54 protein-coding genes, 1 tRNA gene, 1 rRNA gene and 1 pseudogene (1 of these 57 running past the window's edge) are annotated in these 57671 nt (G+C 68.7%); 27 read left to right on the top strand and 30 right to left on the bottom strand.

Annotation, left to right across the window (positions count from 1 at the left end; all coding sequences use genetic code 11):
• The 3 genes in view from gcvH to secA2 are tightly spaced (at most 20 nt apart) and all read right to left on the bottom strand, a layout consistent with a single transcriptional unit that may run on beyond the window.
• Window positions 1–214: the 5' portion of a glycine cleavage system protein GcvH gene (gene gcvH, locus AS181_RS19535; protein ID WP_055475392.1), read on the bottom strand. 191 nt of this gene lie to the left of the window's left edge; only the first 214 of its 405 coding nucleotides appear in the window; it begins with the start codon at window positions 212–214; its stop codon lies beyond the left edge, outside the window.
• Window positions 215–234: 20 nt separating this feature from the next.
• On the bottom strand, window positions 235–864 hold the full coding sequence (locus AS181_RS19530) for a CDP-alcohol phosphatidyltransferase family protein (protein ID WP_058253185.1): 630 nt from the start codon (window positions 862–864) through the stop codon (window positions 235–237).
• Window positions 861–3272 (bottom strand): accessory Sec system translocase SecA2, encoded by a 2412-nt coding sequence (secA2, locus tag AS181_RS19525; protein ID WP_058253184.1) that lies wholly within the window; start codon window positions 3270–3272, stop codon window positions 861–863. The genes AS181_RS19530 and secA2 overlap by 4 nt, the downstream gene beginning before the upstream one ends.
• A gap of 153 nt (window positions 3273–3425) precedes the next feature.
• Here secA2 and AS181_RS19520 point away from each other — a divergent pair, with 153 nt between their 5' ends.
• The gene (locus AS181_RS19520; RefSeq protein WP_058253183.1) at window positions 3426–4973 is read left to right on the top strand and encodes a hypothetical protein; all 1548 of its coding nucleotides are present in this window, start codon (window positions 3426–3428) and stop codon (window positions 4971–4973) included.
• Between the two features lie 36 nt (window positions 4974–5009).
• Here the strand turns inward: AS181_RS19520 and AS181_RS19515 are convergent, their stop codons facing one another.
• Complete coding sequence (locus AS181_RS19515) at window positions 5010–6224, bottom strand: hypothetical protein (RefSeq protein ID WP_058253228.1); 1215 nt, start codon at window positions 6222–6224, stop codon at window positions 5010–5012.
• Between the two features lie 54 nt (window positions 6225–6278).
• On the opposite strand from AS181_RS19515, the gene AS181_RS19510 reads away from it, so the two are divergent.
• The 4 genes from AS181_RS19510 to AS181_RS19495 are packed head-to-tail and all read left to right on the top strand — an operon-like array spanning window position 6279 to window position 8918.
• Window positions 6279–6803, top strand: a complete 525-nt coding sequence (locus AS181_RS19510) for an META domain-containing protein (RefSeq protein ID WP_396275669.1) — start codon at window positions 6279–6281, stop codon at window positions 6801–6803.
• Window positions 6800–7780 carry a malate dehydrogenase gene (locus AS181_RS19505; protein ID WP_058253181.1) on the top strand — a complete coding sequence of 327 codons (981 nt, stop codon included), beginning with the start codon at window positions 6800–6802 and terminating at the stop codon, window positions 7778–7780. The genes AS181_RS19510 and AS181_RS19505 overlap by 4 nt, the downstream gene beginning before the upstream one ends.
• 11 nt (window positions 7781–7791) lie before the next feature.
• Complete coding sequence (gene ppk2 / locus AS181_RS19500; RefSeq protein ID WP_058253227.1) at window positions 7792–8622, top strand: polyphosphate kinase 2; 831 nt, start codon at window positions 7792–7794, stop codon at window positions 8620–8622.
• A complete protein-coding gene (locus tag AS181_RS19495) occupies window positions 8622–8918 on the top strand; it encodes a DUF503 domain-containing protein (protein ID WP_058253180.1) in 297 nt (98 codons plus the stop codon). Before ppk2 ends, AS181_RS19495 begins: the two co-directional genes overlap by 1 nt.
• Here the strand turns inward: AS181_RS19495 and AS181_RS19490 are convergent.
• Both AS181_RS19490 and AS181_RS19485 read right to left on the bottom strand, forming a co-directional pair.
• On the bottom strand, window positions 8899–9486 hold the full coding sequence (locus AS181_RS19490; protein ID WP_058253179.1) for a mismatch-specific DNA-glycosylase: 588 nt from the start codon (window positions 9484–9486) through the stop codon (window positions 8899–8901). The two genes, AS181_RS19495 and AS181_RS19490, sit on opposite strands and share 20 nt — an antisense overlap.
• 40 nt (window positions 9487–9526) lie before the next feature.
• Window positions 9527–9895 (bottom strand): VOC family protein, encoded by a 369-nt coding sequence (locus AS181_RS19485; RefSeq protein WP_058253178.1) that lies wholly within the window; start codon window positions 9893–9895, stop codon window positions 9527–9529.
• A 112-nt stretch (window positions 9896–10007) separates the two neighbouring features.
• Between AS181_RS19485 and AS181_RS19480 the strand changes: the two genes are divergently transcribed.
• The 10 genes from AS181_RS19480 (at window position 10008) to AS181_RS19435 (ending at window position 22626) form a co-directional block, all read left to right on the top strand.
• Window positions 10008–13208 carry a BTAD domain-containing putative transcriptional regulator gene (locus tag AS181_RS19480; protein WP_058253177.1) on the top strand — a complete coding sequence of 1067 codons (3201 nt, stop codon included), beginning with the start codon at window positions 10008–10010 and terminating at the stop codon, window positions 13206–13208.
• A 121-nt stretch (window positions 13209–13329) separates the two neighbouring features.
• Window positions 13330–14757, top strand: coding sequence for an FAD-binding oxidoreductase (locus tag AS181_RS19475; RefSeq protein ID WP_058253176.1), 1428 nt, complete (start codon window positions 13330–13332; stop codon window positions 14755–14757).
• Window positions 14758–14814: 57 nt separating this feature from the next.
• Complete coding sequence (locus AS181_RS19470) at window positions 14815–15228, top strand: hypothetical protein (protein ID WP_058253226.1); 414 nt, start codon at window positions 14815–14817, stop codon at window positions 15226–15228.
• 116 nt (window positions 15229–15344) lie between these two features.
• Window positions 15345–16973 (top strand): FAD-dependent monooxygenase, encoded by a 1629-nt coding sequence (locus tag AS181_RS19465; RefSeq protein WP_058253175.1) that lies wholly within the window; start codon window positions 15345–15347, stop codon window positions 16971–16973.
• Between the two features lie 88 nt (window positions 16974–17061).
• Window positions 17062–18369, top strand: coding sequence for a polysaccharide pyruvyl transferase family protein (locus tag AS181_RS19460; protein ID WP_082652985.1), 1308 nt, complete (start codon window positions 17062–17064; stop codon window positions 18367–18369).
• Window positions 18370–18442: 73 nt separating this feature from the next.
• Window positions 18443–19642, top strand: coding sequence for a serine hydrolase domain-containing protein (locus AS181_RS19455; RefSeq protein ID WP_175404358.1), 1200 nt, complete (start codon window positions 18443–18445; stop codon window positions 19640–19642).
• Between the two features lie 28 nt (window positions 19643–19670).
• Window positions 19671–20156, top strand: a complete 486-nt coding sequence (locus tag AS181_RS19450; RefSeq protein WP_058253174.1) for a PPOX class F420-dependent oxidoreductase — start codon at window positions 19671–19673, stop codon at window positions 20154–20156.
• 31 nt (window positions 20157–20187) lie between these two features.
• Window positions 20188–21186: a daunorubicin/doxorubicin resistance ABC transporter ATP-binding protein DrrA gene (locus AS181_RS19445; RefSeq protein WP_058253173.1), complete on the top strand. Its 999-nt coding sequence runs from the start codon at window positions 20188–20190 to the stop codon at window positions 21184–21186.
• On the top strand, window positions 21183–21986 hold the full coding sequence (locus AS181_RS19440; protein WP_058253172.1) for an ABC transporter permease: 804 nt from the start codon (window positions 21183–21185) through the stop codon (window positions 21984–21986). Before AS181_RS19445 ends, AS181_RS19440 begins: the two co-directional genes overlap by 4 nt.
• A 10-nt stretch (window positions 21987–21996) precedes the next feature.
• Window positions 21997–22626 (top strand): GyrI-like domain-containing protein, encoded by a 630-nt coding sequence (locus AS181_RS19435; protein ID WP_058253223.1) that lies wholly within the window; start codon window positions 21997–21999, stop codon window positions 22624–22626.
• A gap of 29 nt (window positions 22627–22655) precedes the next feature.
• On the opposite strand, the pseudogene AS181_RS19430 reads toward AS181_RS19435, so the two are convergent.
• A pseudogene (locus tag AS181_RS19430) lies at window positions 22656–23686 on the bottom strand (LLM class flavin-dependent oxidoreductase).
• Window positions 23687–23818: 132 nt separating this feature from the next.
• On the opposite strand from AS181_RS19430, the gene poxB reads away from it, so the two are divergent.
• Window positions 23819–25555, top strand: coding sequence for a ubiquinone-dependent pyruvate dehydrogenase (gene poxB, locus AS181_RS19425; RefSeq protein WP_058253171.1), 1737 nt, complete (start codon window positions 23819–23821; stop codon window positions 25553–25555).
• Here the strand turns inward: poxB and AS181_RS19420 are convergent.
• Complete coding sequence (locus AS181_RS19420) at window positions 25552–26202, bottom strand: MBL fold metallo-hydrolase (protein WP_058253222.1); 651 nt, start codon at window positions 26200–26202, stop codon at window positions 25552–25554. The genes poxB and AS181_RS19420 overlap by 4 nt on opposite strands.
• Window positions 26203–26341: 139 nt before the next feature.
• Between AS181_RS19420 and AS181_RS19415 the strand changes: the two genes are divergently transcribed.
• Both AS181_RS19415 and AS181_RS19410 read left to right on the top strand, forming a co-directional pair.
• Complete coding sequence (locus AS181_RS19415; protein WP_058253170.1) at window positions 26342–27601, top strand: oxygenase MpaB family protein; 1260 nt, start codon at window positions 26342–26344, stop codon at window positions 27599–27601.
• Between the two features lie 63 nt (window positions 27602–27664).
• Window positions 27665–28717, top strand: a complete 1053-nt coding sequence (locus tag AS181_RS19410; protein ID WP_058253221.1) for a fused (3R)-hydroxyacyl-ACP dehydratase subunits HadA/HadB — start codon at window positions 27665–27667, stop codon at window positions 28715–28717.
• A gap of 9 nt (window positions 28718–28726) precedes the next feature.
• On the opposite strand, the gene AS181_RS19405 is transcribed toward AS181_RS19410, so the two are convergent.
• Window positions 28727–29203, bottom strand: a complete 477-nt coding sequence (locus tag AS181_RS19405) for a hypothetical protein (protein ID WP_058253169.1) — start codon at window positions 29201–29203, stop codon at window positions 28727–28729.
• Between the two features lie 80 nt (window positions 29204–29283).
• The gene (locus tag AS181_RS19400; RefSeq protein ID WP_058253168.1) at window positions 29284–29709 is read right to left on the bottom strand and encodes a nitroreductase family deazaflavin-dependent oxidoreductase; all 426 of its coding nucleotides are present in this window, start codon (window positions 29707–29709) and stop codon (window positions 29284–29286) included.
• A gap of 108 nt (window positions 29710–29817) precedes the next feature.
• Between AS181_RS19400 and AS181_RS19395 the strand changes: the two genes are divergently transcribed.
• The gene (locus AS181_RS19395; RefSeq protein WP_082652984.1) at window positions 29818–30441 is read left to right on the top strand and encodes a methylated-DNA--[protein]-cysteine S-methyltransferase; all 624 of its coding nucleotides are present in this window, start codon (window positions 29818–29820) and stop codon (window positions 30439–30441) included.
• A gap of 24 nt (window positions 30442–30465) precedes the next feature.
• On the opposite strand, the gene AS181_RS19390 is transcribed toward AS181_RS19395, so the two are convergent.
• On the bottom strand, window positions 30466–31380 hold the full coding sequence (locus AS181_RS19390) for an alpha/beta fold hydrolase (RefSeq protein WP_058253167.1): 915 nt from the start codon (window positions 31378–31380) through the stop codon (window positions 30466–30468).
• A gap of 270 nt (window positions 31381–31650) precedes the next feature.
• On the opposite strand from AS181_RS19390, the gene AS181_RS19385 reads away from it, so the two are divergent.
• The 8 genes from AS181_RS19385 to AS181_RS19350 all read left to right on the top strand — a co-directional run bounded on the left by AS181_RS19385 (window position 31651) and on the right by AS181_RS19350 (window position 38827).
• Window positions 31651–32223 carry a recombinase family protein gene (locus tag AS181_RS19385; RefSeq protein ID WP_058253166.1) on the top strand — a complete coding sequence of 191 codons (573 nt, stop codon included), beginning with the start codon at window positions 31651–31653 and terminating at the stop codon, window positions 32221–32223.
• Window positions 32220–32522, top strand: coding sequence for a hypothetical protein (locus AS181_RS19380; protein WP_058253165.1), 303 nt, complete (start codon window positions 32220–32222; stop codon window positions 32520–32522). The genes AS181_RS19385 and AS181_RS19380 overlap by 4 nt, the downstream gene beginning before the upstream one ends.
• 290 nt (window positions 32523–32812) lie before the next feature.
• The gene (locus tag AS181_RS19375; protein ID WP_058253164.1) at window positions 32813–33211 is read left to right on the top strand and encodes a chorismate mutase family protein; all 399 of its coding nucleotides are present in this window, start codon (window positions 32813–32815) and stop codon (window positions 33209–33211) included.
• 1 nt (window position 33212) lies between these two features.
• Complete coding sequence (gene pabB, locus AS181_RS19370; protein ID WP_091344442.1) at window positions 33213–35369, top strand: aminodeoxychorismate synthase component I; 2157 nt, start codon at window positions 33213–33215, stop codon at window positions 35367–35369.
• Window positions 35366–36247, top strand: a complete 882-nt coding sequence (locus AS181_RS19365; RefSeq protein ID WP_058253163.1) for a prephenate dehydrogenase dimerization domain-containing protein — start codon at window positions 35366–35368, stop codon at window positions 36245–36247. Before pabB ends, AS181_RS19365 begins: the two co-directional genes overlap by 4 nt.
• Window positions 36244–37185, top strand: coding sequence for a diiron oxygenase (locus tag AS181_RS19360; RefSeq protein ID WP_058253162.1), 942 nt, complete (start codon window positions 36244–36246; stop codon window positions 37183–37185). Before AS181_RS19365 ends, AS181_RS19360 begins: the two co-directional genes overlap by 4 nt.
• 42 nt (window positions 37186–37227) lie before the next feature.
• Window positions 37228–37701 carry a GNAT family N-acetyltransferase gene (locus AS181_RS19355; protein WP_058253219.1) on the top strand — a complete coding sequence of 158 codons (474 nt, stop codon included), beginning with the start codon at window positions 37228–37230 and terminating at the stop codon, window positions 37699–37701.
• Between the two features lie 37 nt (window positions 37702–37738).
• Entirely contained in the window at window positions 37739–38827 is a 1089-nt protein-coding gene (locus AS181_RS19350) for an ATP-binding protein (protein ID WP_058253161.1), read from the top strand.
• Between the two features lie 57 nt (window positions 38828–38884).
• Here AS181_RS19350 and AS181_RS19345 read toward each other — a convergent pair.
• From AS181_RS19345 to rrf, 19 genes are all read right to left on the bottom strand, one after another.
• Window positions 38885–38958, bottom strand: a tRNA-Pro gene (locus AS181_RS19345).
• A gap of 151 nt (window positions 38959–39109) precedes the next feature.
• On the bottom strand, window positions 39110–39373 hold the full coding sequence (locus tag AS181_RS19340; RefSeq protein WP_058253218.1) for a GlsB/YeaQ/YmgE family stress response membrane protein: 264 nt from the start codon (window positions 39371–39373) through the stop codon (window positions 39110–39112).
• A 126-nt stretch (window positions 39374–39499) separates the two neighbouring features.
• Complete coding sequence (gene der, locus AS181_RS19335; protein WP_058253160.1) at window positions 39500–40939, bottom strand: ribosome biogenesis GTPase Der; 1440 nt, start codon at window positions 40937–40939, stop codon at window positions 39500–39502.
• Complete coding sequence (gene cmk / locus AS181_RS19330) at window positions 40936–41649, bottom strand: (d)CMP kinase (RefSeq protein WP_058253159.1); 714 nt, start codon at window positions 41647–41649, stop codon at window positions 40936–40938. Before cmk ends, der begins: the two co-directional genes overlap by 4 nt.
• Entirely contained in the window at window positions 41646–42578 is a 933-nt protein-coding gene (locus AS181_RS19325; RefSeq protein WP_058253158.1) for a pseudouridine synthase, read from the bottom strand. The genes cmk and AS181_RS19325 overlap by 4 nt, the downstream gene beginning before the upstream one ends.
• Before the next feature lie 6 nt (window positions 42579–42584).
• Window positions 42585–43346, bottom strand: coding sequence for an SMC-Scp complex subunit ScpB (gene scpB, locus AS181_RS19320; RefSeq protein ID WP_058253157.1), 762 nt, complete (start codon window positions 43344–43346; stop codon window positions 42585–42587).
• Window positions 43343–44269 (bottom strand): segregation and condensation protein A, encoded by a 927-nt coding sequence (locus AS181_RS19315; RefSeq protein WP_058253156.1) that lies wholly within the window; start codon window positions 44267–44269, stop codon window positions 43343–43345. Before AS181_RS19315 ends, scpB begins: the two co-directional genes overlap by 4 nt.
• A complete protein-coding gene (locus AS181_RS19310; protein ID WP_374100831.1) occupies window positions 44266–45234 on the bottom strand; it encodes a ParA family protein in 969 nt (322 codons plus the stop codon). The genes AS181_RS19315 and AS181_RS19310 overlap by 4 nt, the downstream gene beginning before the upstream one ends.
• A gap of 138 nt (window positions 45235–45372) precedes the next feature.
• Window positions 45373–46293 (bottom strand): site-specific tyrosine recombinase XerD, encoded by a 921-nt coding sequence (gene xerD / locus AS181_RS19305; protein WP_058253155.1) that lies wholly within the window; start codon window positions 46291–46293, stop codon window positions 45373–45375.
• Complete coding sequence (locus tag AS181_RS19300) at window positions 46290–46925, bottom strand: NUDIX domain-containing protein (RefSeq protein ID WP_058253154.1); 636 nt, start codon at window positions 46923–46925, stop codon at window positions 46290–46292. The genes xerD and AS181_RS19300 overlap by 4 nt, the downstream gene beginning before the upstream one ends.
• A 5-nt stretch (window positions 46926–46930) precedes the next feature.
• Window positions 46931–48730, bottom strand: coding sequence for a CTP synthase (locus AS181_RS19295; protein ID WP_078113827.1), 1800 nt, complete (start codon window positions 48728–48730; stop codon window positions 46931–46933).
• Between the two features lie 142 nt (window positions 48731–48872).
• Window positions 48873–49808 (bottom strand): copper transporter, encoded by a 936-nt coding sequence (locus AS181_RS19290; protein ID WP_058253153.1) that lies wholly within the window; start codon window positions 49806–49808, stop codon window positions 48873–48875.
• Between the two features lie 3 nt (window positions 49809–49811).
• Complete coding sequence (gene steA, locus AS181_RS19285; protein ID WP_058253215.1) at window positions 49812–50999, bottom strand: putative cytokinetic ring protein SteA; 1188 nt, start codon at window positions 50997–50999, stop codon at window positions 49812–49814.
• A gap of 102 nt (window positions 51000–51101) precedes the next feature.
• On the bottom strand, window positions 51102–52856 hold the full coding sequence (recN, locus tag AS181_RS19280) for a DNA repair protein RecN (protein ID WP_058253152.1): 1755 nt from the start codon (window positions 52854–52856) through the stop codon (window positions 51102–51104).
• 2 nt (window positions 52857–52858) lie between these two features.
• Complete coding sequence (locus tag AS181_RS19275; protein WP_058253151.1) at window positions 52859–53878, bottom strand: NAD kinase; 1020 nt, start codon at window positions 53876–53878, stop codon at window positions 52859–52861.
• A 70-nt stretch (window positions 53879–53948) separates the two neighbouring features.
• Entirely contained in the window at window positions 53949–54836 is an 888-nt protein-coding gene (locus AS181_RS19270; RefSeq protein WP_058253214.1) for a TlyA family RNA methyltransferase, read from the bottom strand.
• Between the two features lie 52 nt (window positions 54837–54888).
• Window positions 54889–55179 carry a hypothetical protein gene (locus AS181_RS19265; protein WP_058253150.1) on the bottom strand — a complete coding sequence of 97 codons (291 nt, stop codon included), beginning with the start codon at window positions 55177–55179 and terminating at the stop codon, window positions 54889–54891.
• A gap of 11 nt (window positions 55180–55190) precedes the next feature.
• Window positions 55191–57407: an HAD-IIA family hydrolase gene (locus tag AS181_RS19260; RefSeq protein ID WP_058253149.1), complete on the bottom strand. Its 2217-nt coding sequence runs from the start codon at window positions 57405–57407 to the stop codon at window positions 55191–55193.
• Between the two features lie 132 nt (window positions 57408–57539).
• Window positions 57540–57656: ribosomal RNA gene (gene rrf / locus AS181_RS19255) — 5S ribosomal RNA — on the bottom strand.
• Window positions 57657–57671 lie beyond the last annotated feature (15 nt).

The raw sequence follows: 57671 nt of genomic DNA, 5'->3' as shown, positions 1-57671 counted from the left end.
TGTCCGAGACACTCTTCGTCGACTCGACCTCGGCGAACGACTCGCCGACGGTCACCTCCGCACCGCTCTCGGGTAGCTGGACGAACACCACGTCGCCGAGGGCGTCCTGGGCGTAGTCGGTGATCCCGACGCGCACCGTCGTCGGCCCGAGTCGCTCGATCCACTCGTGCTCCGCGGTGTAGCGCAAGGTCTCTGGCACTTTGCTGTCGGTCACGCGAACCCCTTTCGTCCTCGTCAGACTCTACTGTCTGCCGAGTCGCCTGCCGGGTGACGCGGCGGCATGAGCCGCATCACCAGGATCGTCTGATACCAGTACAGGACGAAGGACCACAGATACAGTCCGACGCCCCAGATCATGAAAGCCCAGCCGATCGGGTACGCGATGGTCCCCACGATCGAATCGAGCTGTCCGGCAAGAAGCCACGGGAATGCGCTCATCAGCGCGAAGGTCCCCGCCTTGCCGATGTAGAGCACCGGGAGCGCCAGCACGCCCCGCGATCGCAACAGTGGAGCGGACGCGAACAGCAGGACGTCGCGCGCGATGATCACACCGATCAGCCACCACGGCAGGAACTCCCGGATGCCGAACGCGATCGGGATGATCACGATGTAGAGCCGGTCGGCGGCCGGGTCGAGCAGCGCACCGATCTTCGACGACTGGTCGAGGAGTCGCGCGATCTTGCCGTCGGCCCAATCGGAGAAGCCCGAGAACATCAGGACGGCGAAGGCCCAGCCATCCGCCTTCTCGACGAGGAGCAGCCACACGAACACCGGGATGAGTGCGAGCCGAAGCACGCTCAGCGCGTTCGGGACCGTGACGATCCGGTCCGGAGCCGGCATGGTCGCCGCCTCCGGCTCGGTCACCGGAAGATCCCGATGATGCCCTGCAAGGTTTTCGCTCCGCCCGAGGAGAACAGGTTGTCGTGGACCATGTAGGTCCAGGTGGTCGTCGACCGGTGCAGATCCGCCGACCCGAGGTCGACGCCGTCGGGGGTGATGTCGGCCTCCCGGAACGTCTCGCGCGCCTTCGCGAGGGCCGTACCGGGCAGATCGGCGAACTCGGCGAGGATCAGCCGATGGAACTCGTCCAGCGGGCTCTCCTTGCCCAGCGACCGGAGGTGGATGCTGGCGCGGACGTCGGAGACGAAGGCGAGATGATCGGCCCAGGCGCGGTCGAGATGGTAGAGCACGATCTCGCGCGCGGCCTGTGACAACACCTCGCGAGGCACGGGCGCGACGGCGGGGGTGGCCTCGTGATCGGTCGCGGCATTCTCGGTCGCGGCATTCTCGGTGTCGGCCTTCTCGGCGTCGGCCTCATCGGTGGTGGTCTCCACCGTCGTCGTGCTCCCGGTCAACTGCGCGTAGCGGTCCGGTTCCAGATCCGCCAGCTCTTCGAGCGCGGCGTCGGTGGTCAGGATCTGCATACGACGTTCGACGATGATGTCCCGCTGCTGATTGACCAGCTTGTTGTAACGCCAGGTGTTCGCGTGGAGTTCGAGCATCACGCCCTCGGCGATCCGCTGGGCCTGCTCGATGAGGTCGACACCCTTGCTGCCCATCGAACCGTCCTCGTTGGGCGACACGGGATCTCGTTTGAACGCGAGGTTCTTGGTGACGACCGGGTCCTCGAGGCTGGAGAAGAACACCGACGTACCGGGATCGCCCTGACGCCCCGCGCGTCCGCGCAGCTGACTGTCGAGACGTTCGGTGTCGTGGCGGCCCGTGCCGACGACGCACAACCCGCCGAGTTCGATGACCTCGTCGTGGGCGTCCGCGTCGTCCTTCGAACCACCCAGGCGGATGTCGGTGCCCCGTCCGGCCATCTGGGTGGACACGGTGACGGCGTCCCGGGCGCCGGCCTCGGCGATGATCTTCGCCTCTTCGGCGTCGTTCTTCGCGTTGAGCACGACCGACGACACCCCGGCCTTGTCGAGGAAGTACGCGAGTTCCTCGGACTCGGCCACGTCGTGGGTACCGATGAGGACGGGTTGTCCGGTCTCGTGGATCTCCTTGACGTAGGCGACGATCGCCTCGACCTTGTTGGCCTTGGTGTCGTAGACCCGGTCGGGCAGGTCGGTCCGGACGTTGGGGGTGTTCGGCGGGATCTGCGAGACGCGCAGTTCGTAGAACTGGCGGAACTGCTCGCCGGCGGCGAGCGCGGTGCCGGTCATGCCGCAGACCTTCGGGTAGCGGCCGATCAGGGCCTGCACCGTGATGGTGTCGATGACCTCTCCCGAATCGGTCTGCGTCAGCCCTTCCTTGAGCTCGACCGCGGCCTGCACCCCGTCGGGCCAGCGCTGGAGCTGCGCGACGCGGCCGCGCGAGGCGTTGATGAGGTGCACGCCGCCGTCGCGGACGATGTAGTGGATGTCGCGTTCGAGGAGATAGTGGGCGTGCATGGCGATGCTGACGTGTACGAGCGTCGTGCCGACGTGTTCCTCGCTGTAGAGGTCGATGCCGCCGAGTTCTTCCTCGACGAACACCGCGCCCTCGTCGGTCAGGGTGACGTTGCGGCCCTCCGCGTCGACCTCGTAGTGCTTGTTCTTCATCCGCGACACGACGTCGTGGATCGCCGCGTCCGGTACCTCGGTCTCGGTCGAACCGGCGAGCACCAGCGGCACGAGCGCCTCGTCGACGAGCACCGAATCCGCCTCGTCGATGATCGCCACGTCGGGTGTCGGCGAGACGAGGTCCGTTTCGGACAGGGCGAGCTGATCACGGAGGACGTCGAAGCCGATCTCGTTGACCGACCCGTAGGTGACGTCACCGGTGTAGGCGCGTCGCCGTTCCTCGCGGCTCGAGTTCTCCGAGACCGCGTGGACGGTGATGCCGAAGACGTCGAACAGCGGCTTCATCCACTCCGCGTCGCGGGTCGCCAGATAGTCGTTGACCGAGATCACGTGGACCTGATGTCCCTGCAGCACATGGCCGATCGCGGCGATGGCGCCGGCGAGCGTCTTGCCCTCACCGGTGGCCATCTCGACGATGTCGCCCTCCAGGAGTCGGAGGGCGCCCTGCAACTGGACATCGAAGGGCCGCAGGCCGATGGTGCGGTCGGCGGCTTCCCGGACCAGGGCGAGGAACTTCGCGCGGTCCGCGGGCTTCTCGGCGATGTCGAGTTTCTCGGCCTCCGCGCCGAACGCGTCGTCGGCGAGTTCGGCGGCCCAGTCGGTGTGGGCTTCGGCGTCCTTGATCACACCCAACGACTTCGACTGGTTGCGAGTCGACTGGGCGCCCAGAAGGCGCCACATGCTGTTGCTCAGCTTTCCCACCGAAACATTTCTCCTGATCGTTCCCGGTTCCGTCGCGACCCACCCCCTCCGGGCGGGTCAGGTCAGCAACAACGGTACGCGGCCGCTGGTCGACCGAGAACGCCGACATTATGATCAGTCCACCCGATTCGGCTCGAGGACTAAGGACGGCCCATGACCAGGACTCGCCGGACCAGGGTTCGACTCCGTCTCCTGCGCGCGACGATCGCCGGGTCGCTCATCGCGGTCGGGGTAGGCCTCGGTGCATTCAACGACTGGTGGGTCGCGCTGTTCTTCGGGATCCCCCTGGTCTTCGCCGGCATCGCGGTCAGTCCCCGCGCTTCCCGGGTGTCGGAACTGCCGGAGTTCCGCCGCGCGACGTCGCCGGACGCCCCGCAGGTGGAGGTGGAGGCGCTCACCCGCAGCAGCCTCACCGCCGACGACTCGCAACCGACCATGGTCACCGCGACGATCAACCCACCGAACGACACCGCGTACCGGGCGCGCTGGATCACCTCGATGACCAAGGGGAATTTCCAGTCGCTGACCGACACCCCGTTCACGACACTGCCGCCGGATGCTCTCCCGCCCCGCGACCAGCCCGAGACCCCCGAATTCGACGACCAGCCCGGCCGCTGGGCGCTCGTCTATCCCGCGGTCACCCTGCTCGTGGCCGGCGCCTTGCTGTTCGGCGTCGCCGGCGGGTGGCACGTCGAGGGGCCGTCGCTCTCCGGGTTCGATTCCGCGATCGATTCCGGCGACGAGGCCGACGAAGACAACGCGGCGACTCTCGCCGATCACCATCGGCGGATGCTGGATGCAATCGCTGAATACGTAGGCCCGCAGGGCGTACACAACGTGCTGCAACTCGACTACGAGATCGGCTCTCCGTCGGCCTCTGCGCGCGTCTTCGATCCCACTACCGGCCGTGCCAGGACGATCAACATCGGTGACGGGTACTCGAATTCGTCAGTCGTGCCCAACACCGAAAGAGCGAACAAGACCTTCGACGCCGCGGCCATCGACCCGAACACGCTTGGCTCACTCGCCGACCCGATGGTGGCGGCGGTCCGGCCGTACTCCACCGAACCGGAACTGGACAAGGTGGTCATCGAACGGCGCGGACCGGACGGTCCGGTATTGATCACCGGGACCATCGAACCCGACGAGGGCGTCGTCGATGATTACGTTGTCCAGGCGACACCCGACGGCACCGTCGCCGAGTTCTTCGACCCCGCGGACTTCGCCAAGTCGTTTGAACTGGCACGACGTGAACTGGCGGCTGCGCGTGTCCCTCTGGACGCACCCGTCATCGAGGAGTTCATCATCCAGGGGACAGCGGACGGTGTGTCCCCGGTCACAGCGAGCATCATCCAGAACTCTGGCGGGGTCCTGGTCCGGTACCGGCTCGGCGACCGTGGCGGCGAAGTCGCCGTCGCGCCCGGCGAATTCCCGGTGGCCTCTGTCAGCGAAGGCCGTTACCGAAGCGAAGGCTTCCGCTTCGACAGCATCTCGGCAGACACCCTCGACCAGGTCAGGGCCGACTTGATGAGACGTGCGTCGGTCCCGGAGTACGACCGCGATGCGGTGGGCGTCGAGGTCGAACGCAACCGCATCGACGAGGCTTCGCAGTTCGTCATCCGCATGGACATCGCCAACACCGACGACGCCGAGGCGGTCTATTCGTTGGACGGACGCTTCATCAAGGAAGGCCGGTACTGACACCGGAGCCGGCCGGCGCGACCACACTGGCCGGCCTCACACCTTCGGCGTCCCCGCTTCCAGCGCCCTCCGGGTAACGGCCTGCAGTTCGGCCACCGCCGCTTCGGGCGGATGCAGCACCCCGCGATCGGTCATCGTGGTGACGATGTCGCGGACGCGGCCGTAGTACGTCGCCTGTTCGGCCGGCGTGCTGCTGGCGGCGGCGTGGTTGTAGAGCTTGAGCGCGCGATCGAGGTCGTCCTGATCGGTCTGCTCCAGGTAGCTTGCGCCCACCCGCCGGCCGTTCTTCTCGCAGGCGATCCAGGCCCGCCGCAGTCTGGCGACGGACTGCTGGTAGGCGTCGGCGCGCGAGCGGTTGCCCGGGTAGTCGTCGGTCCGCAGAGCCATCGCCTCGTCGAGCGCGAGATGGAAGGTCTGCGTCTGTTCGACCGTCACGTCGGTCACGGCCGGATACCTCAGCAGCATGGCGGGATCGAGTTCGTAGGTTCCGTAGGCGCCGAGGACCTCGTCGTGGCGACGCGCCGCTTCCTCCCACAACCGTTGCGCCGCTTCGTCAGAGCCCGCGTCGGCGATCCGGGGCCCGCCGGATGCGGGTCGGGTCAGGTCGACCGGTTCGTCCGGCGGGGCACTCGCCGCTGCCGCCCGCGACCCGGCCGGCGTCGGGGCGCCCTTCTTCTTCGTGGCGATGCGTTCGGGCGCGTGCCGCCGGAGTCGGGCCAGGATCTCCGCGACCGCCGGGTCTCCTTCGACGACGGCGACCCGCCAGAACTCCGTCTCGGGCGTATCGTCGGACTCGTGCCGCGAGCTGGGTGGCGTCCGGTCGGCGGGAACGGGCTCACCGTCCCGGCTCGCGAAGGTGAGTTTCAGATACTTCTGTCCGACGACCGTCAGGTGACGCGCACGCTCGCCGGCCATGTCCGAGGTGGAGTCCGCCGGACCTCCCACCGCGACCGTCACCAGCGACGAGAGCGGGTACCCGACGAGTGTGCGGTCCTCGTTGCCGAAGTAGACCGTGTCGTCGTCGACGGTGAGCAGGACGGCGCCTCGTTCGCCGAGCCGGCCGTAGGCCGCTCCGAGCAGCGATGCCACGATGGCCCCACCGACCACCGCCGACGTGATCAGACCGTCGACGCCGGCGATGTTGAGGGTCACGAGCGCGATCATCGCGACGACCATGAGAACCCAGGCTGCGGTGGCCGAGCGGTGGTGGCGACCGGTCAGGTATTCAGTCCGACACGTCACCGGGACCATGGTGCCCACATTCGTCATATCCATACCCCTGTCCGGTCGGCTACCGTTGTGCGCGTGAGCTCCGGCGAACGCCGTCAACCGGCGCAGCGACGTCAATCCGAGGCGGGACGTCTACCCGCGCGCGACCGATCCCCGGCCCGCGAACACCGCATCAGCTTACGCATGGCCTTACTGCTCAGCGCGGTGATCGCCGCGGTCGGCACGATGCTCGTCGGCCCCGGGTCCGCGGTCGCCGCTCCCCCCGCCCCCGGCTTCGTCGGCAAGACCTACACCTCGACCGCGGTGACCGGTGAACAGATCCCCGGCGGTGGACCCCTGGAGATCAGTTTCCCGGCCGCCAATCGGATCGCGCTGTCGGCCGGTTGCAACCGGCACATCGGGGATCTCCGCGTCGACGACTCACTGTTGCGTCTCGGCTCCCTCGCCTCGACGATGATGGCCTGCCCCGGTCCGCACGCCGGCGCCGACGCCTGGGTGACCACGTTCACCAAGGAACCGCTGACCTGGTATTCGGTGGGCCACGCGCTCGTCCTCGTCGGCCCCGCGGCGCAGGTCCTGCTCACCGAGAAGCCCTCGTGAACCGCCGACCGGTCACCGTGACCGTGACCGGCGCGGCCGGCAGCATCGGGTACGCCAGCGTCTTCCGGATCGCCGCCGGGGCGATGCTCGGCAAGGATCAGCCCATCGCCCTGCGCCTTCTCGAGTTGCCGCAGGCGGTCTCCGGCGCAGTGGGCACCGCGATGGAACTCGACGACGGCGCGTTCCCCCTCCTGAAGTCCGTCGACGTCCTCGACGATCCGCGCAAGGCGTTCGACGGCGCGAGCTTCGGCCTGCTCGTCGGGGCGCGACCCCGCACCAAGGGAATGGAGCGCGCCGATCTTCTCGCCGCCAACTCCGACATCTTCGCCGCCCAGGGGTCGGTCATCAACGACGTTGCCGCGGATGACATCCGGGTGATCGTCGTAGGGAATCCCGCCAACACCAATGCGGCGGTCGCCGCCGCGAACGCACCCGAGGTCCCGCCTGAACGGTTCACCGCGCTGACCCGGTTGGACCACAACCGCGCGATTGCCCAGCTCGCTCGCCGGACCGGCGCGAGCGTCGCCGAGATCAGCCGGGTCACGGTGTGGGGCAACCACTCCGCCACGCAGTACCCCGACATCTTCCACGCCCGGGTCGGCAACCGAAGCGGCGCGGACATCGCCGCCGACCGTGACTGGCTCGTCGACGACTTCATCCCGACCGTCGCCCGCCGTGGCACCGCGATCATCGAGGCTCGCGGATCGTCGTCGGCGGCCTCGGCGGCGAACGCCACCATCGACCATGTCCACGACTGGGTGCTCGGGACACCGCCCGACGACTGGACGTCGGTGGCGCTGCCGTCCCCGGGAGCCTATGGAGTCCCCGAGGGACTCGTGTGCTCGTTTCCGGTGCGCTCGATCGACGGCCGGTGGCAGATCGTCGAGGGTCTCGACATCAACGAGTTCTCGCGGGCGCGGATCGACGCGTCGGTCGCCGAACTCCAATCCGAGCGCGAGGCCGTGTCCACCCCGTAGTGTTTCTGCTCATGTCGAAGAAGGACAAGGCGAAAAAGGCCAAGATCGGGAACAAGGTCTACGAGGCGGAGTTGTTCCGGTTGCAGACCGAACTCGTGAAGCTCCAGGAATGGGTCCGTGACAGCGGCACCCGCGTCGTGGTCATCTTCGAGGGGCGTGACGCTGCCGGCAAGGGCGGAACGATCAAGCGCATCACCGAGTATCTGAGCCCACGGATCGCACGGGTCGCCGCGCTCCCGGCGCCGACGGATCGTGAACGCGGACAGTGGTATTACCAGCGTTACGTCGCGCATCTGCCCGCGCCCGGCGAGATCGTCTTGTTCGACCGGTCCTGGTACAACCGCGCCGGCGTGGAGAAGGTCATGGGTTTCTGCACCCCCGAGGAGCACTCGCGGTTCCTGCGGCAGACCCCGATCTTCGAGCAGATGCTCATCGACGACGGCATCCTGCTGCGCAAGTACTGGTTCTCGGTGTCCGACGACGAACAGCTCAAGCGGTTCCGGTCACGCATGAACGACCCTGTGCGGCAATGGAAGCTGAGCCCGATGGATCTCGAGTCGGTGTACCGGTGGGAGGACTACTCGCGCGCCAAGGACGAGATGATGGTCCACACCGACACCGCGCTGAGTCCCTGGTACGTCGTCGAATCCGACGTGAAGAAGCATGCTCGCCTGAACATGATCTCGCATCTGCTGTCGACCATCGAGTACGCCGAGGTCCCCCGCCCCCGCGTGTCCCTGCCCAAGCATCCGATCGAGTCGGGCAACTATCACCGCCCGCCGCGCTCGCTGTCCAAGTACGTACCCGACCACGTGGCGACGCTGATCCGCACCGACCACTGATGTGGATCGGGTTCTGCGAGTTCGACTATCTGCTCGGTGACGTGCACTCGCTGAAACAGAAGCGGTCCGTGGTGCGACCGATCGTCGCCGACCTGCGCAAGCGGTACACGGTCTCGGCTGCCGAGGTCGGACACCTCGACGTCCATCGGCGAACCGTCATCGGGGTCAGTGCGGTGGCCGCCGACCGCGGACATGTCGTCGACGTGCTCGACGCCGTCGAACGTTCTGCGGCAGCCCATCCCGAAGTCGAGTTGCTGTCGGTGCGACGCCGGGTCGTCAGCTCGGAGGACTTCTGAGGTCGTCGACGACCCCGGCGGCAGCCGCGGCCCGGCGGTAGGCGGCCGCGAGGGACTCGACCGTCTCGTGCGCGTTCAGTCCGCTCGGGTTGGGGACCACCCAGAGTTCGGCCCCGTCCCACGTCTCGTCCTGCCGCCCCGGCACGGCATCGCGGCGCCCGAACGCGCTGCGATACGCGGTGATCCCGGCGACCGCGACAACCCGTGGGCGGATCTCACGAACCCGTTCGCGCAGGCGGCGTCCCCCCTCGCGGAACTCCTCGACGGTCAGTTCGGCGGCGGTCGCGGTGGCGCGTGGCACGACGTTGGTGATCCCCACGCCGCGGTCGAGCAGCATCGTCCGGTCGGCGTCGGACATGCCCGTCGATGCGTCGATCACGTGGTCGACGATGCCGGCCCGGGCGAGCGCCGGGTAGAACCGATTGCCGGGCCGGGCGAAATGCGCACCGGTGGCCGCGGTCCACAGGCCGGGGTTGATGCCGACGAACAGCAGCTTGCAGCCCTCGCCCACGAGGTCGTCGACGGTGCGGTCTCGGTAGGCGAGCAGGTCGGCCCGGGTGAATCCCATCAGGCACACCGGGTATCCGGCCGGGCGATGCGGGAACGCGTCAGGATGCCGTCTCCGCACCGTGTCGGGCCGACACGCAGAACTGGTTGCCGTCGGGGTCGGCGAGCGTCACCCACACGAAGCCGGGCATCTCACGATCGGCGATCCGGCTCGCGCCCGCCGCCACGAGTCGATCCACCTCCGTCTCGAGATCGTCGGTGGTCAGGTCGAGGTGGACGCGGTTCTTGCCGGGCGTGGGGTCCTCGACCTGCTGGAACGCGAACAGCGGCCCGCCCTCCCCGACCGCGACGACGATGAAGTAACCGTCGTTGTCCTCGACGATGCGGCCGCCGAGCTGCTCGGCCCACCACGTCGCCAGGGGCGCGGGCGCGAGTGCGTCGACGGTGATCATGCCCAGTGCGAGACTCATGCCTGCCAAGCTACTCCCGGCCACCGACATCCCCGGGCGGTCGCGGGCAGATCGTCGGCACGTTCGCCGCTAGCCGCCCGGAAGGACCCGATCACCACTTACACTCACGCTGATGCTCGAAATCTCCTATACGGTCTTGGGCGGCCTCGGGGCTCAGATCGGTTCCGACCCCGTCGAACTCGGCACGCGCAAGCAGCGGGCGACACTCGCCCAGCTGATCCTTGCCGAGGGTGTTCCGGTGCGCGCCGACAGTCTGATCGAGGGCATCTGGGGCGATTCGCCTCCGGAGCGCGCAGAGGTGTCGCTCCAGTCCTACATCTCGGGCCTGCGCAAAGTCCTCGAGCCGCATCGAAAGCCTCGGACTCCCTCCACGGTCCTGCTCACCCACGGGACGGGGTACAGCCTCCCGACGGCCGCCGACAACGTCGACGTGCGCCGGCTGACCGCCCGGGTCGGCGATGCTCGTGCATTGATGCAACAGGGCGACGCGGCGGGTGCCGCACCGCTGCTGCACCAGGTGCTCGCCGACTATCGTCCCCTGCTCCCCGAGTTCGAGGGCCTCGCCTTCCGGGACGAGGCCGCCGATCACCTCGACCGCATGCTGCAGGCGGCGCGGGAGATGTCCTTCGAGGCCCGCATGGCCGACGGCGACCACCGCCTGCTCGTCACCGAACTGGAGACCGAGGTCGAACGCGCGCCGCTCGACGAGGGCTTGTGGGTGCTGTTCGCCACCGCCCTCTACCGACTCGGCCGTCAGTCCGACGCACTCGGGGCGATCGCCACCGCCCGCCGGACCCTCGCCGAGGAGATCGGCGTCGACCCGGGACCCCGTCTCCGCACCCTCGAACGCGACATCCTCGACCACGCTCCGCATCTCGACGCCCCGGCCGCCACCGCCGCGGGCAAGGTGACGCTTGCGCCGGACGTCCCGGCACCGGGCCCGCGGACGTCGGCGCAGTCGATGACGGACGAACCGGTCGACGACGCCGAACTCGACGACGCCCCGTCCGTGGTCGGCCGGACCGACGAACTCGCCGCATTGCATCGGGCGGTGCTCGCCTCGATGACAGGACACGGCGGCGTGGTCGTGGTCGAGGGCGAACCGGGCGCGGGCAAGACGGCGCTCATCGACGAAGCCGGCCGTCGGGCCGCGGGCGCCGCCGACCTCCGGGTCCTGTGGGGGCGCTGCGTCGACGACCCGGCCGCACCCTCGATGTGGCCGTGGGTGCAGATCCTCGGTGCGGTCCTCCCCCGGCTCGACCCCGCCGATCGGGAACGACTCCTCGACAGTCCACTCGGCCGGATGGTGACCGAGGGCGTCAACGTGATCCCGCCGCCCCGGCAGATGCCGGACGCGGCCGCTCGATTCCAGTTCTACGACCAGGCCGCCGATCTCCTCGAGGGGGTGGCCGCGACGTCGAAGCTGATCATCGTGCTCGACGATCTGCAGTGGGCCGACGGTGCGTCTCTGGAGTTGTTCGCGCACATGGCCGCCCGACGCACCGCCGGGGTCACGTTCTTCGCCTCGTTGCGTTCGCCGTCGAACCGGCCCGTCGTCGCCACCACCCTGGCGACGCTGGCCCGGTTGCCGGAGCATCGCCGCCTCCACGTCGGCCCGCTCGGCGGCGACGACATCTCCGAGCTCATCCGGCGCGAGACCCGGCAGTGGCCGGAGGTCGCCACCGTGTCGTCGATCCAGCGACGCACCGGAGGCAACGCCTTCTTCGTGCGCGAACTCGCCCGCATCCTGGCCGACCGGGGGTCCATCGCGGGCAGCGCCGTCCCGTCCGGCATCCGTGATGTGGTGCGCCAGCGACTGGTCGGCATGTCCGCGGCGACGACCGAACTACTCGAACTCGCGTCCCTCATCGGGACCCGCGTGGACCTGGTCCTGCTGGCGACCGCCGCGAAGCGCCCGGTGGACGAGGCGCTCGACCTCCTCGAACCCGCGGGCGAGGCAGGTGTCATCGATCTCGGACCGGAGGACCCGTTCGGATTCGGCTTCAGTCACGACATCATCCGGGAGGCGATCGCGGACGGCATCGCCGCCATGCGCGCACGGCGACTGCATCTCGCGATCGCCGACGCCCTCGCCGGCAACTCCTCGCCGCATGCCGTGTCGAGAGTCGCGCGGCATCTGTGGTCCGCCGGGCCGCTGGCCGACCGTGAGCGCACGACGACCGCCCTCCTCGCGGCGGGGAACATCGCGCTGCGCACCTACGATTTCGACGGGGCGCGCCGGCATCTCGGGGATGCGGCGACGCTCGCCCGCGCGACCGGCGACCAGCAGGCGGAGCTCGTCGCGATCACCACCCAACTGGCCGGAGACGTCGCGGCGCACGGGTACTTCGCCGCCGATCCCGAGCTGCAGGACCGCGCCCGTGTACTCGCCTCCGCCCTCGGCGACGCCCGGCTCCTCGCCACCCTCGACTACGCCCGCTGCGCGGCCCACATTCAGATCGCGGATGCACACACCGGCCACCGCCTCGCGGAGGATCTGCGTCGGCGCGCCGAGAGATCCGACGACCCGGTCGTCACCCATCTGGGCATGCACGCCGCCGGCATCGACGAGTTCACACGCGGCAATTTCGGTGCGGCGCATCGCATCTTGGAGGACTATGCGCCGATCGACGCCGTCGTCGACGGTCTCCGCGACGATCAGCTCGCGATGGCCCGCGGTTTCCGGGCCTGGGCGGTGACCGTGCATCGCGGTGTCGGCGCCGGCCGGGACCTCTTCGCCGCGATGGCCGATGCCCATCCCGATCCACGGTCCCGGCTCGCCATGGCCATCTTCGCCGTCGGCGCGGCGTCGATGCTCGGCGACACGAGGTGGGTTCTGGACGCGGGCCCGGCCATCACGTCCGACGGCGTCGGACCCCTCGCCTACCTCCGTCGCGGCGGAGAACGCATGTACTGGTGGGCGCGCGCCCTCACCGGCGACCTCGACGACGCCCTGGAGCACATCGACCGACTGGGTGCCGACGAGGTCGGTATGGAGGATCACCCGCGGACGGGTGAGGGCTACTGGCTGGGTCTGCACGCCGAGGTCCTCGTCGTCGCCGGCAAGCTCACCGACGCCGCCACACTACTCGACCGGGCCGACGACTTCGCCGACCGCACCGGTGAACGTTATGCCGACGCCCACCGCCTCCTCGTCCGCGCACGTTACGAGTACGCCAACGGGCGTCCGGCGTCCGTGGTCGGCGCCACGCTGGCGACCGCGCGCGACACCGCCCGCGCGCAGGAGGCGGACGGGTTGATCCGACGGATCGACTCACTGGCCACGACCTGGGGTCTGACGTCCCCGACCTGAGTCGCCAAGTCCGCCTCAAGTCGCCTTCAAGCGCCGTCGGCGACCCTGGTCAGGACTCCGGCGTCGTCCGGAGCCCGACGAATTCCGCCGGATCGTTCCGGCCGCGACCGAGGACCTGCCGATGCCCGCAACACCCGCCTCCTCCCTGCCCGAGCACGCCGAGCGCCTCACCGTCCGGACCCGTACCTCGGTCCTCGCGCAACTACGCGACCGGATCGCCGGCGACGTCTTCGGCCCCGGCGATGCCGGCTACCTCGACGCGCGATCCGGCTTCAACCGGCTCGACGTGCACCGCCCGGCCGTGATCGCCGTGCCCGACAATCATTTCGACGTGGTCGAGGCGGTCCGCTTCGCCGTCGAGGAAGATCTACGCGTCGCCGTCCAGGCGACCGGTCACGGCACGGGGAGACCGGCCGACGGCGGACTGCTGATCAACACCTCCCGGCTCTCGTCGGTGAGCGTCGACCCCGTCACCCGGACCGCCCGGGTCGGCGCCGGCGCCCCATGGCGAACGGTCGTCGACGCGGCGGCGCCGTACGGTCTCGCGCCACTGATGGGCTCGGCCGGCGGGGTCGGGGCGGTCGGTTACACGCTCGGGGGCGGTTTCGGCTGGCTCGGTCGACGCCACGGCCTCTCGTCGGACCGCGTGCTCTCGTTCGACCTGGTGACTCCGGACGGGACGCCGATCCGGGTCACCGACACCAGTTTCCCGCACCTCTTCTGGGCGTTGCGCGGCGCCGGCGCCGGCGGTCTCGGTGTCGTGACGTCCATGGAGATCGCGCTCGTCGAGGTGTCGACCGTATACGCCGGCAACCTCTTCTATCCGGCCGCCGACGCCGAGGAGATCATCCGCCGGTTCCGCGACTGGGCCCCCGCCCAGTCCGAGGAGCTGACGTCCGCGGTCGCGATTCTCAACCTCCCGCCCACGGACGACGTCCCGGCGCCGCTCCGCGGCCGGAGCTTCGCCGTCGTGCGCGGCTGCTGGTCCGGGGATCTCGACGCCGGTCGCGCGGTCGTCGACGAATGGCGCGAGTGGCGGACGCCGGTCGTCGACATGTGGGGTGCGCTGCCGTTCGCGGCGATCGACGCCGTCAGCATGGACCCGACCGAGCCGATGCCGGTGATGGTCACCACCGAATGGTTCGACGATCTCCCCGACGTGGCCGTCGACATCGTCGCCGCGCGGGTCCGGCCGGCCCCGGCGTCGGCGCCGCTCATCGTGTGCGGCGAGATCCGCCACGCCGGTGGAGCGATCGCTCGCAGCGCGGACAACGCGCCCAACGATCGGGGGCGACAGGGCCGGTTCCTTCTCGAACTCGTTGCGGCGGTGCCCGATCCGCACGTCGCATTGGCCGTCGAGTCGACGTTGCGGGTGACCCGCGCCGAGCTCGAGCCCTACGTGACCGGCGCCGCCTACCTCAACTTCACCTCCGGCTCCGAACGCGTCGCCCGGGCCGCGGACGCGTTCAGCGCGGACAACCGTCGCCGGCTCGACGAGATCAAGGCCGCCCTCGACCCGGCGAATCGCTTCTGTCACGGCGACCTGTGATCGGCCGACCGGACGGCGCACTTGCCCCGGGTGGCCGGATGTGGACTGATGGTCGGCATGTCTGAATCGTCCGAACCCCGGCACGATCGCACCCCAAACGACCGGCCCCTGCTCGTCGTCGACGCCGCCAACGTCGTGGGTTCGGTGCCCGACGGGTGGTGGCGCGATCGCCGCGGAGCCACCGAACGGTTGCGGACGCGTCTCGATTCCGTCGCCGTCGGCGGACTCGAAGGACTGCCGGGGCCACTCGAGGTGGTGCTCGTCGTCGAGGGTCGGGCCCGCGGTGTCGTGGCGAGCGAACAGGTCCGAATCGTCGACGCGCCGGGTTCGGGGGACGACACGATCGTCGGCGTCGTCGCGGATTCGGATCCTCGTCGCGAGCGCATCGTCGTCACCGCCGACCGTGAATTGCGGGCCAGAGTCGCGCAACTGGGCGCCCGGACGATCGGCCCCGCCGCCATCCCGAGGTGACCGGGCCGGAGTCGACCGTCCGTTTGACGTCCTATTTTTCCGTTCTGGTGGCGGTGGGATGCCACCCGCCCGATAATCCTCAGAGCGTCGGCGACTGCCGACAACGGGAGGATTCCATGACCGAAGTCGATGTCCTGATCGCCGGCGCGGGCCCCATCGGCTTGACCGCCGCCATCGAGCTGCGCAGGCGCGGAGTTCGCGTGCGGATCGTCGATCCGCTCCTCGAACCCCCGCAGTACGCCAAGGCGGTCGGGATCCAACCGCGGACGCTCGAGGTCTTCGAGAGCATGGGCGTCGTGAAACAGGTGCTCGACGCCGGGCTCGAGATGCGCGGACAACTCGTCTACGTCAACGGAAGTCAGGTCTCGCGGGTCGATCTGTCGACGCCACCGGATGTGCCCTACCGATTCCACCTGCTCCCCCAGTACGCGACCGAGCGCATCCTGCGTGCGCGCCTGACCGATCTGGGTACCGAGGTCGACCGGGGCACCGCCGTGTCCGCGTTCGACCAGGACGCGGACGGGGTGACCGTGACGCTCACGGGTCCGGACGGGGACACCACCGTCCGTGCGGGCTATCTGCTCGGCGCCGACGGCGCCCACAGCGTGGTGCGCAAGGGACTCGGGCTGTCCTTCGAAGGGGCCGCCTTCACCGAGCAGTACATGCTCGGCGACGTCGTGGCGGACTGGTCGATGCCCCAGGGGTACGCGATCCGCTCGATGCACCAGACCGCGGACGGCACGACCGACGACCAGCTGGTGTGCATCCCCCTTCCCGGCCGCGGCCGCTACCGGATGTCGATGCTCGTCCCCGACGAACTCGCGGTCGCACCGACCACCGGCGGAGACGGTGTGGCGCACGGTTTCGAGGGAACCCGGGCGCCGGAACTGTCCCACATCCAGGCCGTGGTCGACCGCCTCGCACCGGAACCCGCGACGGTGTCGAACCTGCGCTGGTCCTCGGTGTTCCGGATCAGTCACCGCATCGTCGATTCCTACGGTCGTGGACGCGTGTTCGTCGCCGGCGACGCCGCCCATATCCACCCGCCCACGGGTGCGCAGGGGATGAACACCGGCGTGCAGGATGCACACAACCTCGCCTGGAAGCTCGCCCTCGCTGTCGCGGGTGTCGGCTCCGACGGGCTCCTCGACAGCTACGACCTCGAACGTCGGCCCGTCGGCGAGGAGGTCGTGGGACGCACGGTCCGGGACGCCCGCGAGGGCATCGGCGCCGATTCCAACGACTTGGACTTCATCATGCGGCGCGAGGGCCAATTGCTGATCTCCTACGCCGACAGTCCGCTCGTCGCCGGGTCGGCGGTGCCCACGGCGCCGGCCGCGCCGCGTGCCGGTGAACGCGCACCGGATGCCGCCGGCCTCAGCCGCGATTCCGTCAATTTCCCGCTGCGACTGTTCGACGTGATCGGCGGCGTCGACCATTCGCTCGTCCTGTACGCCGACCCCACCGCCGGCGCCGACGAGGTCGCGGTGCTCGAATCACTCGCCGACGAGATGTCGACGAAGGCGCACGGCCACCTCGACATCCATGTGATCGCCGCGCCGACCGCGCAGGTCGGCAGCACCGAACTACCGCTGCTCCGGGACACCGACGGCCGCTTCGCCGATGGCTACCGCCCCGACGGTTCGACGGTGTTCGTCATCCGTCCCGACGGGTATGTCGGGTACCGCGGGCCGACCACCGACGGCAAGGCCGCGCTGCGTCACCTCGAGGGCACCTTCGGGTAGCGGCGACACCTCGTACCAGCGCGCGCCGTGTCGTCCGATCTCTGTCCGACCGGGGCCACCGGCCGCGCACGCCGTAACCTTGGGGATCGTGACCAGCAGACCGGCACTCAACCGCCCCCTGTTCCGGGCCGCGGGCGTGCTCGCCGACCGCATCGGCACCTCGGCCCGGCAGCGCTCCGCCGAGTCACGTCTCGGCCGCGCGATGGGTGCCGGCGAGGTGATCTACCTGGTGGCACCGGCCGGCCATCCGAACTACGGCGACGAACTGATCGCAAGAACCTGGTTGCGGCACCTGACCCGGGTGCGTCCGAATGCCACGATCGTGCTGGACTGCCACAGCCCGGGCACGGCCACGACGCTGCTGCGCGATGCCCACCCGAACATGCTCGTCGTCGACACCCTGTGGCAATTGACCACTTACGCCGCGGAGGCCGAACAACCCGCGCCCTGGGAGTGGGTCGGCGCCGCCGCCCTCGACTCAGGTCTGGCGCCGCGACTGACCGCCGGGATCGACCTCCTGGAGTCGGCGACCACCATCCACCTCCTGGGCGGCGGCTACCTCAATACCGTGTGGCCACACCATGTCTCGTTGTTCGTCGCAGCTGCCGCAGTGGCCCGGCGCTCCGGGGCGCGCCTCGCCGCGACGGGTCAGGGACTCGTTCCCGCGCTGCAGGGCGCCGCGTGGGCGGCGTTGACCGAGGCGTTCGCCGCATTCGACGTCGTGGACGTGCGCGACACCGCGTCGTACGACGTGCTCGACGGCGTCGTCGGCGCACGGCATTCCGGCGACGACGCGTGGCTGGCCTTGCACCGACCGCGACCTCCGCTGTATCGCGAGATGGATGCACCGGCCGAGAACGGCGTCGTCCTGTGCTTCCAGTCCGATCTCACGGAGCGGTTCACCGGACCGCGGGCGACCGGCGTCGAAGCCCTGGCCGACTTCGTGCGGGCGACGCTCGACGCCTGGGACGTACCCGGTTCGGCGGTCACCGTCGTCGAGGGAATCCCGGGGCACGATTACGAGGTTCCCTACCGGCTCGGAACACGTCTGGCCGGTGCCACCGTGCGCACCTTCCGCGACGTCTGGAACGACGGGTTGCCCGCCGGTCACCACAACACCTGGATCAGCACGCGGTTCCACCCGCACCTGATGGCCGCGGCCGCGGGCGATCCCGGGATCGCGGTCGCGGCGATGCCGGGTTACTACACCACCAAACATTGGTCACTGGTCGAGGCCGGCTCGGACTGGACGGTGGTGGATTCCGGTACGTCCGTCCCGGACCGGCCGTACGGGCGGGGTTTCGACCCGGTGGCGCGGGAGCGGGCCGTCGCCTCGAAGCTCGCCACGGCCGTCGACATCTACCCGGTCTCGCCGGCGCTGGCGCACCGCATCTGACATACCCGCCCCGGACGTTGTCCCATTTGCGCCAAGTCGCCTCGGTGCGCCGACCTGCCGTTAGAGTGACCACATGAGCCGAAACCCCGTGCGCGCCACGGCCCTCCTCCGCATGGTGACGATCGGTGCAGCGGCCGTACTCGGCCTCGTCGCATGCTCACCCTCGGAGACGGCATCCGGTGCGGGATCGTCGAGTGCAGCGCCCGGCTCGGGTCAGACGACCTCGGTGCCGGCCGACACCGCGGCGGCGTTCCAGAAGGCGATCGACGACACCCGGGCCGCCGGGAATCTCCCCGGCGTCATCGCCCGGGTCATCTCACCGGCCGGAACCTGGACGGGGACGTCCGGGGTCCGGGCGGCCGGCGGGGACGATCCCATCCAGGCGGCGGATCACACCCGCATCGGCTCGCTCACCAAGACGATGACGGCCACCCTGCTGCTGCAGCTCGTCCAGGAGGGCCGCGTCTCGCTCGACGACCGCATCGACAGGTTCGTCCCGGACGCCCCGAACGGCAGCGCGACGTTGCGCCAGGTCGCCGACATGACCAGCGGCATCCCGTCGTACACCGCGTCCGAGTCCTTCGACCGGAAGTTCTTCGCCGACCCCGAATCCGTCTGGACGCCCACCGAACTGGTGGACACCGCGAAGGCGCTGCCACCCAGCTTTCCGCCCGGGCAGGGCTGGGAGTACTCCAACACTAATTACGTCCTGCTGGGCCTGGTCACCGAGAAGGTGCTCGCGAAACCCATCGGCGAGGTCTTCGCCGACCGGATCTTCACGCCCCTGGGCATGGACGAGTCCTCGTGGCCCGGCGGGTCGGTCGAGATCCCCGACCCACACCTCGACGGCCTCACCGACCAGGGCCAGCCCGACGGGCAGACGGTCGACTCGACGCGCTGGAATCCGTCCTTCGCGTCCACCGCCGGTGCCGTCATCTCGACCGTAGACGACCTGCAGACCTGGGGTGAGGCCTTGTTCACCGGGCAGGGCGTCCTGAATCCGGCGACCCAACAACTGCGCCGGGACTCGATTCTCACCTCGCCGCCACCGAACACCGCCACCTCCGGATACGGCATCGGTATCGGCAACCGCGACGGATGGTGGGGTCACGACGGGGATTTCCCCGGATACAACACCTCGTTGTTCCACAACTACGAATCGGACACGACGATCATCATCGTGATCAACACCGACGACGCGATGACGGTCGACGGCAAGTCGACGACCCCGGTCAGCGCCGTCCAGGCCGGCCTCATCGCCGCGCTGCCCTGAGACCCCGGTCCCAGCGTAAGGTCGGCGCATGGCCAGAACAGTCGCGAAAGCCGATGGTGTCGACCGTGCCGAACTGCTGGAGTTCATCCGGCCGCGCCACCACATGATCCTCAGCACCGTCCGCTCCAACGGCAGCCCGCAGATGTCGCCGGTCACCGGTGGGGTCGACGAGCAGGGCCGCATCGTCATCTCGACCTATCCCGGCCGGGCGAAGGCGGCGAACCTCCGGCACACGCCGGTGGCCAGTGTCGTGGTGCTCTCCGACGACTTCAACGGCGCCTGGGTCCAGGTCCACGGTGATGCCGAGGTCCTCGACATGCCCGAGGCCGAGGACGCGCTCGTCGACTACTTCCGCAGCATCTCCGGTGAGCACCCCGATTGGGACGAGTACCGAGCAGCGATGCGAACACAGGGCAAGTCGCTGATCCGCATCACGCCGACGAGGTGGGGTCCGGTGGCCACCGGCGGATTCCCCGCCGAGGTCGCGGCCCGGCTCGACGCGCAGGACCGATGAGCGCACCGGCCCGCCGGACGGACCCGATCGGTTGACCACCGGCGCCGACATCGAGATCCGCGGGTTGACGAAAAGCTATGGCGGACATCGCGTTCTCGACGGCATCGATCTCGAGATACCCGCCGGCAGCGTGACCGCCCTGCTGGGGCCGAACGGTTCCGGCAAGACCACGACCGTCGGCATCGCGTCGACCCTGTTCCCCGCCGACTCGGGGACGGTGACGATCGGCGGATACGACACGGTCGCGCAGACGCGTGCGGTGCGCGCGATGATCGGTGTCACCGGCCAGTCGGTCGCGGTCGACGAATTGTTCAGCGGGCGCGACAATCTGGTGCTCATGGCCGACCTACGACGGCTGGGCCGACGCAACGGACAGGCCCGCGCCCAGGAGTTGATCGAGCAGTTCGATCTGATCGCGGCCGCCGACCGCGCGGTGTCGACCTACTCCGGCGGCATGCGTCGGCGCCTCGATCTCGCCATGACTCTGGTGTCCATTCCGCGAGTGATCTTCCTCGACGAACCGACCACGGGTCTCGACCCCAGGAGTCGACGGATGCTGTGGGAGACCATCTCCCGGCTCGCCGCCGAAGGCGTCACGATCTTCCTCACCACGCAGTACCTCGAGGAGGCCGACCAGCTCGCCGACCGCATCGCCGTCCTGGACCACGGCCACATCGTGGCCGAGGGCACCGCCGCCGAATTGAAGAGCCGGGTGCACGACTCCGAGGTGCGCCTGACCTTCGCCGACCGCGACTCCTTCGACAAGGCGGCATCGCTTCTGCCGGATGCGCGTCCGGTTCCCGAAGCACGACGCCTCGACATCGCGACCGACGACACCGTCACCACTGTCCGGACCACCTTGAACCAGCTGGAGGCCGCCGGCATCACGGTCACCGACGTCGGTGTCCACGCCCCGACCCTCGACGATGTGTTCTTCGCGCTCACCGGCAATCCCGCTTCCGCGGCCGCCGATGCCGACACCGGCGAACCCGGTGCCACCGACCCGGATCCGTCCGGAGCCGCCTCATGACGACCCTGGCACACACGGTGTCGGATTCGCGGGTCATGGTCCGCCGCAACGTTCGGCGGCTCATCAAGTTCCCGGTGCTCGCCGTGATGCTGGTCGGCATCCCGGTGGTCTTCCTGCTGCTGTTCGTCTTCGTGTTCGGGGGCCAGCTCGGCGCCGGGATGACCACGCAGTCCGACGACAGCGGGCGGGCCGCCTACCTCGACTATGTGGTGCCCGGGATCGTGCTGGTCACTGTCGCGTCGGCGGTTCAGGGCACCGCCATCGTCGTTGCCATGGACATGACCTCGGGGATCATCAACCGCTTCCGCACCATGGACATCGCTCGCTCCGCTGTCCTCACCGGTCACGTACTCGCCAGCCTCCTGCAGGCGCTGTTCAGCATCGTCGTGGTCCTCGCCGTCGCGGTCGGTATCGGATTCCGGCCGTCGGCCGGTCCGCTCGACTGGCTGGGCGCGTTCGGCGTGACTTCCGTGTTCTCCGTCGCGCTGATCTGGCTCTCGGTCTACCTCGGGCTGGCGGCCAAGAGCGTCGAGACCGCCAGCAACACAGCGATGTTCCTCACGATCCTGCCGTTCCTCAGTACGGGGTTTGTCCCGGCCGAATCCCTACCCACCGGGTTGCGGCAGTTCGCCGAGTACCAGCCCTTCACCCCCGTCATCGAGGTCCTGCGCGGAACCCTCACCGACGCTCCGGTCCACACCGCGAGTGTTGTCGCCTCGCTCGCCTGGAGTCTCGCCATCGGCGGGGCCGCATTCTTTCTCGCGCTGCGAACCTATGAGCGGCGACGCATTCCCGGATAGTGTCGAGGGCGTGCCCGAGAAGGTGGACTTCAAGAAGACGCTGGACTCGTACAAGGCGCGGCGCGGCCAGTTCCGCATTCTCGACGTTCCGGCCATGCGCTACCTGATGATCGACGGATCGGGCGACCCCAACTCGACACCACAGTTCGCGGCGTCGATCGAGACGCTGTATCCGGTTGCGTACAAGCTGAAGTTCGCAAGCAGTCGTGAACTCGGCCGTGACTACGTCGTCCCGCCACTCGAGGGGCTCTGGTGGGCCGACGACATGAGCACCTTCACCGGCGCCCGGGACAAGGGCCGCTGGAGGTGGACGCTCATGCTGATGGTTCCCGACTGGATCGGCGAGGATCTGCTCGACGCCGCTGTTCTCGAGGCCGGCGCGACGAAGCCGCCGCCGCGTCTCGCCGATCTACGCACGGAGTCGTTGGACGAGGGATCGTGCGTTCAGACGCTGCACCACGGGCCCTTCGACGACGAGGGGCCGGTGCTGGCCGAGATGCACGATCGGTTCATACCCGACAACGGCTTACGCATGTCGGGCCGTCACCATGAGATCTACTTCAGCGACTTCCGCCGAGTAGCTCCGGAGAAACTTCGGACCCTGCTGCGTCAACCGGTCGAGTCCTCCATCATCCCGTAGCGAAAGATGGTTCATCGCAGGGTATCTCGTTACGAAGTCCCGCCGGCCGGCGTCCATCCGAGTGCCGGTCCGAGCTGCCCGGCGAGATCACCCACGATCTGCAGGTAGTCCGGCTCGTCGAAGGAGAACGGCAACGCGAAGGCCACCTCGGTGGCGCGTTGGAATTCCGCGTGCTCATACAGTCTCTCGGCGAGTTCATCGGACGGTCCGACGAGGTCCGGCGAGAACAGGAGGCCCCGCGGGCCCTGCGGGGTGAGCGTGCGCTCGAACCGACTGTCGGCATACGCCCGGTACTTGCGGATCTGGTCCGCGGTCGCGGAATCCGTGGGGATCACCACGAGCCCTTGGGACACGCGCGCACGGTCGGGGTTAACGTGATGGGCACGGTAGGCGTCGATGTGTTCGGCCTGGATGGTCGCGAAGTCGCGCGACTCCGTGCCCTCGGTGGTCACCACCGAGGACGTCAGATAGTTGATGCCTTGCCGGCCCGCCCAGATCGCCGAGCTCAATCCACCTCCGTACCAGACCCGATTGGCGAGACCCGGCGAATGCGGTTGCACCCGTCGGGAGAACGTCTCTATCCCGACGGTGCCCTCGAAGTCGCTGACGGGTTCGCCCCGCAGGTTGTCCAGGAGCCTCACCACCCGGTCCTTCGAGAAGTTCTCGAGCGCATGGGTTTCGGGATACAGCGCGGTCTTGAAGTCGTCGTAGCGCATCGGCACACCGACGGAGACCCCCGGGTTGAGCCGTCCCCCGCTGAGGATGTCGACCGTCGCCAGGTCTTCGGCCAGCCGCAGCGGATTCTCCAGACCGAGCGGGATCACCGCGGTACCGAGCTCGATGCGACTGGTGCGCACCGCCGCGGCCGCCAGCAGGGCCACCGGCGAGGAGATGCCGTACTGCAGATGCCGGTTGCGCACCCACACGCTGTCGAAGCCGAGTTGTTCGGCCAGCTCGATCATCCGCAGCGTCTCGAGGTGGCCGGGCGCGGGTCGTCACCGTCGAAGCGTCCGATCGTCAGAAATCCGAGCTTCTGGAGGGGTTCACCGCGTCGTGGCATGCAATCGATTTTCACACCGTCTGGCAGCGGAGACATGTCGGCGAATCAGGGTGGGTCGAATTGTTCGGTGGCCACGCCGGCGCGCGCCGCGTCTATAGTCGGGGCACACCGCCGCCGACCGAACGGATCGCCATGCCGCCCACTGTCGCGGAGAGGATCGTCGAGGAACTCGAGCGCGCCGGAGTCCGGCACGTCCACGGGTTGCCCGGTGATTCACTCAACGGTTTCACCGATGCCCTGCGGAGAAACGACACCATCTCGTGGCGACATGTGCGACACGAGGAGTCGGCGGCGTTCGCCGCGTCCGCCGAAGCCGCGCTCACCGGTGAACTCGCGGTGTGCGTGGGAAGTTGCGGGCCCGGCAACCTGCACCTGATCAACGGACTGTTCGACGCACACCGCAGTCGTGTCCCGGTCCTCGCGATCGCCGCGCACATCCCGGCGACGGAGATCGGCACCGGCTACTTCCAGGAGACCCACCCCGAGCAGCTGTTCCGGGAATGCAGCGCCTTCTGCGAGATGGTCGGCACGCCCGACCAGATGCCGCGCCTGCTCGACATCGCCCTGCGCACAGCGGTCGAGAAACAGGACGTCGCGGTCCTCGTCATCCCGGGTGAGACCTTCCTGGCGCCGTGCCCGAAACGACGCGCCGGCGCCCCCATCCGCCGTATCCCCCGCGTCACCCGGCCCACCGATGCCGAGATCGACCGCGCCGCAGACACTCTCAACGCCTCCGAGCGCGTGACGATTCTCGCCGGGGCGGGGGTGCAGGGGTCTCACGACGAGGTCGTCGAGCTCGCCCGTGCCCTGCAGGCCCCCGTCGTGCACGCGTTGCGGGGCAAGGAATTCATCGAGTACGACAACCCCTACGACGTGGGAATGACCGGGCTGCTCGGCTTCTCGTCCGGATACCGGGCGATCGAGAAGTGCGACACACTGCTCATGCTGGGCACCGACTTCCCCTATGAACAGTTCTATCCGTCGAAGGCGACCATCATCCAGGTCGACATCCGTGGCGAGCAGATCGGTCGACGCTGCCCCGTCGACCTGCCACTCGTCGGCGATGTCGGCGACACCGCCCGCGCGCTCCTGCCGAAAATCTCCACCGGCCGCGACTCCGAACACCTGTCGACCTCGTTGGCCCACTACGCCACGGCACGGCGCCGCCTCGACGACCTCGCCGACAACGACCGCAACCGGGCACCGATCCACCCGCAGTACCTGACTCGCCTGATCAGCGAGAAAGCCGACCGCGACGCGGTGTTCATCCCCGACGTCGGCTCACCGGTGGTGTGGGCGGCGCGCTACCTCGAGATGAACGGGGCCCGTCGCCTGATCGGCTCGTTCACCCACGGCTCGATGGCCAATGCCGTGTCCCAGGCGATCGGCGCACAGACCGCCTTCCCGGACCGCCAGATCGTTGCGCTCGCCGGCGACGGCGGGCTCGCGATGCTGCTCGGCGAGCTGCTGACCATCACCCAGAACAACCTGCCGGTGAAGATCGTCGTCTTCGACAACTCATCGCTGAACTTCGTCGAGGTCGAGATGAAGGCGGCCGGATTCGTCAACTACGGAACCGATCTGGAGAATCCGGACTTCGCCGCGCTGGCGGAGTCGCTCGGTATCCACGGTCGGCGCGTCGAGCGGCCGGACGACCTGGCCGGTGCGGTCGACGAGCTCCTCGCCCACGATGGTCCGGCGCTACTCGATGTCGTCACCGCTCGGCAGGAGCTGTCCATCCCGCCGACGATCACCGCCGCCCAGGCCAAGGGCTTCACGCTGTACGCGCTCCGCACCGTACTGTCCGGACGCGGCGACGAACTGGTCGACCTCGCCGAGACCAATCTCTTCCGGCGGCTGTTCGACTAGGCGTTTCGGTCCGCAGCCACCTGCAGGCCGAGAATCGCTTCGGTGACACCGGCTGTCCAGGTGGACGTGTCGACACGGTGAACGGCTGACTCCCCCGCATACGCGCTCGATATGACGACGTCCGGGGCAAGAGTGGCCAGCAGTTCGAGGCTCCCCGCGAGCTGGACGGGGTCACTGATGCCCGGGAGATACCCGGCGGTCCACCGCCCCGACTCGCTGCGATAGAGGGTGTCCCCGGTGAACAGGTAGCGGTCGCCGTCGGCGCCGTGCACCAGGTAGCTCGTGCTACCCGGGGAATGGCCGGGTGTCGGGATCACCTCGACCCCGTTGCCGTCCGTGTGCCGGTCCGCGAGCCCCACCCCGATCCGCGCGTAGCGGCCGATCCGGTCCGCTTCGGCGAAAGGAGCGTGCAGTGTCGTCCCGAATCGTCCGTGGATCGCAGCCAGCAGCGGCCCGGCCTCATCCTGATGCGACAGATATTGCTCGTCGATCCCACCCAGGCGGTAGAGCTCATCGAACTCGGAGTCCGACGCAACCGAGTAGAAGAGGACATTTCGAGTCGACCTCCACAGGTAGGCATGCGTGGTCAGTCCCGGGAACGGGTTGTCGGAGCTGGTCTCCCACAGGTCGGCGAATACGCGGCGCATCGATACCTCCACGAGTTGGTTGGATGTCCCACCACGGTGCAACTTCGAGTTCACTTGAAGTCAAGAAGCCGTTGCCGACTGGTCAGCAGAGCACCGCGGGTGATACACATCTAGGAATCCGTCTCACGTCTGGAGTCCTGTGTCCACCTCGCTGCCACCCGATACTCCTGCCTTTCCGGCGGCGGTCGCCTACGAGTCCGCGATGACCAACCAGCGTCTGCGAGGCGTGCGGGCGCTGGTACGGCAGTTCACCCGCAAAGACCTCTTCCCGGAGCCGGAGAACCTCCGCACCTTCGCCGAGGACATGTTCCGCACCGATCCCGTGGCCGAACGATTCGTCGACGAGGTCTACGGCACGCTGGGCGGCGAGGCGGCCCGGGCCCTGCTCGATCAGGCACTCACCGACGGCCTGGACAGCATCGACGATCCCCCGCCGGCACTGGTCGACCTGTTCGAGGAATTCGAGACGGTGCCAGACTGGGTCGACCCCGAGCTGATCACGGAGGGCGAGGCCATCTGGCGCCGGTGGGGTACCGGCCTGTTCAGCGTCGCCGGGGGGATCACCCTGGAGATGTACACCGAGGCCGCGGTCGCGAAACCGCTCTCGCTGGCCGGGGGCTATGCGGGCGACAACGCTCTGCGACGTTTCCTGGAGACCTCGCGTTTCTGGATCGACGTCTCGCACCCGGGCGCGTTGCTGACGCCGGGGTCGCAGGGTCGTGCGACGGCGATGCGGGTACGCATCATGCACGTGTGGGTCCGGCGCACCGTCGCCGAACACCCGGAATGGGACCGCCGACGCTGGGGCGACCCGATCAGTCAGTCCTACCAACTACTGACCCTGCTGGGCGGCAGCGTGGTGCCCGCGATGGCGCTGTGGCTGACCGGAATACAGACGACACCCCGCGAGATCCGCGTCCTGCTGCACTATCAGCGCTACCTCGGCCACCTACTCGGGGTGCGCACGCAGTGGTATCCGGAAACGATCGCCGACTCGTTGCGATTGCTGGCCTTCGTCACGTCCACCCGCACCTACGACGCCGGGGCCGACGGCGCAGAGCTCATCGAGTCGTTCCCGGCCGCGTTCGCGAAGCGCGGGTCGACCGGCTTGCAGCGGTTGCGCGGCACATACAACGCGGCGATGTACGCGGCGTACTCGAGCATCTACATGCTGCCCACGACGCGGCTGCGCTACCGGATGCCCAGTCCGGTTCCGGGGATGCTCGTCATCGTGCTCCGACTACCGGTGGTGATCGTCGTCGAAACCACCCGTCGACTCTCACCTCGATTCCGTCGACTTCACGAGAAGTGGATGTGCCGCCATGGGGAGAACTGGCACGACTGGCAGACCTCGGGTCGCCCGGCCGAGTACGCCCACGGGAAAGGTCTCCGGCGCTGACCGCGGTGTCGGAGAGTTACTCCGGAGTTGGACTCGAATGCGCACACCGTTAGCGTGTTCGGGGTGACGCACACCCCGACGACCACCGCCACGACCACCGACGATCCCTCCGGGATCGGATCCCGCGTCGGCCACTACTACGTGCTCGACGGCTCGTATCAGGTCGGCCGCGAGAAGGTGCGTGAGTACGCACGCGCGGTCCAGGACTACCACGGCGCCCACTGGGAGCCCGAAGCCGCAGCCGCCCTTGGCTATTCCGGTCTCGTCGCGCCGCTCACCTTCACCTCCATCCCGGCGACGGCGGCGAACCGGGAGCTGTTCGAGAAGGTCATCGTCGGATACGACACCTACGTCCAGACCGAGCAGGTCTTCGAGCAGCACCGCCCGATCGTCGCCGGCGACGAGCTGACGACGGACGTGGAGCTGACGAGTGTCCGTCGGATCGCGGGCAAAGACCTGATCACCGTGACCAACACCATGACCGATGCCTTAGGCGAGCGTGTGCACACCATGCACACGACGGTCGTCGGGGTCACCGCTGACGAGGTCGACCCCGAGTTGAGCAGTGCGGTCCGCAAGGTGATGATGCACGACGTCAACATCTTCAGCCAGGACGAAGCGGCGGAACGATACGTGCGGACGGTCCGTCCCGACGCTGACGTCCGCACCGCTGACGACAGCGGGCGCACATCGGGCGCACGGAACTTCGACGAGCTGAACGTCGGCGACGAACTGCCTCTGCACACGATCAGGTTGTCGCGCGGCGATCTGGTCAACTACGGCGGTGTCGCGGGCGACGCGAACCCCATCCATTGGGACGAGACGAGCGCAAAACTGGCCGGCCTGCCTGATGTCATCGCGCACGGCATGCTGACCATGGGGCTCGGGGCCGCTTTCGTGTCGTCGTGGTCGGGCGACCCGGGTGCCGTCACCCGCTACGCGGTGCGCCTGTCCCAGCCCGCTGTCGTGTCCGGCGCCGAGGGCGGCGAGATCGAGTACAGCGGGCGGATCAAGTCGCTCGATCCGGCGACCCGGACGGGCGTCGTGATCGTGGTGGCCAAGTCGGGCGGCCGCAAGATCTTCGGTCTCGCCACACTGAATATCCGCTTCTCGTGACCCCGGGGGTCAGTACTCCCCTTTGATGACGAAGTACGACCCGCGGATCACGCCGGCGAGTTCCGATCTCTGACGCGCGAACTTGAACTTCGACTCCAACTCGGCCGGGACGTCCATGCCGTCCGAGAGCTTGAACCCGACGGCACGCTTCCCACCGGGATCGATGCTGTACATGACGTTCACCGCGAGGCCGGACTCGTAGAACACGTACGACATGTGCAGCCTTCCGTCGTCCGGGCCCACCTCGAAGTCGCTGACCTCGAGCGCGGGTGAGGCGATGGTGATGTCGCGCTCGTCGGCCAGGATCGCGGTCACCCGGTCGAGGATTTCGGGCGCGTCCGACGCCGGGACGACGGTGAAGTCGTGCCCGTACTTCGTCTTGTAGTACCGGGCCTCGTTTGTCCGGAGTCCCGCCAGCGCCTCCGCAACCGGTGAACTCTCGAGTCCCGCGGTGGAGACCTGCTTGAAGTCGATCACGTCACCCATGACCCTCCCTCCGGCAGGTTGCCTCAGACAGCGTAAAGCCCCCGACCGCGGTCGGGGGCTTTATCGATGCAGCACGACGCTCACTCGAGGACGAACACCGGGATCTGCCGATCGGTCTTCGTCTGGTACTCGGCGTAGGGCGGGAAGGCGGCGACGGCCAGCTCCCACCAGTGATCGCGCTCCTCGCCGTCACTCAGCTCGCGCGCGGTCAATTCCTTCACCTCGGTACCGTCCTGCGCGGTGACCTGGGGGTTCGCCTTCACGTTGTGGTACCACGCCGGATGCTCGGGCGCGCCGCCCTTCGAGGCGACCATAAGGTACTTGCCGTTCTCCTCCACGCGCATCAGCGGGACGTAGCGCTTCTTGCCCGACTTCGCGCCGGTCGTGGTGAACAGGACGATCGGACGGTCCATCACGGTCACACCGTCGGTCGTGCCCTGCTCCAGGATCTTCTCGGTCTGCTCGCGGACCCAGCCTTCAGGACTCAACTCTGCTTTAGCACTCATGGTGGGCGGAACACCACAGCTCGGCCGGGTATTCCCCGCAGCGCCGTCTGTGTCGTGACTCTCCGATACTGTGTGGCCGGACCTGACCTCGACCGTGAGATCTCACCGATGACCACACCATGCCGTGCTCTCGTACCGACGCCGGTCGGCACCGTGGCCGTCGACAGCAATGGATCGGCCGTCGTACGCGTGGCCTGGCGAGTGACCACTGACGTACCGACCGATGGCGAGACCATCGATCCCGTTCTCGCAGAGGCGATTCGACAGATCCGCGCCTATTTCGCCGGTGACCTGACCGAGTTCGACCTGCCTGTCGATCTCGACCGGATGTCGGACGCCGCCCGGGCGGTCCTGTCGACGCTGCACCGGACGGTCGCCCACGGCGACACGGTCACCTACGGCGAACTCGCGGCGATGAGCGGCACGCGGGTCTCTGCGCGCGGCGTCGGCACGATCATGGGGATCAATCCCCTGCCGTTGATCATCCCGTGTCATCGCGTCGTCGCCGGCGACGGACTCGGCGGCTACTCGGGCGGCGCGGACGGTCAGGGTCTGGCGACCAAACGCTGGCTGCTCGAGTTCGAGGGCGCTCTCCCGCCGACAGTTCTGATCAGGAGCCCAGCCGACTACGCCGACCCTGAGATTGATGTCGCATGCGACATCAATCCGTCTACGCGACCTCGATCGAAGTCGCATCAGCGAACCGATGTCGCACGCGACGTGAGTTCGTGATCCGGCATCCTCGAGCGTCGAGCGTCATGTGCGCGACGCCCCGGACAGATGTTCGACGACCAGCGACTGCAGCCTCGGAGCGTCCGAGCCGAGCCACAACGACAGGTGCGTTCCCTCGTCGACGGCTTCGAGGCGAGCATCGGGCAGCGTCTGCGCGGCATGGACACTCTGATCGAACGGGACGTCGGCGTCGGTTCGGGAGTGTATCGCCAGCACGGGTGCGGTCACCTCCGCGAGCGGTAGGTCGAGTTCGCGAAATTGGTCGAAGTCATTGTCGAAACCAGCTTTTCGCGACCCCGACACGGTGTCGAACAGATCGATTGCCAGCGTGCGCTGGTCGTCATCGGCGATGATCTCCGCGGTGAGCGCCCTGATCTGTACACGCGACAGGTCTCCCTCACCGGACAGGAGTGTCGAGATGGCCGTGGACGGCGCATGTGACGCGAGCGTCGTGGCCACCCAATGTCCGACACGACTGAAGAGAAGCTTCTCCTCGGACAGTTCGAGTCGTCCGCGCAGGCTGCTCCGCGGATCGAAGCGAGTGCTGACTGCGGCGACCGCGACGATCGCGGACACCCGCTCGGGTACGGAAGCCGCCAACGAGTAGGCGACGGGACCGCCACCGGACCAGCACATCAGCCCGAAACGATCGATCCCCACCGAATCCAGCACCGCCCTGACCAGTGCCGCCTGCGCGGCCGGATCTCTATTGTCGCCGCCCAGGGGCGTACCCAGGTAGCCCGGTCGAGAGACCGCGATGACGCGATGCGTCCCGGCCAGGAAGCGCGTCATCAGGACTCCCTGGTCGCAGCCACCCGGGGACCCGTGCACGAACACCAGCGGTGGCCCGGATCCGACGTCGACATATTCGACCGGCCCGGTCGGCGTCTCGACGAGGCGCGGTTCCGTCGAGTGACTGTCCGAGTGAGCGAGCCCCATGGATGTACCTCCTCCGACGACCGTGGTGCGACGGTAGCGCCTGCGCGACGCCCGCGCGGCACATCGCGGTGAAGCGGCGCGAACGGGTGAACCCCGCACGCGGCCGCACCTGAGTCATCTCTCCTCTTTCGAGACTCTTTTTGCGACTATCGAGACCCGATATCCCCGCTGCGTCACATGTCTCGAAACACGGGCGCGTCTTTTGAGTCTGTCTCGATACTTCTGAGATACGCTGTCGCGGTGACAGCAGACGCAACACAGCCGTCGGGGATGGCCCTCGGTTACGCACGCGACTCCCCCGGTGCCCACGCGCTCGCGCCCCAGATCGACGCGCTCACCGATGCCGGGGTGGACCCCGCGCGGATCTACACCGATGCGACCGATCGCTCCGCGCCCGCGGGTCAGCGGCCCGGGATGGCCGCCCTCCTCGACTACGCGCGAGCCGGCGACACCACGGTAGTCGTCGGCATCGACCGCCTCGGCCGGAACGTTCGCGAAGTCATGGAGGTCGCGAACCAGATGGCCGGGCGCCGCATCGGACTGCGCTCGCTCCGCGAGGGAATCGACACCGCCGACCCGGCCGGAGCGATGATCGTCGCGGTGCTGGCGTCGCTGGCCGAACTCGACGACGACGCGCCGAGACGATCGGGCCGTTCCACGCCGAGAACCCTGCGTGGGTCCACGTCGGCGATCGGCCGGCCGCGGGCGCTCGACGCCGATCAGGTGGTGCGCGCCGAACAGATGCGCGCGCAGGGGGTTTCCGTACCCAGGATCGCGCAAGAGCTCGGGGTGAGCCGCGCGACCCTGTATCGCACCCTGGCCGAGAGGCGTTCGGTCCGTTGAAGAATCCCGACTCCGACCTCCCCGAACTGGACATCGTCACCGAGTACGGCGTCGTCACGCGCCTGCCCACCTCGTTCCCGATCTTCGACGCCGACCTCGACGATCACCTCGATCCGGACCTGTTCCAGCAGGGTTTCGTCGATGCCGCGGCCGATCTCGGTGCGCTTCCCGCGCCGTGGGCGCGACAACTGGCGTCGTCGACGCTCGCGTGTCCGCCGGACCCCGACGACGAGGAACCGAGCTACACACGCGGCTATCGCGCCGCCCTCTACGGACACCTCCGGCACGCCGGAAAGTAAGCGCCGCAAAGGGTCTCGGAAACGACGCCCGGAAGGTCGGACTTGCCGCAATCGAACCGCCGCCCCGGCAACGGATCTCGTGCACTGACGTACTGGTCGTTGGCGAATCGTGATCACCTGGTGACGTCAACGCCCCTCGCGACACGCATGCTCGGTGCGACCATGGACCGAGTCGGGGGATGCGGTTCGCGAACGCGGGCCAGGCGCAATGCCGGACGGGGGCAGGCGCCGCATGTCGGGCGGGTCAAGTCGGCGGGCCGCACTTTCGGACACTGCTAGGTGGTCGCGCCATGACCCGATCGACGAACATCAACAGCCGTGCGCCGGGTGGAGACGACCCCACCGCACGCGAACTGGAAGCCCTGCGAACGGAATTGGACGGGATCGACGACCGTCTGCTCGAAGACGTGCGGGCCCGGATCGAGGTCTGTACACGCATCGCGGAACTCAAACGACGGCACGCCATCCCGGTGATGCAGCCGCGCCGGGTCGGCGCTGTACACGAACACGCCCACCGGTTCGCCATCGATCACGACCTGTCCACCGATTTCCTGCATGCCCTCTACGACCTCATGATCTCGGAGACCTGTCGGGTCGAGGATCTGATCGTCGGGACCGAGACGTCGCAGCGAGCGGGGCACGATCGTGACCCCGCCCGACACCCGTCCGCCGTCGCGAGCGCGGACTGAGGTGGACCCGGTGCGCACACTGCTGATCGACAACTACGACTCGTTCACGTACAACCTGTACGCGTTGTTGACCCAGGTCAACCGCCGGGAGCCGGTCGTCGTCGCCAACGATGTGCCCTGGACGTCGGTGGACCTGACAGCTTTCGACAACGTGGTGGTCTCCCCCGGCCCGGGCCGTCCGGATTACCCCCGCGACTTCGGGATCAGCGCACGGGCGCTGACCGACAGCGGACTACCCGTGCTCGGGGTGTGCCTGGGCCACCAGGGCCTGTGCCATGTGTTCGGCAGCCCGGTGGTAGGGGCCCCCGAACCGCGGCACGGACGACTCAGCGCCGTCCACCACGACGGCCGCGGCTTGTTCACGGGGCTCCCCTCCCCGTTCCGGGCGGTCAGGTATCACTCGCTGGCGGTGGTGGATGTCCCCGACGAGTTGGAGGATCAGGCGTGGTCCGACGACGGCGTCCTGATGGCGGTGCGCCACCGGGTGTTGCCGATGTGGGGGGTGCAGTTCCATCCGGAGTCGATCTGCAGCGAGTATGGCCGGGAGCTGTTGGCCAACTTCGCGGCGGCCACACGGGTGCGAGCGCACCGCGGGGTCTCGGCCGGGGCGAGTCGGGCGTCGGCGACGACGGAGCGGCCGGCGAGTGAGGCGTCGGCGAGTGAATCGGCGGGGAGTGAATCGGCGGGGAGTGAATCGGCGGGGAATCGGCACGAGGGTTACCGGGTCCGATCGGTTCGGGTGGACCACGTGGTGGACCCGAACACCGTCTATGAACGCCTGTTCGCCGGTGGTCCGAACAGCTATTGGCTCGACCGGTCGGCGGCCGAGGAGACCGACGGTCGCTACTCCGTCATGGGAGACTGCTCGGGTCCCCACGCCGAGTATGTGACCTACCGGGTCCCGGAAATGACTGTGCGAGTCGAACATTCGAACGGTACAGCGGAGGAGGTCCGCAGCACCTTCTTCGACTACCTCGACGCCCAGCTGCGGGCGCGTGCGGTGGCTGCGCAACCTGAGCTGCCGTTCGCGTTCTGTCTGGGGTACGTCGGCTATCTCGGCTACGAGCTCAAAGCGGACACCGGCGGCCAGCTGGCGCATGCCTCCCAGCAGGCCGACGCGGCGCTCGTGTTCGCCGACCGCGCGGTGGTGATCGACCACGGACACGGGTGTGCGTATGTGCTCGCACTGGAACCGGTCGAGAGCCCGGATCCCGATGTCGCGACGTGGTTGGACCAGACGGCGTCGACCATTCGGGAGATGCGAACCGCCACGCCCGCTCCGGCGACGACTCCCCCGCTGGTCCCGGCGCCCCACGAGGTGCCGATCGTGTTCCGCCACAACCGCCAGACGTACCTCAGGCTCATCGAGGACTGTCTGGCGGAGATCCGGTCCGGGGAGTCGTACGAGGTGTGTCTGACGAACTCGGCGACCGTGCACCGCAGCCTCGACCCCGTGTCCGGGTATTCGTGTCTGCGGGAGATCAGCCCGATGCCCTACAACGCCCTGCTGCAGTTCGCCGGGATGTCGGTGCTCAGCGCGTCGCCGGAACGGTTCTTGAAGATCGGTGCCGACGGGACGGTCGAGTCGAAGCCGATCAAGGGGACACGGCCGCGGTCGGCCGATCCCACCGAGGACCACCACTTGCGATCCGCGCTACGGGCGAGCGAGAAGGACCGGTCGGAGAACCTGATGATCGTGGACCTCGTCCGCAACGACCTGTCGCGCGTCTGCGTCCCGGGGTCGGTGCATGTGCCGTCACTGTTCGACATCGAGACCTACGCACCCGTGCATCAAATGGTGTCGACCGTGCGGGGGACGCTGCGGAACGGGGTGTCGGCGGTCGACTGTGTGCGGGCGGCCTTTCCCGGCGGTTCGATGACCGGCGCACCGAAGATCCGCACGATGGAGATCATCGACAAACTCGAGGCGGGTCCGCGGGGCGTGTACTCGGGGGCGATCGGCTTCTTCTCGCTCACCGGAACCGCTGACCTGTCGATCGTGATCCGCACGATGGTGGCGACCGGTTCCGAGGTGACCTTCGGGGTCGGCGGAGCGATCGTCGCGCTGTCGGATCCGGACGAGGAGTTCGAGGAGACGATGGTCAAGGCCCTGACCATGCGACGCTGCCTGTCCGTCGCCGAGGAGAGCGGCCCGTGACCGAATCGGCCGCCCCCGGTGCGCGGTCGGTGGTCGTGGCCGGCGGAGCAGGGGCGGTGGGATCCATGTTCGCCGACCGGTGGCGCAGTGGCGGCGACCTCGTACACATCCTGGACGCCACCTCCGGCGACGACATCCGTGCCCCCGGCCCAGAGGCGACCGCGCGGGTGCGCGCGGCGGACATCGTGGTCCTCGCGGTACCGGAGAATGTCGCCGTCGCCTCGCTGGGGACGGTGCGATCACTGATGCGCCCGACCGCGATGCTGGTGGAGACGCTGTCGGTGAAGACCCGGTTCGCGGCGGCCGTCGGCGGACCGGACGAGAGCCGTTGCGCCACAACGGGCCCGGCCGTCGGCGTGAACCCGATGTTCGCCCCGTCCCTCGGTCTGCCCGGCCGGGCGATCGCGGTGGTCGTCCATCGCGACGGACCCGGCGTGGACCGCCTGATCGACGACCTGGCGAGGTGGGGCGCTCGCGTGCAGGTCACCACCGCCGATCGGCACGACCGCCTGTGCGCCGCGGTGCAGGCCCTCACCCATGCGACCATCCTGTCGTTCGGGGTCGCGCTCGCCGATCTCGGCGTCGAGGCCGATGAGGCGGCGACACTGGCCACCCCACCGTTCATGACGATGTCGGCGATGCTGGCGCGCGTCGCCGGTGGGACACCGGAGGTGTACCGGGACGTGCAGTCGTCGAACCCGTGCGCGTCGACGGCCCGGGATGCGTTGGCGCGTGCGGTGTCCCGGGTCTCCGCCACCTGCGACGGCGACAGCGACGAGTTCACGGCACTGCTCGCCCGGGCCGGAGCGCCGCTGGGCGATCGCGGCAGCGAGTATGCCGGGCTGTGCGCGCGACTGTTCGCCGGGTTGGCGTCGTGACCGGCACGCTGCCCGACCACGACGCCGCCGACCCGGTGGAGACGGCGGTGATCCGTGGGCTGGTGCGCAGCTGGTCGCGGCGGGCCACGGTGCGCCGCACCGAGCCCGAACTCGACGGCCCCACGATGGACGATCTCTACGACGACGATTGCGTCGACTATCCCGAGACACTGCTCCCCTTCGCCGGACATCCGGGATGGAACCGGCTCGACGACGACCGCCGGTCCCGGGTCCGGGCGTGGGGGTGGATCTCGTACAACAAGAATGTCGTCGACATCGAACAAGACGTGGTCACACCCGGTTTCGGATTGCTGTTCCGGGACGCGTTCGGCACCGGGTTCTCCGACGCCGGGAGGGCGGCGGTCGTCCAGTCGATGGTCGACGAGGAGTACCACACGCTGATGCATCTGAACGCGTCCGCGCTGACCCGCCGTCGGCGTGCCTGGACGCTTCCGGATGCCACACTGCCCGAGTCGTTGATGGTGCGCCGCCATCGGGCTGCGCTCGCACGTGCGGAGTCGGCACGAGCCGCGGCGCTCACGACCCTGGCCTACGCGACGGTCGCCGAGACCTCCATCGGGGACTACCTCACGTTGATCGCCGAGGATCGGACGATCCAACCGGTTCACCAAGCCACCGTCGCCCTGCATCGCCGCGACGAGCGCGCGCACGGCTCGGTCGCCGGCGAGATGATCGCGATGGTCCACGACCGGCTCGGCCCGGACGACCGGCTCGTCCTGGCGCATGCGCTGCGCGACGGCGTCGACGCGTTCACGGCGACCGACACCGCCGCGTGGTCGGCCATCCTCGCCGCCGAGCGGATCCCGGACGGCGCCACGATGCTGCGCGAGTCCGCCGAGGACCCCGATCGACGGCGAGTTCTACAAGACTGCAGTGCGGTCGACCGCCTACTCGCCCGGTTCGGCGCCCTGGGTTGACCTGCGCCGGTGATCGTCGGGTGGGCGGCTACGGTGGTGACCGTGAACGAGCCCGACAGCCCGCGAGTGGCGACACCGGCCGACGCGGCGACCATGGCCGAACTGCTCGACGCCTTCAACCGCGAGTACGGCGAACCGTCTCCCGGACCGGACTTCCTGGCCGAACGACTGACCGATTTACTTTCGCGCAGTTCGACTTTCGCGATCGTGGCCGGCGACCCGATCACCTCGCTGGGCCTGGTGACCATCCGGACAAACGTCTGGGTCGACGGCGGCATCGCCCTGCTCGACGAGATGTACACCACGCCTGGCCAACGCAGCCGCGGACTCGGTGGTGCCGTCCTCACCGCCGCGGTGGCCGAGGCGGCGCGACGGGGCGCCGGGGAATTCGAGATCGAGGTCGACGAACCCGACGTCGACGCGCACCGCTTCTATGCCCGGCACGGGTTCCCGCTGCGCGATCCCGAGACCGGCGACCGGGCGTTCGTTCTCCGCAAGGAGCTGACCGCTCCGTAATCCGATGGAATCCCGCCCGTGCCAGTAGGGTACGGGCGTGGTTCAGCTGACAGTGGGAAGCCATCGCGAGAACGCGACGACCGACGTCCTCCTCACCGCGGAGAAGTTCAATCGGCACACCTTCTGGTGCGGCCAGAGCGGCTCCGGGAAGACCTACGCGCTCGGCGTGGTTCTCGAACAGCTGCTGCTCCGAACCCGACTCCCGTTGCTGATCCTCGATCCGAACGCGGATTTCACCCGGTTGCCCGAGACACGCAGCACCGCCGACCCCACCGCCGCGGACGCGATCGCGGCCTCTGACATCCGGGTCCTGCATTCGACGCGACGTGACGGACCGCAGTTGCGGACACGGTTCCTGACCCTGCCCCTGGCAGCGAAGGCCGCGGTCTTGCAGTTGGATCCGATCGCCGACGCCGACGAGTACAACGTCCTCCTGCACGCCGACGCCACACTCACCGAGACATCCGACCAGACGACCTACCTCGATGCGCTGCGCAGTTCCGCCGACCCCGGACATCAGCGGCTGGCCAAGCGTATCGAGAATCTGCAGGTCCTCGACTGGGCACTCTGGGCGCGGGGTGACCTCGCAGCGACCGACGTCATCGACGAGCGACCCCAGGCGACCGTGCTCGACCTGGGTGGGTTCGCCCATCCAGCGGAACCGAAGGTCGCCGCTCTCAGTGTGCTCGAACACCTCTGGGCCCACCGCGACGAGCGGCGCCCGATACTCATCGTGATCGACGAGGCCCACAACATCTGCCCACCGCAGGCCACCAGCGCGGTGGAGCAGGCGCTGATCGACCGGGTCGTGCAGATCGCGGCCGAGGGCCGCAAGTTCGGCCTCTGGCTGCTGCTGTCGACCCAGCGGCCGACCAAGATCCACCCCAATGTCCTGTCCCAGTGCGACAACCTGTGCCTGATGCGGATGAACGCCCCACGCGATCTCGCCGAGCTGGCCGACACCTTCGGCTTCGTACCCGAACACCTCCTGGCGGAGTCGCCCGGGTTCCGCCAGGGTGAGGCACTCCTCGCCGGTGGGTTCATCACCGCGCCCACGTACACGCAGATGGGTGCCCGGATCACCGAGGAGGGCGGCGCCGACGTCGCGGTGCCGCTGGTCGTGTGAGCGGTCGATGGTTCTGAGAACAAAGCCCCGGTGAGCGACGCTCACCGGGGTTTTCTGTCGGGCTGACAGGATTTGAACCTGCGACCACTTGACCCCCAGTCAAGTGCGCTACCAAACTGCGCCACAGCCCGTTGCTCCCTGGAGAAGCGGAGCGATGTAAAGCCTAGCCGACGAGCACGGTCCCGAACCAATCGCCTGGTCAGGCCTCATTTCGGGGCCGGTGGCCAGATGTAGTGTGCCGTTGCTTCTGCCGCCACGAAGCGCTACATCTGACACCGGCTGCTAGACGGTCGAACGCTTCTTGAAGAAGATCCACCCGGCGGTCACCAGAACGGCGCCGACGAGCGAGCCGATGATGCCGCTGGGACGGAGCTCGAGGCCGTCGCCCGAGAGCAGGCTGATGAGCAGTCCGCCGACGAAGGAGCCGACGATGCCGGCCACCAGGGCGAGACCCCAATCGACGGTACGCAGGCTCTTGCCGCCGAGGAGGATCTGCGCCAGGGCGCCGATGACCATGCCGAAAACGATGATTGCCAGGATGAGCACGAGACGCAGTATCTCACAGCAGGTGTCGTGCGCCACCGGCGCGCGACACGTCCACCGGAGATGGGCAGGTCCGCCACCTGCGCGGTGGCGGACCTGCCCAACGGTGGTGGAGTCGCCGGACGGTGATCAGCGCTTGCGGCGCTGCTCCCGCTTGTCGCGGACGCGGACGTTGATCCGGACGGGCGAACCGTCGAAGTTGAACTCCTCGCGCAGGCGCCGCTCAAGGAACCGGCGGTAGCCCGCCTCGAGGAAGCCGGTGGTGAACAGCACGAAGGTCGGCGGCCGGACCGAGGCCTGGGTCGCGAACATCACGCGCGGCTGCCGGCCCCCGCGCAGCGGCGGCGGGTTGGCGGCGATGACGTCCTTGAGCCAGTTGTTCAGCGGGCCGGTCGAGATGCGCTTGTCCCACGAGTCGAGCGCGGATTCCAGTGCGGGCACCAGCTTCTGGACGGCCCGGCCGGTCGACGCCGAGATGTTCACCCGACGCGCCCATGGCACGCGGGCCAGTTCGCGGTCGATCTCCTTGTCAAGCTGGTACCGGCGGTCCTCGTCGACGAGATCCCATTTGTTGAACGCGATCACGAGGGCGCGGCCGCTCTCGATGATGAGCGACAGCACCCGCAGATCCTGTTCGGTGATCGGTTCCGATGCGTCGATCAGCAGGATGGCCACCTCGGCCGCGTCGAGCGCCGACCGCGTCCGCAACGACGCGTAGTACTCGTGGCCGCTCGCGGTCCGCACCTTGCGGCGCAGACCGGCGGTGTCGACGAAATTCCAGGTCTTGCCGCCCAGTTCGACGAGTTCGTCGACCGGGTCGACGGTCGTCCCGGCGACATTGTCGACCACCGACCGCTCGGTGCCGGTGAGCTTGTTCAGCAGCGAACTCTTGCCGACGTTCGGCTTGCCCACCAGGGCGACGCGACGCGGACCGCCGAGAGTCGGTGCCTCCCGCGGGGTCTCGGGCAGCTTGTCCAGGATGATGTCGAGCAGATCGCCGGCGCCGCGGCCGTGTGCGGCCGACACCGGATACGGCTCACCGAGTCCCAGCGACCACAGCGATGCGGTGTCGGACTCGAGTCGCTCGCTGTCGACCTTGTTGGCACACAGGATGACCGGGGTCTTCGAGCGTCGCAGAACCCGTGCGACGGCCTCGTCGGTCGCGGTCGCGCCGACCGTGGCGTCGACCACGACGACGATCGCGTCGGCGGTGCGCATCGCCAGCTCGGCCTGCGCGGCGACGGCCTGCTGCAGGCCCTTCGCGTCGGGCTCCCAGCCGCCGGTGTCGACGACGGTGAACCGCCGGCCCGACCACGACGCCGCGTAGGACACCCGGTCCCGGGTGACGCCGGGGATGTCCTCGACCACGGCTTCACGACGCCCCAGGATGCGGTTGACGAGCGTCGACTTGCCGACGTTCGGCCGCCCGACGATCGCGACCACCGGCATGTGTTCGACACCGGACGCGTCGTCTGCTCCCCCGACATCGGTCAGTTGCCAGTCGGATTCGTCCGACCAGGTGCCGTCGCCGGGTAGCGCCGCAAGGTCGTTCGAGTAGTCGTCACTCACCGTTCCACCGCTCCGATCCGGGTCGCCACGAGGCCGCTCAATTCCGCGAGCACCTCGTCGAGGGTCTTGTCGCTGGTGTCGACGACGGTCGCGTCGTCGGCCGCGCGCAACGGCGAGACCTTGCGTGTCGAGTCGAGATGGTCGCGCCGGTTCACGCTCGCCAGCACCGCGTCGTAGTCGCTGTCGCGACCGCCGGCGAGATTCTGCTTGTGCCGGCGCTCGGCCCGCGCCTCGGGTGTCGCGGTGAGGAAGATCTTGACGTCGGCGTCGGGGAACACCACGGTCCCGATGTCGCGCCCCTCCACTACCACGAACCGACCCTGCGCGTTCTGCTGTTGTAGCGCAACCAGTTTGGTGCGCACCTCGGGTACCGCCGAGACCGCGGAGACGGCGCTGGTGACGTGGTCGGTGCGGATCGGCCCGGAGACGTCGCGCCCGTCGAGGAAGACCTTGGCGCCGTCCCCATCGGGGACCAACTCGATGGCGACGTCGGCGACCACGCGGGCGATTCCGGCCGGATCATCCAGCGCGACACCGGCATCGAGAACGGCGAGGGTCACCGCGCGGTACATCGCGCCGGTGTCGAGATAACTGGCGCCGACCTCGGCCGCCAGGAGCTTGGACACCGAGGACTTGCCCGTACCGGCCGGACCGTCGATCGCCACGACATGCGTGGTCCCGCCGGCGGACTCCGAAGCTCCGTCGCTCACAGGCCGACCGCCTTGTACAGTCCACCGACCTCGTCGTTGCCGAGGACGCGCAGGCTGCCCGGGCGCTGCTCACCCAACGCGACCGAACCGACATGGGTGCGAACCAGTTTGACGACCGGGAAGCCGACCTCGTCCATCATGCGCCGCACCACGCGGTTGCGACCCTCGTGGAGGGTGATCCGCACCAGCGACTGGCCCTCGTGGACCTCGATCACGGTGAACTTGTCGACCGTCACCGGGCCGTCGTCGAGTTCGACGCCCTCGCGCATGCGACGTCCGATCCCGCGGGGCACCTCGCCCTTGAGCGTGGCGAGGTAGGTCTTGGGCACCTCGAAGGACGGGTGCATCAACCGGTGCGCGAGTTCACCGTCGTTGGTCAGCAGCAGCAGACCCTCGGTGTCGGCGTCGAGGCGGCCGACGTGGAACAGACGCTGACCGGCCATGACGCGCTCGGCGACCACATCGCCGACGCAGGGACGGCCCTGGTCGTCGGACATGGTCGACTGCCAGCCCTTCGGCTTGTTGAACGCCAGGTACTGACGGGTCTCGTCCATGATGACGCGGGCACCGTCGACGCGGATGATCGCGGTGTCCGGGTCGATGCGCAGACCCTGCTCGGTGACGATCTCCCCGTCGACCTCGACACGACCCGCCGCGATCAGTTCCTCGGCGCCGCGACGCGAGGCCACTCCCGCCTGGGCGAGCACCTTCTGCAGGCGGACGCCGTCTTCGACGTAGTTGGCGCCGGCACCCTCGCCGTGCTCAGGTGTCTGGTGCCGCGCCGGTCGGGCGTTGTTCAGCCGGATCCGGCCCACTTCGGCGTTCGGCTTCGACGACCCCTTGCGGTGGGTCTTCTTGGTTCGCGGCTGTTGTGCGGGCGCGCCCTTGCGGCGTTTTCCCGGTGAGCCATCTCGGCCAGCGGATGCCATGTTCTCTCAGTCCTGTGAGTCGGTGGTGGTGCCACCGTCGATGATCAGTTCATTCGAGTCTGACGGTTGGGAGGACAGTTTGGCGAATCGGGGATCCGACAGCAGCTCCTCGTCGAGGTCGTCGATCAGGTCGACGTCGGGCAGCAGGGGCGCCAGATCGGGCAGTTCCGACAGTGACGCCAGCCCGAGCCGTTCCAGGAAGAGTTCGGTGGTGGCATAGGTCGTCGCGTTCGTGGTCGGTTCGCTGCCGACCTCGTTGATCAGTCCGCGAGCGACGAGGGTGCGGATCACGCCGTCGACGTTGACGCCGCGGATGGCGCTCACCCGTGCCCGGGTGACCGGTTGCCGGTAGGCGATGACCGCCAGCGTCTCGAGCGCCGCCCGCGTGAGCTTCGACCGCGCGCCGTCGAGCAGCAGCCGCTCCACGTAGGGGGCGTACTCCGCACGGGTGTAGTAACGCCAGCCGTCGCCGGCGAAGCGCAGATCGATGCCGCTGCCCGACGCCGTGAGCTCCGACGACATGGCGTTCAGCGTCTCCCGGACCCGCGTCCGATCCTGGTCGACGGCGTTCGCGAGTTCTTCGGTGGTGACCGGTGTGTCCACGACGAGCAGCACCGCCTCCAGAGCGAAGCGGAGGCGCGCGTCGTCGAGGTACTCCTCCCCTTCCCCGTGCAGAGCGGTCTGCACGGGTTCGGCCGGTCCCGGGTCCTCTCCCTCGGCTGCGCCGGTCGGGTCGTGGTGGTCGACCTCAGGAGCGTGATCAGTCATCCGTAGTCCTCTGCCTTGTCGATGCGCAGGTCGTCGGCACCGCGCTCCCCCGTCCACATCACCGCGAGATCGCCGAGTGCCTCGGGTTGTTCGAAGGTGATGGCCTGCTCCCGGAACAACTCGAGCAGGCCGAGGAAGCTACCGACGATCTCCAGCACGTTCTCGCAGTCCGCGGTCAGCTCGCCGAAGGTCAGCCATGTGCCCGGTGCGGCACTGAGCAGAGATGCCATCCGACGTGCCTGGCCCGGAACCGACACCTTCTGGACGTCATGCAGATGGTCGAGGCCGACGGTGGGCACCGGACGCGGCGTCAGCCCCGCCGCGGCGACCTGCGCGAAGCCGTCGGCGTCGACACCGAGGGTGACCTCCGGCAGCAGATCCTCGAAGCGCTTCTCCAGCGACACCGCGCGTGGGTAGCGCTGCAGCGCGGCGGCCTCGAGTTCGCCGAACAGGGCGGCGACCTGCTTGTAGGCGCGGTATTGCAGCAACCGCGCGAACAACAGGTCCCGGGCTTCGAGGAGTGCGAGGTCCTCCGGATCATCGACCTCGCCGGAGGGCAGCAGGCGAGCCGCCTTGAGATCCAGCAGCGTCGCCGCGACGACGAGGAATTCGGTCGTCTGGTCGAGCCCCATCTCCGGGCCGAGTTCGCGGGTGTAGGCGATGAAGTCGTCGGTCACCTCGTGCAGCGCCACCTCGGTCACATCGAGGCGGTGCTGCGAGATCAGGTTCAGCAACAGGTCGAACGGACCCTCGAAGTTGCGCAGCTTGACCCGGAAACCGGACTCCTCGACACCGACCTCGGACGACGCTTCCGCCGAGCTCGAAGCACCTTCGGGAACAACCGAATCGGACGCGCCGGGTTCGGATAGGGCGGGTTCGGGGACGGCGGGTTCGGTGACTGCCTGGTCGGCGCCGGTCGTCATGCGGGCGTGACGTTGCGGGCGATCACCTCGCGTGCGAGCGCCCGGTACGCCTTCGCGCCGGCCGACCGCGGCGCCCACGAAGTGATCGGTTCCCCGGCGACGCTGGTCTCCGGGAACCGGACGGTGCGGGCGATGACGGTGTCGTAGACCGCGTCACCGAACACCTCGACGACGCGGGCCATCACCTCACGGGAATGCAGCGTGCGGGCGTCGAACATCGTCACCAGGATGCCGCCGAGGTCCAGGCGCGGGTTGAGCCGGTCGCGCACCTTGTTGATCGTGTCGGTGAGCAGGGCCAGCCCGCGCAGGCTGAAGTACTCGCACTCCATCGGAATGAGCACGGTGTCGGCGCAGGCCAGCGCGTTGACGGTGAGCAGACCCAGCGACGGCTGGCAGTCGATGAGGACGACGTCGTAGCGGTCGAGCACGGGATGCAGTGCCCGGCCGAGCGACTGCTCGCGACCCACCTCGGTCACCAGCTGAATCTCCGCGGCCGACAGGTCGATGTTGCTGGGCAGCAGGTCGAGACCATCGACGCGGGTCCGCATCAGGACCTCGTCGGTCGCCACCTGCGGCGGCACGAGCAGGTTGTAGACGGTCTGTTCCAGCTCGTGATGCGGCACACCGAGTCCCGCGGACAGCGCACCCTGCGGGTCGAGGTCGACGAGCAGGACCCGACGACCGTATTCGGCAAGCGCCGCACCGAGATTGATGGTCGACGTCGTCTTGCCGACGCCGCCCTTCTGATTGCAGACCGCGATCACCGTGGCAGGTCCGTGACGGTCCAGCGGAGCGGGCTGGGGCACGTCGCGATACGGCCGCCCGGTGGGGCCGATCTCGTCGGCATCGTGCTCGGCCTCTTCGGTGTCGTTTCCGGGCGACACCTGGATGCTGTACTGATCTCCCGGACGGGCGCCAGACCCTCCCGGACGGGCGCCAGACAGGGGTGCGCTCGGAGTGGTCACGTGTCCGCCGCTCCCTTCGCTGTTCGATGCCGCTTCTCGGTGGTTCAGTCGTCCTGTCCGTCCACGGCCGAGCCTCGTATCAGCCTAGGACATCTCCCCGGTCATCCCGGCGTCGGCGCGCCCGGGGGATCCGCGGGGTCAACGCGCCCTCGGATGGGCGACGGCATAGACCTCCCGCATCGTGTTGACCGTCACGAGCGTGTACACCTGCGTGGTGGTGACCGAGGCATGGCCCAGCAGTTCCTGGACGACGCGGACGTCGGCGCCGCCGTCGAGCAGATGGGTCGCGAAGCTGTGCCGGAGGGTGTGCGGCGAGACCGCCTTGTCGAGGCCGGCGCGCTCGGCCGCGGTGACGAGCACCTGCCACGCGCTCTGCCGCGAGAGCCGCCCGCCGCGCGCGTTCAGGAACACCGCGGGCGTCGCCCGTGACACCAGCGCGGGTCGCCCGCGGACGAGGTACGCCTCGAGTGCCTGGACGGCGGGCCCGCCGAGCGGCACGAGACGCTCTTTCCCGCCCTTGCCCCGGAGGCGAACCGCGCGCATGTCGTCGAGATCGAGATCGTCGAGATCGAGGGAGGTGGCCTCGGAGATCCGCGCCCCGCAGCTGTAGAGGAATTCCAGCAAAGCGCGGTCCCGCAACCCGCGCGGATGGTCCTCGACGCCGGCCGAATCGAGAATGGCGAGCACCTCGTCGACCGGCAGGGATTTCGGCAGGCGCCGCGCCGCGCGCGGCGGCCGGACCTCGTGCGCGACGTCGGTCGGCACGATCCCCTCGTCCACCGCGAACTTGTGAAAACGCCTGGTGGCGACGAGAGTTCGCGCGATCGAACTGTCGGCGAGCGGGGCGAAGCCCGCCTCGGCGTCACCGCGACGGAGTTCGACGAGGAACTCGCGGATGTCCTCTTCGGTCACGGCGTCGAGTGACGGGATCCCCCGCCGGTCGAGATACCCGCGGTACCTCTCGAGATCGCGCCGGTAGGACGACACCGTGTTGGCCGCCGCACCCCGCTCCACCGTCAGGTGATCGAGGTAGCGCGCGATGTCGGCGGCCAGGGTCACGACCGGCGGCCCCGATCGTCGGCACGTCGGTTCCGTAACGCGGTCGGCTCGTCCGGCCACGGGGCGTCGACGCCGCGGAGGCCGGCCGTCGACCCGCCGGCTGCGGCCGCGGCCAGGATGCCGGCCACGCTCGTCGCGTTGACGATCTCCCCCGACAACACCTTCGCGACGGCGTCGTCGAGCGGCACCCACTCGATCGACATGTCGGCTTCTTCGTCGACGCGTTCGGCCGCGTCGAGATGGTGCAGCCCCTCGGCGAGATACAACCGCAGCGCCTCGTCGGTGAAGCCGGGTGACAGCGCGAGGTCGACCAGGACGTGCCACGAGTCGGCGGCGAGGTCGGCCTCTTCGGCCAGCTCGCGCTGGGCGGCGGCCAGGGGTTCTTCGTCGGCCTGGTCGAGCAACCCGGCGGGCAACTCGAGCAGGCGTCGGCCGATGGGGTGACGGTACTGCCGCACCATCGCCACCCGGCCGGCGTCGTCGCGCGCCAGGATCGCGACGGCGCCGAAGTGTTCGACGACCTCGCGCTCGGCGACGCGCCCGCCCGGCATCTCGACGTCGTCGACCCGGAGGGTGATGATCGCGCCGTCGTAGACGGTGCGGCTGTCCTTGACCTCGAAGTCGTGGCCCAACGCGGTCAGTCCCTGCCGGCAGGGTCGTCGAGGACTGCCTCGCCCAGCCCGGCGACCGGTTCCACCGTGACCGCGTTGACGGCGGCCACCGCGTCCGCGGGAGCGTCGTTCGACTCGTAGTCGTCGCCGAGGTCGACCGGAAGACGTTCGGCCGCCTTGTACTTCAGGGCCGCCTCGATGAACGACCGGAACAACGGATGCGGCCGGGTCGGCCGACTCTTGAGCTCCGGGTGTGCCTGCGTGGCAACCAGGTACGGGTGCACCGACTTGGGGTACTCGACGAATTCGACGAGGTGCCCATCGGGCGAGGTACCCGAGAACACGAGCCCGGAGTCGGCGATCTTGTCGCGGTAGGCGTTGTTGACCTCGAAGCGATGACGGTGACGTTCGGACACCTCCCGCGTCCCGTAGGCCTCGGCGACGACGGATCCGGCCTTCAGCACGGCGTCGTAGGCACCGAGTCGCATGGTGCCGCCCAGGTCGGCGTCGCCGGCCACGGCGTCGGCCTGATCGGCCATCGTCGAGATCACCGGGTGCGGGGTCTCCGGGTCGAACTCGGTCGAGCTGGCCTCGTCGAGGCCGACCGAGCGCGCCGCCTCGATGACCACACATTGCAGCCCGAGGCACAAGCCCAGCAGCGGGATCCCGCGCCGCCGTGCGTACGAGATGGCACCGACCTTGCCCTCGATGCCGCGGATGCCGAAGCCGCCGGGGATCAGGATCGCGTCGACGTCGCCGAGGGCGGCCTGCGCGCCGGCCGGGGTGGCGCACTCATCCGACGGCACCCACTTGATCTCGGTGCGCGCCTTCCAGGCGAAGCCACCGGCGCGGATGGCCTCGGTCACCGACAGGTAGGCGTCGGGGAGATCGACGTACTTGCCGACCAGCGCGACACGCACTGTCTCGCGCGGCTCGTGCACACGGCGGAGGAGCTCGCCCCACACCGTCCAGTCGACGTCGCGGAACGGCAGACCGAGCTTGCGGACCACGTAGGCGTCGAGGTGCTCGCTGTGGAGCACCTTCGGGATGTCGTAGATCGACGGGGCGTCGGGGGTCGAGATCACGCCGTCGAGTTCGACGTCGCACATGAGCGCGATCTTCTTCTTGAGCCCTTCGGGCACATCGCGGTCGCAGCGCAGGATCAGCGCGTCGGGCTGGATGCCGACGTTGCGCAGCGCGGCGACCGAGTGCTGGGTCGGCTTGGTCTTGAGTTCCCCCGACGGCGCGAGGTAGGGCACGAGCGAGACGTGCAGGAAGAAGACATTGTCGCGGCCGACGTCGTGGCGCACCTGGCGCGCGGCCTCGATGAACGGCAGCGACTCGATGTCGCCGACAGTGCCACCGATCTCGGTGATGACCACATCGGGCACCTCACCGTCGGCGTCGGGTTCGGCCATGGCCAGCACGCGCGACTTGAGCTCGTCGGTGATGTGCGGGATGACCTGAACGGTTTCACCGAGGTACTCGCCGCGGCGCTCCTTGGCGATGACCGACGAATACACCTGTCCGGTGGTCACATTCGCCGACTGCGAGAGATTGCGGTCGAGGAAACGCTCGTAATGTCCGACGTCGAGATCGGTCTCGGCGCCGTCCTCGGTCACGAACACCTCACCGTGCTGGAACGGATTCATGGTGCCCGGATCGACGTTCAGATACGGATCGAGCTTCTGCATGGTGACCCGCAGGCCCCGCGAGGTGAGAAGCTGACCCAGGCTGGAGGCCGTCAGGCCCTTGCCCAGCGAAGAGGCGACGCCACCGGTCACAAAGATGTGCTTGGTGTCGTGTACATGGCGAAGTGGTCGCAAAAGAAGTGTCTCCCGTCGGCCGAATCGGGGCCGATGCCCTGATTACCTACGGGACTCCAGGGTAACACCACCGACGCCCGACGCCGCACCGCCACACCGTCGACGGGTGTGGCGGTGCTCGCGTTCGGTGGCGGACTCGATCTCAGGCGGCCGGTCGTCCGTCGGCACCGACGGTGATCGCGGTCGCGCCCGGGCCGGTGCCGTAGGAGCCGGTCGTCCCGTCGGCCTCGGCGGCCAGGGCGAGGATCGTCGTGATGAGACCCGTCGGCTGGTCGATGTTGTCGACGGTCGAGACCGCGTTGGCCAGCGACGGATCCGAGCGGACGATGGCGATCGGCGACCCGCCCGCCGCGGAGCCGGTGCGTCCGACCAGTACCCCGCCGACCCCGCGTGCCGACAGCGTGGCGGCCAGGCGGCCGACCAGCGTGCCCTGCGCACCGGAGTCCGGACCGAACTCGTCACCGGTCACCACCACCACCAGATCGGTCGGGGTGATCGCGTTGTCGGCGTAGTCGATGAACCCACCGTCGCGCAGTGTCGCCAGACCGGTCCGACGGTCCCCGGACGACGCCGGCCGTGCCGTCTCGTTCGACAGCACGAGGGCCCCGAGCAGGTCCCCCACCCGGCCCCCGGAATCGGTCAGTTCCGCGCGCAGCATCGTGCCCGGCGGAATGGTCTGGTCGACGATCGTCCGCAGCTCCTCGGCCTTGCCGTCGGTGAGCAGTGCGTCGGTCAAGCCGATCTGTCCGCCGAAGCGGGCACCGGCACCCGAGATCGATTCCTTGACCGCATCGACATCGGCATCCGCCGCGTTCGGTGCGGTGACCACCAGCACGGACTGCCCCTTGAGCTTGTTCGCGATCAGCCGGGGCGTGATGGCGAGGTCGAAGCTGTTGGAGGCGTTGAGCTTTGCGTTGAGATCGTCGCGCTCGCTCTCCAGGTCGCCGATGCGGTCACGACTCGTGCCGGTCATCGAGTTGACGCGGTCCCCGACGAATCCCGACCCCAGGAACAGTCCCAGGGCGAGCGCGAGGAAGACCGCGATCAGCGAGATCGCATGCTGTCGTAGCGAGATCATCGGCTACCGGTTCCAGACCTCTCGAGCCCAGTCGAGCAGCGCATTCCACTGCACGACGATCCAGTCGGTGATGTCGGTGCCCGCGTTCGACAGCAGCACGGCGGCGATGACGGCGACGAGTGCCGCCAGCACGACACACGCGATGGCAGCACCCGACACCCGGCTGCGGTAGAGCGTGGCGACCGCCTTCGCGTCGACGAGCTTCTGGCCCACCTTCAGTCGGGTCAGGAACATCGACGGATTGCTCTCCCGGCGCGACCGGTCGAAGAAGTCGTCAAGCGATCCCGGGTAGCCGACGGTGACGATCAGGTCGGCGCCGTGGTAGTCGGTGAGCAGCAACGCGAGGTCGCCGGCCGACCCGGCAGCCGGGAACGTGGTGGCCCCGATGCCGAGGTCCTGAATGCGTTCGAGCCCGGTCGCATGTCCGTCGGTGTCGGCCGGAAGCACCAGCTGTGCACCGGATTTCAGCGTCGGAGTCTTCATGGTCTCGGGATCGCCGACGATGATCGACGGCTTGTACCCGGCCTTCATCAGCGTGTCCGCACCGGCCCCGACGCCCACCATGACGGGCTGGTACTCCTTGATGAACGGCTTCAGCGAGCGGAGGTCGGCAGCACGGTCGGCACCTTCGCCGACGATGACGACGTGACGGCCTGCGACGTCGACGTCGATCTCCGGCACACCGACCCCGTCGATCAGCAGCGGCGACTCGCTGCGGATGAACTCGATCGTGTTGCCCGAGAACGCCTCGAGATGGTCGACGAGGCCCGCCTTGGCACCGATCATGATGTCGGCGATGTCGCGCTCCTCGAGCTCGGTACCGAGGGCGAGTCGCCGTTCGCCGACGAGGAGCCGGTCGTTGTGGACCCGCACCTTGGCACCGTCCTTGACCCGCTTGAAGATCTCCGGACCCACATCGTCGAGCAGCACGATGCCGGAGGCCACCAGGACCTCGGGTCCGAGGTTGGGGTAGCGGCCGGTGATCGACCGCGAGGCGTTGACCACGGCCACTACGTTGGCCTCGACGAGCGCGTCGGCGGTCACCCGGTCGAGGTCGACCTCGTCGAGGATGGCGATGTCGCCCGGCCCGACGCGGTTGAGCAGCCGTTTCGTGTTCTTGTCGATTCTGGCGATACCGGTCACGCCAGGCAGTTCTTCGGTGTTACGCGCGAGCAGTGCAGGCATCTTCATGACGGCCATGATCGGCCGAAGGCACGCCTCAGCCGGGGAGGCGCGCCGTAACAACAGCAACTTTTGTCACACACGCACCACGTGTTTCACCGTCGGCGGTGCTCAGTCGGCGGCGCGCTCCGCCTCCGCGGTGGCCAGCAGTTCCTCGGCGTGGGCGCGCCCGGTGTCGGACTCCCCCAGGCCCGCGAGCATGCGGGCCAACTCCGCCACTCGCTCGCTCCGATCGAGGGTGCGCACACTGCTGGTGACGAGCGCGCCCTTCTTGCTCTTGCCGATGACCAGGTGGTTGTCGGCGAACGCCGCGACTTGAGGGAGGTGGGTCACCACGATCACCTGGTGTGCTCGGGCCAGCCTCGACAACCGCTTCCCGATCTCCACGGCCGCGCGACCACCGACCCCGGCGTCGACCTCGTCGAAGACCATCACCGATCCCGAGGTGGGTGCGGCGAGGACGACTTCGAGGGCGAGCATGACCCGTGAGAGTTCGCCGCCCGACGCCGATTTCGCGATGGGCAGCGGCGTGGCGCCGGGATGAGCGAGAAGTGCGAATTCGACCTTGTCCGCGCCGTCGGCGCCGGCGTGCGCGGCGGTGCCCGCGACGCTGACGGTCAGCCGGTCGTCGGGCGTCGCCGCATCCGGGTTGACCGCGACCGCCAGCGCCGAGTCCCCCATCGCCAGCCCCTTGAGCTCTCGAGACACCTTGTCGGCCATCGACTTCGCGGCCTTGGACCGCAGCGTGTGCAACTTGTCCGCCGCGGCCTGCACCTTGCCCCGGGCCGCCGTCGCGGCAACCTCGAGCTCCTCGATGGAGGCCCGTGGGTCCTCGATCTCCGCGAGCCGGGCCTCGGCCTTGTGGCGCCAGTCGATCACCCCGTCGACATCCGGCGCGTACTTGCGGACGAGCGTCTTCAGCTCGGCCTGACGGGCGAGCAACTTGTCGAGCTCCTCGGCGTCGGCGGGTAGGCCCGACGTGAAGGCGGTCAGTTCGGCGCCGACATCGGTGATGACGGTGAGCGCCTCGGCGACGCGCGGTACGAGATCACGCAGCGTGTCGTCGGCCGCGGTCTCCAGCAGCGTGCGCACCGTTCCGAGTCCTTCGATGACCGACGATCCCGAATCTCCGGCGACGATGGCGTGCGCCTGGTCGGCGGCACCACGGATGGACTCCAGGTCGGAGAGCCGGCGGATCGTCGCGGTCAGCTCCTCGTCCTCGCCGGGCACCGGATCGACGGCGGCGATCTCGTCGATGCCGAACCGCAGCCGGTCGGCTTCCTGCGCGAGTTCCCGGTAGTTGGCGCGCCGGGCGTCGAGTTCGTCGAGGACCTCGACCCAGGCCGTTCGTGCCTTCCGGTATGAGTCCAGCGCCGCAGCCGCCTTCGGGCCGGCGAACGTGTCGAGTGCCGCGCGCTGGTGTTCGGGGCGGAGGAGCCGCAACTGGTCGTTCTGGCCGTGGATGGCCAGGACCGCCGTGGTGAGTTGGCCCATGACGCCCACCGGAACGGACCGGCCGCCCAGATGGGCGCGGGATCGTCCGTCGGCGCTGACCGACCGGACCGCGATGACGGTGTCGTCGTCGTCGAGTTCGGCTCCGGTGGAGTCCAGGATGTCGGCGACGACCGGATCCCGGTGCGCTCCGCCGTTGTTCGCGAGCCGGAACCGGCCCTCGACGACTGCCTTGGGGCTGCCGGTCCGGACGCGCGTCGCGTCGGCACGGGCACCGGACAGCAGGTGCAGGCTGGTGACGATCATCGTCTTGCCCGCTCCGGTCTCGCCGGTGAGCACCGTGAATCCCGGATGGAAGCGCGCCTGCGCCTCCTCGATGACACCGAGACCGGAGATCGAGATCTCTTCGAGCACGACTATGCCTGCCTCCCTCGCCATCCCGTGACCGGGAGGGCGAACTTGGTGACCAGTCGGTCGGCGAAGGGGTCGGAATCGATCCGGATCCAACGCACCGACCGTTCGCTGCGCACCACCTCGACCCGCGCTCCCGCGGGCACGTCGAGTGCGCGTCGGCCGTCGCACAGCGCCAGCGCGGACCGCCCGTTCTTGTCCACCTCCACCGCGATCCGCGATCGCGGACTCGTCACCATCGGCCGGGCGAACAGGGCGTGGGCGTTGTTCGGCACGACCAGGATGGCCTCGAGGTCGGGCCACATCACCGGCCCGCCGGCGGAGAACGCGTAGGCCGTCGACCCGGTCGGTGTCGACACCAGCACTCCGTCGGCGCCGAAGGCCGAGACCGGCCGGCCGTCGACCTCGGTCACGAGCTCGAGGACACCGTTGTTGCTCGTGTTCAGGACCGCGACCTCGTTGAGCGCCCAGCTGCACGCGGTCGGCGGATCCGGGTCGGCCGGGTCCACGATGGCGATGTCGAGGGTCATCCGCGGTTCGATGCGGTAGTCCCGGGCGATCAGCTGGGTCATGACCTCGTCGACGCGATGCGCCTCGGCCTCGGCGAGGAAGCCGATGTGTCCGAGATTGATACCCAGGACCGGGACCTCGGCGGGATAGGCCAGCTCGGCGGCCCGGAGGAAGGTGCCGTCACCGCCCAGGACGATGACGAGTTCGCAGCCCTCTGCCGTCGCGGACTCGGCCGTCGTGACCTCGACGACCGCGCCGAGCGAACGCAGGTATTCAGGGTCGACCGGTACGTTGCGGGGACGGGGCGACTCGCCCTCGTTGTTCCGGTACAGCACATCGTGATCGGGGGCGTCGCGGTCGAGGGTGTCGTGGTCGACCACGCGCAGCGCGACGTCGGCGGCCGCGCAGTGGCGCGCGATCGCCTCGATGGTCTCGAGCACGTTCTCGCGTCCGGTGTGGGCGACCACCAAGAACTCGCGGGCACCGGTGTGGTCCGGTGCCGGATCGTCGGTCACTGGTGATCCCCTCCATCGAAGTGCGGTCTGGGACAAGTGCGGTGTCGGTACGGAGACGCGGGCCCAGCGGTCAGCGCGGTCCCGCGGCGACCGCCTGTTCGATCATGTCCCGGAGTTCGTCCGCGGACCCGAGGAGGCGATCCGCGTCGGTCGAGTCCGCCCGGTCGACCCTATCGCTCCACCCCGACTCCTCGCCCGTCCGGTCGGCGAGCTCGTTGTGCAACCACAGGAAGTACTCGACGTTCCCCGACGGCCCGGGCAGCGGGCTCGCCACCACGCCGCGCGTCCGCAGTCCGTGCGCGGCGGCCTCGGTCGCCACCCCGAGTACCGCCTCGGCGCGTAGCGCGGGATCGCGGACCACGCCGCCCGACCCCACCCGGTCCTTGCCGACCTCGAACTGCGGTTTGACCATGGGCAGCAGGTCGGCGCCCGGCGCGCAGCAACGGGCCAGCGCGGGCAGCACCAGGCCCAGCGAGATGAACGACAGGTCGGCGACCACGACGTCGACCGGGCCGCCGATGGACCCGGGCTCGAGGTGCCGGACGTTGGTCCGGTCGTGGACCACGACGCGCTCGTCGTTCTGCAACCGCCAGATCAGTTGTCCGTATCCGACGTCCGCGGCGACCACCTCGCGGGCCCCGCGGCGCAGCAGTACATCGGTGAATCCCCCGGTCGATGCGCCGGCGTCGAGGCACCGACGCCCCTCCACCGTCAGGCCACCCGGCTCGAACGCCTCGAGCGCACCGAGGAGCTTGTGCGCGCCTCGTGACGCCCAGTCGTCTCGCGGACCCTCGTCGACGACGATCGGGGTGTCCCGGGTGACCCCGGTGGCCGCCTTCGACGCGATGGTCCCGTTGACCCGGACCGACCCGGCATCGACGAGCTCACGCGCCTGTTCGCGCGATCGGGCGAGACCTCGGCGGACGAGTTCGGCATCGAGTCGTGCTCTGGCGACCATGGTCAGAACCGCTCCCTCGTGGACGACTCCGGTTTCCGCACCGAGGCCGGTCTCATCGTCGGTCCACGGCGTCGAGGGCCGCGGTGAGCGTGTCATGGGCCTGCTCGAGAAGCGCCGCCTGACGTTCGAGCGCCGCCAGCGAGAAGGCGTCACCCGCCGATTCACGGATCTCGTCGACCTGCGCGAGCATCTCGGTGACCTCGGCCTCCACGTCGGGCAGCTCCCCGACCCCATCGGCGGTGGCGAATGCGTCGGCGACGGGGTCGAACTGCCGACGCGGCATCGCTCCCGGCGTGGGCCGGGACGGTCCTGGGTCAGCCGGGGAGGCGGTCGGGTGAGTCATCGTGGACCACGCTAGCCGACGACTGTGACACCGAGGGACTCGAGCTTGGTCCTCGCGGCTCCCTCCGCGATCACCCGCAATTCGTCCGGATCCGCGGACCCCGCATCGACTGCGGCCCAGGTGGCGGCGGCGAGCGCGGGCACCAGTCCCGCGTCCGCGCCGGAACCGGCGACCCGCACGGTCGAACCCTCGACGGTGATGTCCCAACCGGGCTGGTCGGACACCCGCACAGCGTCGATGTCGACGAACAGGCCGGCGAGGTCGTCGAGAACGTAGGTGGGTCGCTGCTCCGGGGGCGCCGACAGCAGATCGTCCACCGTGCTCACACCGGTCAGTACCAGGGCGCTCTCGATACCGACGGCATGGCCGCCCTCGATGTCGGTGTCCAGCCGGTCCCCGACCACGAGCGGCGCACTCGCCCGAGCACGCGCGATCGCGTCGGCCATCAACGGTGCGGCGGGCTTGCCGGCCACCATGGGGTCCTTGCCCGTCGCGTTGCGCAGCGCGGCGACCATCGAACCGTTCCCCACGAGCAGGCCCCGTTCGGACGGCAGGGTGGCGTCGATGTTCGTCGCGATCCACAGCGCGCCGGCCCGGATCGCGAGCGCCGCCTCCGACAGTTGCGCCCAACCGGTGTCCGGCGAGTGTCCCTGGATCACCGCGGCCGGTCGGTCGTCGGCACTACGCGTCACCCCGACACCGACCTCGCGGACTTCCTGCGCGAGTCCGTCGGTACCGATCACCAATGCACGTGAACCCGGCTCGAGATGTTCGGACAGCAGCCGCGCGCCCGACTGTGCACTCGTGACGACAAGGTCGTCGGTCGCCTCGAACCCCAGCTCACGCAGGTGCTCGGCCACCTCCGACGGCCGCCGGCTCGCGTTGTTGGTCACGAAGAACCGCGGGATGTTCAGCCGGGCGAGGGCATCCAGCGCATTCGGCAGCGCGTGGTGCCCGGCGAACACGGTGCCGTCCAGGTCGAGGAGTAGTGCGTCGTGACGATCGACGAGGGTCACGGAGTCGGACGGCGAGGCGGTGGTGGTTTCGGCCACGGACTCGGTTTCCGACGACTCGTCCAGGGTGGCGAGGGGATTGGGCACCCCTTCCACGATGGTCGACTCGGCGATCACGTCATCGCCGGGATCGCTCCCTTCCTCAGCAACGGCGGAAAGCGCCACCGAATCCGAGGTCTGCGACAGGTCGGCCGTACCCGGAACGGCTTCGATGGTGTCCTTCTCGATGGTGTCGTTCTCGATGGCACCGGACGCAGCAGGTGAATCGATTGCGGGAGTGACATCGGGCGCAGGCGCCGAGGCGGGCGGGATCGGGTCCGCATCGGAGTCGATGTCCCGCTCGACAGCCGGCACCGACAGCGGGCTGTCGAGCTCGCCTGGCGCAGCGCCGTTCACTCCCACACTCTCGGACGGCTGGTCGTCGTTGGCCAGCTCGGTCAACCGGAACTCGGCATCCGTGACGTCGTCGACGTCGGCGGCCGCCGCGTTCATGAACCAGGTGATCGCGTCGTCGCGACGACCGGCAGCTTCCAGGGCAGACGCATAGGCGTAGAAGAGACGGGCCGGTCCGGTACCGATCTGCCCGGGCTTGAGGTTCTCGGCCTGCAGCGTGACGACCGCTTTCTCCGGTTCACCGAGGTCCATGCGGGCACCGGCTTCGACGATCCGCATCTCGGTGGCATCGTCGCCGGTCAGTGACCGTCCCTCGTCACCGCGCGCGATCTCGACGGCACGCTCAGGGCGCCCGAGTCCGCGTTCGCAGTCGGCGATGAGCGGCAACAGGGCCGGGTTGCCGGTGATGCGCTTGGCTGCGCGCAGTTCGGTCGCCGACTCCTGCCACTCGCCCGCGTTGTAGGCAGCGATGCCGACGGTCTCGCGAACGACGCCGACCCGGGAAGCGCGAGCGCGAGCGGCACGTGCATGTTCCAGCGCCTGGACGGGATCCTCGAGCAGGATGCGCGACACCATCACCAGGTGCCGCGCGACGATCTCGGCGTTGGCCTTGTCGAGCGTCAGCAGATCACGGCGCACCTCGGGATCGAGATCCGACGCCGCGATGTCCTCGGGTAGCGGTGGCCCGGGCTGCCGGCTGCCGCGATCAGATCCGCGGTCACGCCCCGGACGATCATTCCGGCCACCTCGACCGCCATCCCGCTGTCCACGTGTGTCCCGCTGGCCGCGCCCGTCGCGGCGCGGACGATCACGATCACTCATAGCTGCCAATCTATGCCCTCGAACCTTGCTGAGTTGTGCCGCCCGGCGATGACGCATCAGGCGACCGACGCACGAGAAAGACCCCATATCCGACGAAAGAAATCATCGAATACGGGGCCTTTCTGAAATTGTGTTCGGCGGTGTCCTACTCTCCCACACTGATTAGGGTGCAGTACCATTGGCGCTGGAGGGCTTAGCTTCCGGGTTCGGAATGGGGCCGGGCGTTTCCCCTCCGCTATAGCCGCCGTAACTTTGTGAAACAAC

The sequence above is a fragment of the Gordonia sp. SGD-V-85 genome (assembly GCF_001456905.1).
Lineage (GTDB): Bacteria > Actinomycetota > Actinomycetes > Mycobacteriales > Mycobacteriaceae > Gordonia > Gordonia hongkongensis.
Note: the sequence above shows the minus strand (reverse complement) of the source record. Positions and strands in the feature narration are given on the sequence as shown.

What these genes read in the sequence shown, in the direction of transcription:
- AS181_RS19520 (WP_058253183.1), top strand. Translation starts at nt 3,426, where the DNA reads ATGACCAGGACTCGCCGGACCAGGGTTCGACTCCGTCTCCTGCGCGCG.
- AS181_RS19470 (WP_058253226.1), top strand. Translation starts at nt 14,815, where the DNA reads ATGTCTGAATCGTCCGAACCCCGGCACGATCGCACCCCAAACGACCGG.
- AS181_RS19315 (WP_058253156.1), bottom strand. Translation starts at nt 44,269, where the DNA reads ATGACGACCGGCGCCGACCAGGCAGTCACCGAACCCGCCGTCCCCGAA.
- AS181_RS19485 (WP_058253178.1), bottom strand. Translation starts at nt 9,895, where the DNA reads ATGAGTCTCGCACTGGGCATGATCACCGTCGACGCACTCGCGCCCGCG.
- AS181_RS19390 (WP_058253167.1), bottom strand. Translation starts at nt 31,380, where the DNA reads ATGGGGCTCGCTCACTCGGACAGTCACTCGACGGAACCGCGCCTCGTC.
- AS181_RS19385 (WP_058253166.1), top strand. Translation starts at nt 31,651, where the DNA reads ATGGCCCTCGGTTACGCACGCGACTCCCCCGGTGCCCACGCGCTCGCG.
- AS181_RS19400 (WP_058253168.1), bottom strand. Translation starts at nt 29,709, where the DNA reads ATGAGTGCTAAAGCAGAGTTGAGTCCTGAAGGCTGGGTCCGCGAGCAG.
- AS181_RS19480 (WP_058253177.1), top strand. Translation starts at nt 10,008, where the DNA reads ATGCTCGAAATCTCCTATACGGTCTTGGGCGGCCTCGGGGCTCAGATC.
- AS181_RS19260 (WP_058253149.1), bottom strand. Translation starts at nt 57,407, where the DNA reads ATGAGTGATCGTGATCGTCCGCGCCGCGACGGGCGCGGCCAGCGGGAC.
- AS181_RS19265 (WP_058253150.1), bottom strand. Translation starts at nt 55,179, where the DNA reads ATGACTCACCCGACCGCCTCCCCGGCTGACCCAGGACCGTCCCGGCCC.
- AS181_RS19395 (WP_082652984.1), top strand. Translation starts at nt 29,818, where the DNA reads ATGACCACACCATGCCGTGCTCTCGTACCGACGCCGGTCGGCACCGTG.
- AS181_RS19375 (WP_058253164.1), top strand. Translation starts at nt 32,813, where the DNA reads ATGACCCGATCGACGAACATCAACAGCCGTGCGCCGGGTGGAGACGAC.
- AS181_RS19440 (WP_058253172.1), top strand. Translation starts at nt 21,183, where the DNA reads ATGACGACCCTGGCACACACGGTGTCGGATTCGCGGGTCATGGTCCGC.
- steA (WP_058253215.1), bottom strand. Translation starts at nt 50,999, where the DNA reads ATGAAGATGCCTGCACTGCTCGCGCGTAACACCGAAGAACTGCCTGGC.
- AS181_RS19490 (WP_058253179.1), bottom strand. Translation starts at nt 9,486, where the DNA reads ATGGGATTCACCCGGGCCGACCTGCTCGCCTACCGAGACCGCACCGTC.
- AS181_RS19455 (WP_175404358.1), top strand. Translation starts at nt 18,443, where the DNA reads ATGAGCCGAAACCCCGTGCGCGCCACGGCCCTCCTCCGCATGGTGACG.
- AS181_RS19450 (WP_058253174.1), top strand. Translation starts at nt 19,671, where the DNA reads ATGGCCAGAACAGTCGCGAAAGCCGATGGTGTCGACCGTGCCGAACTG.
- AS181_RS19405 (WP_058253169.1), bottom strand. Translation starts at nt 29,203, where the DNA reads ATGGGTGACGTGATCGACTTCAAGCAGGTCTCCACCGCGGGACTCGAG.
- AS181_RS19420 (WP_058253222.1), bottom strand. Translation starts at nt 26,202, where the DNA reads ATGCGCCGCGTATTCGCCGACCTGTGGGAGACCAGCTCCGACAACCCG.
- AS181_RS19290 (WP_058253153.1), bottom strand. Translation starts at nt 49,808, where the DNA reads ATGATCTCGCTACGACAGCATGCGATCTCGCTGATCGCGGTCTTCCTC.
- AS181_RS19465 (WP_058253175.1), top strand. Translation starts at nt 15,345, where the DNA reads ATGACCGAAGTCGATGTCCTGATCGCCGGCGCGGGCCCCATCGGCTTG.
- scpB (WP_058253157.1), bottom strand. Translation starts at nt 43,346, where the DNA reads ATGACTGATCACGCTCCTGAGGTCGACCACCACGACCCGACCGGCGCA.
- AS181_RS19475 (WP_058253176.1), top strand. Translation starts at nt 13,330, where the DNA reads ATGCCCGCAACACCCGCCTCCTCCCTGCCCGAGCACGCCGAGCGCCTC.
- AS181_RS19515 (WP_058253228.1), bottom strand. Translation starts at nt 6,224, where the DNA reads ATGGTCCCGGTGACGTGTCGGACTGAATACCTGACCGGTCGCCACCAC.
- AS181_RS19270 (WP_058253214.1), bottom strand. Translation starts at nt 54,836, where the DNA reads ATGGTCGCCAGAGCACGACTCGATGCCGAACTCGTCCGCCGAGGTCTC.
- AS181_RS19495 (WP_058253180.1), top strand. Translation starts at nt 8,622, where the DNA reads ATGTGGATCGGGTTCTGCGAGTTCGACTATCTGCTCGGTGACGTGCAC.
- ppk2 (WP_058253227.1), top strand. Translation starts at nt 7,792, where the DNA reads ATGTCGAAGAAGGACAAGGCGAAAAAGGCCAAGATCGGGAACAAGGTC.
- poxB (WP_058253171.1), top strand. Translation starts at nt 23,819, where the DNA reads ATGCCGCCCACTGTCGCGGAGAGGATCGTCGAGGAACTCGAGCGCGCC.
- AS181_RS19325 (WP_058253158.1), bottom strand. Translation starts at nt 42,578, where the DNA reads ATGGCATCCGCTGGCCGAGATGGCTCACCGGGAAAACGCCGCAAGGGC.